This is a genomic window from Puniceibacterium antarcticum, assembly GCF_002760615.1.
Classification (GTDB): Bacteria; Pseudomonadota; Alphaproteobacteria; order Rhodobacterales; family Rhodobacteraceae; genus Puniceibacterium; species Puniceibacterium antarcticum.
This window is the reverse complement of record NZ_AWWI01000126.1, coordinates 1-57,671: the sequence shown is the minus strand read 5'-3', so window position 1 is coordinate 57,671 and position 57,671 is coordinate 1. Positions and strand designations below refer to the sequence as shown.

The 57,671-nt window shown below is 62.8% G+C and carries 49 protein-coding genes and 1 tRNA gene (1 of these 50 running past the window's edge); 23 read left to right on the top strand and 27 right to left on the bottom strand.

Annotation, left to right across the window (positions count from 1 at the left end):
• From puuE to P775_RS19540, 4 genes are all read left to right on the top strand, one after another.
• Positions 1-230 carry the 3' portion of an allantoinase PuuE gene (puuE, locus tag P775_RS19555; RefSeq protein ID WP_099912563.1) on the top strand. 1,183 nt of this gene lie to the left of the window's left edge, so 230 of the gene's 1,413 nt are visible here — the last part of the coding sequence; the start codon falls outside the window, past its left edge; its stop codon occupies positions 228-230.
• Positions 227-1,039: a bifunctional allantoicase/(S)-ureidoglycine aminohydrolase gene (locus P775_RS19550; RefSeq protein ID WP_099912562.1), complete on the top strand. Its 813-nt coding sequence runs from the start codon at positions 227-229 to the stop codon at positions 1,037-1,039. Before puuE ends, P775_RS19550 begins: the two co-directional genes overlap by 4 nt.
• 88 nt (positions 1,040-1,127) lie before the next feature.
• The gene (locus P775_RS19545) at positions 1,128-1,619 is read left to right on the top strand and encodes an ureidoglycolate lyase (protein WP_099912561.1); all 492 of its coding nucleotides are present in this window, start codon (positions 1,128-1,130) and stop codon (positions 1,617-1,619) included.
• A 74-nt stretch (positions 1,620-1,693) separates the two neighbouring features.
• Positions 1,694-3,043: a uracil-xanthine permease family protein gene (locus P775_RS19540; protein ID WP_099912560.1), complete on the top strand. Its 1,350-nt coding sequence runs from the start codon at positions 1,694-1,696 to the stop codon at positions 3,041-3,043.
• A gap of 76 nt (positions 3,044-3,119) precedes the next feature.
• Here P775_RS19540 and P775_RS19535 read toward each other — a convergent pair whose 3' ends face one another.
• The 5 genes from P775_RS19535 to P775_RS19515 all read right to left on the bottom strand — a co-directional run bounded on the left by P775_RS19535 (position 3,120) and on the right by P775_RS19515 (position 9,114).
• Positions 3,120-4,655 carry an alanine/glycine:cation symporter family protein gene (locus P775_RS19535; protein WP_099912559.1) on the bottom strand — a complete coding sequence of 512 codons (1,536 nt, stop codon included), beginning with the start codon at positions 4,653-4,655 and terminating at the stop codon, positions 3,120-3,122.
• A gap of 40 nt (positions 4,656-4,695) precedes the next feature.
• Positions 4,696-5,130, bottom strand: a complete 435-nt coding sequence (locus P775_RS19530; RefSeq protein WP_099912558.1) for a universal stress protein — start codon at positions 5,128-5,130, stop codon at positions 4,696-4,698.
• A gap of 229 nt (positions 5,131-5,359) precedes the next feature.
• The gene (locus P775_RS19525) at positions 5,360-6,082 is read right to left on the bottom strand and encodes a metallophosphoesterase family protein (RefSeq protein WP_099912557.1); all 723 of its coding nucleotides are present in this window, start codon (positions 6,080-6,082) and stop codon (positions 5,360-5,362) included.
• Between the two features lie 205 nt (positions 6,083-6,287).
• On the bottom strand, positions 6,288-7,883 hold the full coding sequence (gene serA, locus P775_RS19520) for a phosphoglycerate dehydrogenase (RefSeq protein WP_099912556.1): 1,596 nt from the start codon (positions 7,881-7,883) through the stop codon (positions 6,288-6,290).
• 76 nt (positions 7,884-7,959) lie between these two features.
• Complete coding sequence (locus P775_RS19515) at positions 7,960-9,114, bottom strand: phosphoserine transaminase (RefSeq protein WP_099912555.1); 1,155 nt, start codon at positions 9,112-9,114, stop codon at positions 7,960-7,962.
• A 158-nt stretch (positions 9,115-9,272) separates the two neighbouring features.
• On the opposite strand from P775_RS19515, the gene serB reads away from it, so the two are divergent.
• Positions 9,273-10,142, top strand: coding sequence for a phosphoserine phosphatase SerB (serB, locus tag P775_RS19510; protein ID WP_099912595.1), 870 nt, complete (start codon positions 9,273-9,275; stop codon positions 10,140-10,142).
• A gap of 80 nt (positions 10,143-10,222) precedes the next feature.
• Here serB and P775_RS19505 read toward each other — a convergent pair whose 3' ends face one another.
• Positions 10,223-11,224 carry an asparaginase gene (locus P775_RS19505; RefSeq protein ID WP_099912554.1) on the bottom strand — a complete coding sequence of 334 codons (1,002 nt, stop codon included), beginning with the start codon at positions 11,222-11,224 and terminating at the stop codon, positions 10,223-10,225.
• A gap of 167 nt (positions 11,225-11,391) precedes the next feature.
• Between P775_RS19505 and P775_RS19500 the strand changes: the two genes are divergently transcribed.
• Together P775_RS19500 and rlmN are read left to right on the top strand one after the other, a co-directional pair.
• The gene (locus P775_RS19500; RefSeq protein ID WP_180287509.1) at positions 11,392-11,922 is read left to right on the top strand and encodes an invasion associated locus B family protein; all 531 of its coding nucleotides are present in this window, start codon (positions 11,392-11,394) and stop codon (positions 11,920-11,922) included.
• A gap of 149 nt (positions 11,923-12,071) precedes the next feature.
• Positions 12,072-13,250 carry a dual-specificity RNA methyltransferase RlmN gene (rlmN, locus tag P775_RS19495; protein ID WP_099912553.1) on the top strand — a complete coding sequence of 393 codons (1,179 nt, stop codon included), beginning with the start codon at positions 12,072-12,074 and terminating at the stop codon, positions 13,248-13,250.
• Between the two features lie 6 nt (positions 13,251-13,256).
• On the opposite strand, the gene P775_RS19490 is transcribed toward rlmN, so the two are convergent.
• Entirely contained in the window at positions 13,257-13,856 is a 600-nt protein-coding gene (locus tag P775_RS19490) for a DedA family protein (RefSeq protein ID WP_099912552.1), read from the bottom strand.
• 274 nt (positions 13,857-14,130) lie between these two features.
• Between P775_RS19490 and P775_RS19485 the strand changes: the two genes are divergently transcribed.
• A complete protein-coding gene (locus P775_RS19485) occupies positions 14,131-14,592 on the top strand; it encodes a hypothetical protein (RefSeq protein WP_099912551.1) in 462 nt (153 codons plus the stop codon).
• 61 nt (positions 14,593-14,653) lie between these two features.
• Positions 14,654-15,043 carry a Cu(I)-responsive transcriptional regulator gene (gene cueR / locus P775_RS19480; RefSeq protein WP_099912550.1) on the top strand — a complete coding sequence of 130 codons (390 nt, stop codon included), beginning with the start codon at positions 14,654-14,656 and terminating at the stop codon, positions 15,041-15,043.
• Between the two features lie 4 nt (positions 15,044-15,047).
• Here cueR and P775_RS19475 read toward each other — a convergent pair whose 3' ends face one another.
• The 4 genes from P775_RS19475 to P775_RS19460 all read right to left on the bottom strand — a co-directional run bounded on the left by P775_RS19475 (position 15,048) and on the right by P775_RS19460 (position 18,984).
• Complete coding sequence (locus tag P775_RS19475; protein ID WP_099912549.1) at positions 15,048-15,803, bottom strand: NAD(P)-binding domain-containing protein; 756 nt, start codon at positions 15,801-15,803, stop codon at positions 15,048-15,050.
• A gap of 171 nt (positions 15,804-15,974) precedes the next feature.
• The gene (locus P775_RS19470) at positions 15,975-16,751 is read right to left on the bottom strand and encodes an ATP-binding cassette domain-containing protein (RefSeq protein ID WP_099912548.1); all 777 of its coding nucleotides are present in this window, start codon (positions 16,749-16,751) and stop codon (positions 15,975-15,977) included.
• The gene (locus P775_RS19465; RefSeq protein ID WP_099912547.1) at positions 16,748-17,836 is read right to left on the bottom strand and encodes an ABC transporter permease; all 1,089 of its coding nucleotides are present in this window, start codon (positions 17,834-17,836) and stop codon (positions 16,748-16,750) included. Before P775_RS19465 ends, P775_RS19470 begins: the two co-directional genes overlap by 4 nt.
• Before the next feature lie 113 nt (positions 17,837-17,949).
• A complete protein-coding gene (locus tag P775_RS19460; RefSeq protein ID WP_099912546.1) occupies positions 17,950-18,984 on the bottom strand; it encodes a sugar ABC transporter substrate-binding protein in 1,035 nt (344 codons plus the stop codon).
• 300 nt (positions 18,985-19,284) lie between these two features.
• Between P775_RS19460 and P775_RS19455 the strand changes: the two genes are divergently transcribed.
• The 3 genes from P775_RS19455 (at position 19,285) to P775_RS19445 (ending at position 23,015) form a co-directional block, all read left to right on the top strand.
• On the top strand, positions 19,285-19,722 hold the full coding sequence (locus P775_RS19455) for an RbsD/FucU family protein (protein WP_245875773.1): 438 nt from the start codon (positions 19,285-19,287) through the stop codon (positions 19,720-19,722).
• Positions 19,723-19,828: 106 nt separating this feature from the next.
• Positions 19,829-20,974, top strand: a complete 1,146-nt coding sequence (locus tag P775_RS19450) for an ROK family transcriptional regulator (protein ID WP_099912593.1) — start codon at positions 19,829-19,831, stop codon at positions 20,972-20,974.
• A 142-nt stretch (positions 20,975-21,116) separates the two neighbouring features.
• Positions 21,117-23,015, top strand: coding sequence for an AsmA family protein (locus P775_RS19445; protein ID WP_099912544.1), 1,899 nt, complete (start codon positions 21,117-21,119; stop codon positions 23,013-23,015).
• A 388-nt stretch (positions 23,016-23,403) separates the two neighbouring features.
• On the opposite strand, the gene P775_RS19440 is transcribed toward P775_RS19445, so the two are convergent.
• From P775_RS19440 to leuC, 6 genes are all read right to left on the bottom strand, one after another.
• Positions 23,404-23,480 (bottom strand) — tRNA-Pro (locus P775_RS19440).
• Positions 23,481-23,525: 45 nt separating this feature from the next.
• On the bottom strand, positions 23,526-24,491 hold the full coding sequence (locus P775_RS19435) for a DMT family transporter (RefSeq protein WP_099912592.1): 966 nt from the start codon (positions 24,489-24,491) through the stop codon (positions 23,526-23,528).
• A 164-nt stretch (positions 24,492-24,655) separates the two neighbouring features.
• Positions 24,656-25,765 carry a 3-isopropylmalate dehydrogenase gene (leuB, locus tag P775_RS19430; RefSeq protein ID WP_099912543.1) on the bottom strand — a complete coding sequence of 370 codons (1,110 nt, stop codon included), beginning with the start codon at positions 25,763-25,765 and terminating at the stop codon, positions 24,656-24,658.
• A 97-nt stretch (positions 25,766-25,862) separates the two neighbouring features.
• The gene (locus P775_RS19425; protein ID WP_180287508.1) at positions 25,863-26,882 is read right to left on the bottom strand and encodes an endonuclease/exonuclease/phosphatase family protein; all 1,020 of its coding nucleotides are present in this window, start codon (positions 26,880-26,882) and stop codon (positions 25,863-25,865) included.
• A gap of 111 nt (positions 26,883-26,993) precedes the next feature.
• Entirely contained in the window at positions 26,994-27,599 is a 606-nt protein-coding gene (gene leuD / locus P775_RS19420; RefSeq protein ID WP_099912542.1) for a 3-isopropylmalate dehydratase small subunit, read from the bottom strand.
• Positions 27,600-27,774: 175 nt separating this feature from the next.
• Entirely contained in the window at positions 27,775-29,181 is a 1,407-nt protein-coding gene (leuC, locus tag P775_RS19415; RefSeq protein ID WP_099912541.1) for a 3-isopropylmalate dehydratase large subunit, read from the bottom strand.
• 279 nt (positions 29,182-29,460) lie between these two features.
• Between leuC and P775_RS19410 the strand changes: the two genes are divergently transcribed.
• Positions 29,461-30,822 (top strand): mechanosensitive ion channel family protein, encoded by a 1,362-nt coding sequence (locus tag P775_RS19410; protein WP_099912540.1) that lies wholly within the window; start codon positions 29,461-29,463, stop codon positions 30,820-30,822.
• Between the two features lie 51 nt (positions 30,823-30,873).
• A complete protein-coding gene (locus P775_RS19405) occupies positions 30,874-31,083 on the top strand; it encodes a hypothetical protein (RefSeq protein ID WP_099912539.1) in 210 nt (69 codons plus the stop codon).
• 93 nt (positions 31,084-31,176) lie between these two features.
• Here P775_RS19405 and tdh read toward each other — a convergent pair whose 3' ends face one another.
• The 3 genes from tdh to P775_RS19390 all read right to left on the bottom strand — a co-directional run bounded on the left by tdh (position 31,177) and on the right by P775_RS19390 (position 33,803).
• Positions 31,177-32,214: an L-threonine 3-dehydrogenase gene (tdh, locus tag P775_RS19400; RefSeq protein WP_099912538.1), complete on the bottom strand. Its 1,038-nt coding sequence runs from the start codon at positions 32,212-32,214 to the stop codon at positions 31,177-31,179.
• Position 32,215: 1 nt separating this feature from the next.
• On the bottom strand, positions 32,216-33,400 hold the full coding sequence (locus P775_RS19395; RefSeq protein ID WP_099912537.1) for a glycine C-acetyltransferase: 1,185 nt from the start codon (positions 33,398-33,400) through the stop codon (positions 32,216-32,218).
• Positions 33,401-33,494: 94 nt separating this feature from the next.
• Positions 33,495-33,803: an EthD family reductase gene (locus tag P775_RS19390; protein WP_099912536.1), complete on the bottom strand. Its 309-nt coding sequence runs from the start codon at positions 33,801-33,803 to the stop codon at positions 33,495-33,497.
• 163 nt (positions 33,804-33,966) lie between these two features.
• Here P775_RS19390 and P775_RS19385 point away from each other — a divergent pair, with 163 nt between their 5' ends.
• From P775_RS19385 to P775_RS19375, 3 genes are all read left to right on the top strand, one after another.
• Positions 33,967-35,145: an acetyl-CoA C-acyltransferase family protein gene (locus tag P775_RS19385; RefSeq protein ID WP_099912535.1), complete on the top strand. Its 1,179-nt coding sequence runs from the start codon at positions 33,967-33,969 to the stop codon at positions 35,143-35,145.
• A 172-nt stretch (positions 35,146-35,317) separates the two neighbouring features.
• Positions 35,318-36,583, top strand: coding sequence for a diaminopimelate decarboxylase (gene lysA, locus P775_RS19380; protein ID WP_099912534.1), 1,266 nt, complete (start codon positions 35,318-35,320; stop codon positions 36,581-36,583).
• A gap of 36 nt (positions 36,584-36,619) precedes the next feature.
• A complete protein-coding gene (locus P775_RS19375) occupies positions 36,620-39,268 on the top strand; it encodes a DUF4175 domain-containing protein (RefSeq protein ID WP_099912533.1) in 2,649 nt (882 codons plus the stop codon).
• Positions 39,269-39,561: 293 nt separating this feature from the next.
• On the opposite strand, the gene arfB is transcribed toward P775_RS19375, so the two are convergent.
• From arfB to P775_RS19345, 6 genes are all read right to left on the bottom strand, one after another.
• Positions 39,562-39,984 (bottom strand): alternative ribosome rescue aminoacyl-tRNA hydrolase ArfB, encoded by a 423-nt coding sequence (arfB, locus tag P775_RS19370; RefSeq protein ID WP_099912590.1) that lies wholly within the window; start codon positions 39,982-39,984, stop codon positions 39,562-39,564.
• Between the two features lie 254 nt (positions 39,985-40,238).
• Complete coding sequence (locus tag P775_RS19365) at positions 40,239-40,868, bottom strand: queuosine precursor transporter (RefSeq protein WP_099912532.1); 630 nt, start codon at positions 40,866-40,868, stop codon at positions 40,239-40,241.
• 87 nt (positions 40,869-40,955) lie between these two features.
• Entirely contained in the window at positions 40,956-41,840 is an 885-nt protein-coding gene (locus P775_RS19360; protein ID WP_099912531.1) for an esterase-like activity of phytase family protein, read from the bottom strand.
• Positions 41,813-42,757 (bottom strand): penicillin-insensitive murein endopeptidase, encoded by a 945-nt coding sequence (gene mepA, locus P775_RS19355; RefSeq protein WP_099912530.1) that lies wholly within the window; start codon positions 42,755-42,757, stop codon positions 41,813-41,815. The genes P775_RS19360 and mepA overlap by 28 nt, the downstream gene beginning before the upstream one ends.
• Complete coding sequence (locus tag P775_RS19350) at positions 42,754-44,118, bottom strand: MFS transporter (protein ID WP_099912529.1); 1,365 nt, start codon at positions 44,116-44,118, stop codon at positions 42,754-42,756. Before P775_RS19350 ends, mepA begins: the two co-directional genes overlap by 4 nt.
• 145 nt (positions 44,119-44,263) lie before the next feature.
• Positions 44,264-44,803 (bottom strand): acyl-CoA thioesterase, encoded by a 540-nt coding sequence (locus P775_RS19345; RefSeq protein WP_099912528.1) that lies wholly within the window; start codon positions 44,801-44,803, stop codon positions 44,264-44,266.
• Between the two features lie 134 nt (positions 44,804-44,937).
• Between P775_RS19345 and P775_RS19340 the strand changes: the two genes are divergently transcribed.
• The 3 genes from P775_RS19340 (at position 44,938) to P775_RS19330 (ending at position 48,303) form a co-directional block, all read left to right on the top strand.
• Positions 44,938-45,231 carry a YggT family protein gene (locus P775_RS19340; protein WP_099912527.1) on the top strand — a complete coding sequence of 98 codons (294 nt, stop codon included), beginning with the start codon at positions 44,938-44,940 and terminating at the stop codon, positions 45,229-45,231.
• Positions 45,232-45,387: 156 nt separating this feature from the next.
• A complete protein-coding gene (gene recQ, locus P775_RS19335) occupies positions 45,388-47,457 on the top strand; it encodes a DNA helicase RecQ (protein ID WP_099912526.1) in 2,070 nt (689 codons plus the stop codon).
• 84 nt (positions 47,458-47,541) lie between these two features.
• Positions 47,542-48,303, top strand: coding sequence for a YaaA family protein (locus P775_RS19330; protein WP_099912525.1), 762 nt, complete (start codon positions 47,542-47,544; stop codon positions 48,301-48,303).
• Between the two features lie 127 nt (positions 48,304-48,430).
• Here P775_RS19330 and P775_RS19325 read toward each other — a convergent pair whose 3' ends face one another.
• The gene (locus P775_RS19325; protein ID WP_099912589.1) at positions 48,431-50,932 is read right to left on the bottom strand and encodes a response regulator; all 2,502 of its coding nucleotides are present in this window, start codon (positions 50,930-50,932) and stop codon (positions 48,431-48,433) included.
• 130 nt (positions 50,933-51,062) lie between these two features.
• On the opposite strand from P775_RS19325, the gene P775_RS19320 reads away from it, so the two are divergent.
• The 3 genes from P775_RS19320 to P775_RS19310 all read left to right on the top strand — a co-directional run.
• Positions 51,063-56,498, top strand: coding sequence for an alpha-2-macroglobulin family protein (locus P775_RS19320; RefSeq protein ID WP_099912524.1), 5,436 nt, complete (start codon positions 51,063-51,065; stop codon positions 56,496-56,498).
• A gap of 10 nt (positions 56,499-56,508) precedes the next feature.
• On the top strand, positions 56,509-57,069 hold the full coding sequence (locus tag P775_RS19315) for a putative glycolipid-binding domain-containing protein (protein WP_099912523.1): 561 nt from the start codon (positions 56,509-56,511) through the stop codon (positions 57,067-57,069).
• The coding region (locus P775_RS19310) for a transglycosylase domain-containing protein (protein WP_180287507.1) at positions 57,017-57,671 on the top strand (655 nt) is incomplete at its 3' end. The genes P775_RS19315 and P775_RS19310, both read left to right, overlap by 53 nt.

The following is a 57,671-nucleotide window of genomic DNA, read 5'->3' as shown; positions in this document are numbered from 1 at the left end:
CCGGGCTTGACGCGCTGACCGATGACGAACGCGCAAGGTTCACCGAGCTGAACGATGCCTATGTGGCGAAACACGGCTTTCCCTTCGTCATCGCCGTGCGCGACAACACCAAGGCGACGATCCTTGCCGCCTTTGAACGCCGCCTGACCAGCGACACAGAGACCGAATTCGCCGAGGCCTGCGCACAGGTCGAACGCATTGCCCGCCTGAGACTGGAGACCCTGCTGTGAGTTATGCCTTTCCCATGGGCGGCCTGCCCGATCAGTCCGTCGATCCCACCGGCCGCGCGGTGTTCACCACCGCCTATGCCTTTATCCCCGCGATCACGATGCGCGACATCGTGACCAGCCTGCTGCCCGGCTGGACCGGCACCCGCGCCTGGATCATCGCCCGCCCGCTGAGCGGGTTTGCCGAAACCTTTGCCCAATATGCGGTCGAAGTGGCCCCCGGCGGCGGATCAGAGACCCCGGAACCGGACAGCGGCGCCGAGGCAGCCCTTCTGGTCGCCAGCGGCGAGATGCATCTGGTGATCGACGGCATTGACCATGCGCTGAGCGACGGCGGCTATGCCTATATCGCCCCCGGCGCCGCTTGGCGCCTGACCAACCCCGGCCAGAGCGATCTGCAGTTCCACTGGATCCGCAAACGCTACGAATCCGCACCGGGCATCGAAAAACCCGAAAGCTTTGTCACCTCGGACCGGGTGGTCGAACCAGCGCGCATGCCGAACACGCCGGTCTGGGCCACCAGCCGCTTTGCCGACCCGACCGATATCCGCCACGACATGCATGTCAATATCGTGACCCTTGAACCGGGTGGGCGCATCCCCTTTGCAGAAACCCATGTGATGGAACACGGGCTTTACGTGCTGCAGGGCACCGCGCGCTACCTGCTCAATCAGGACTGGGTCGAGGTCGGCCCCGGCGATTTCATGTGGCTGCGCGCCTTCTGCCCGCAGGCCTGTATCGCGACCGGGGACGAACCCTTCCGCTACCTGCTTTACAAGGACGTCAACCGCCACCCGGCTCTGGCACTCTGATGCTTCATCTGCCCACAAATATCCCGGGGGGAGTCCGCAGGACGGGGGGCTGGCCCCCCTGCCACACCGCCGCAGGCACGCGGCGGCCATGACGCAGATCATCGCCCAGCCCCTGACCGCCGCCGCCTTTGCCCCGTACGGCGAGGTGCTTGAGGCCACCGGCGCGCCGGACAAGATCATCAACGCCGGTCTCTGCGGGCGCTTTCATGACCGTGCGCGCCTTGATTTCGGCCCTGGGGGCCGTGCGGGGATCAGCGTGTTCAGCGCCGAGCCGCGCGCCCTGCCCTACACCTGCGATCTGATCGAACGGCACCCTGAGGGCAGTCAGGCATTTGTGCCGATGCACCAGAATCCCTGGCTGGTCATCGTCGCAGAAGACGGCCCGGTGCCCGGCACTGTGCACGCTTTTCTCGCAAGCGCGGGTCAGGGGGTGAACCTGCATCGCGGCACGTGGCATGGCGTCTTGACACCTTTGCACGGCCCGGGCCTTTTTGCTGTCATAGACCGGATCGGCGATACGCCGAACCTCGAAGAATACCGTCTGAACATCCCCGTTATCATCACCGCCCCCGGCGCCTGAGCGCCCGGGTTTTCCCCTAAAGCGCCCGGCAAGAGGCGCGTTTCCACTCAACCCTCACCGACAAGGGACAACAAATGGCAGACACAAGCCTTGGGACGCCGGCGCAACTCGCTGACCCCAACTACACCCCGCCGCTGGCCAAGGCCGTGCCCTTGGGCATCCAGCATGTGATGGCGATGTTCGCCAGCAACGTGACCCCGGCGATCATCGTCGCGGGTGCTGCCGGTTTCGGCTTTGGCTCGAACAGCCCGGATTTTCCGAACCTGATCTACATGATCCAGATGTCGATGCTGTTTGCGGGTATCGCGACCCTGTTCCAGACCATCGGCATGGGCCCGATCGGTGCGCGCCTGCCCATCGTGCAGGGGACAAGCTTTGCCTTTCTGCCGATCATGATCCCGGCGGTCACCGGTCAGGGTGTTGCGGGTATGGCGGGCCTCATGACGGGGATCGTTATCGGTGGCATGTTCCACTTTTGCCTTGGCAGTGTCATCGGCAAGTTCCGCTTTGCCCTGCCGCCGCTGGTCACTGGTCTGATCGTGCTGATGATCGGCCTCGCGCTTGTGCGGGTCGGCATCCAGTATTCCGCCGGCGGTGTGCCGCTGATGGGCAAGCCGGAATTCGGCACCTTTGCCATGTGGCTCCCGGCGCTGGTGGTGATCGCCGTGACGCTGGCGATCAAGTTCTTTACCAAAGGTCTGCTGGCGGTGTCCGCCATTCTCGTCGGTCTGATCGCAGGGTATCTGGTGGCGCTGGCCATGGGTCAGGTCAATTTCGGCAATGTGGGCCGCGCGGCAAGCTTTGCCTTGCCCAACCCGTTCCGCTGGGGGATCGAGTTCAATTTCGCGATCATCATCGGCATGTGTTTCATGGCCGTCATCTCGGCGATTGAGACCGTGGGCGACGTGTCCGGCATCACCAAGGGCGGCGCGGGCCGCGAGGCGACGGATAAAGAGATTTCCGGTGCGACCTTTGCGGACGGTCTGGGGACTGCGGTTGCCGGCGTGTTCGGCGGGCTGCCCAACACCTCTTTTTCGCAGAACGTCGGGCTGATTTCGATGACAGGCGTGATGAGCCGCCATGTGGTGACCATCGGCGCGGTGTTCCTGATCCTGTGCGGATTGGTGCCTAAGATCGGCGCGGCAGTGTCCACTGTTCCGATCAACGTGCTGGGCGGCGGCGTTGTCGTGATGTTCGGCATGGTCTGTGCGGCCGGCGTGAACATGCTGTCGGATGTGCACTGGAACCGGCGCAACATGGTGATCTTTGCCGTGTCGCTGTCTGTGGGTCTGGGCCTGCAACTGGAACCGACCGCCCTGCAACACCTGCCCGGCACGCTGCAGATCCTGCTGACCAGCGGCTTGCTGCCCGCCGCGACCCTGTCCATCGCGCTGAACCTGCTGCTGCCGGAAGAGCTGGACTGATCACCGGTTTCTGCCGTCAAAACCATAAGGGCCGGGAAATTCCCGGCCCTTTTTCTGTGTCATGTCGCGATTGAGATCAGACGAACTTCTTGATTTCGCCCGACTTCAGCCGTTTCACATAGCTGGTCAGCTCGGCCTTGACGATCGGCATCAGGAAATAGAGCGCTATGATGTTCACGATGGACATCGAGAACAGCATGGCATCCGAGAAGTCGATGACGGGGCCAAGGTTGGCCGAGGCGCCGATGATGATGAAGAGGCAGAAGATCATCTTGAAGATCACTTCCTTGGTCTTGCCCTCACCGAACAGATAGGTCCAGGCCTTGAGGCCGTAGTAGCTCCACGAGATCATCGTCGAGAAGGCGAACAACACCACCGCAACCATCAGCAGCACCGGGAACCATGCGAATTCACGCGCATAGGCGGCCGAGGTCAGCGCGACGCCCGACACGGCGCCATCGGTCTGGATGCGGCCCAGTTCGGCGTTCCAGATATAGAGGCCGGTTTCCGGGTCCTGATTGAGAACGCCGGTGATGACGATCACAAGCGCGGTCATGGTGCAGATCACCACGGTATCGATGAACGGCTCAAGCAGGGCGACATAGCCCTCGGTCACAGGTTCCTTGGTACGGACAGCCGAGTGCGCGATGGCGGCAGAGCCGATGCCCGCCTCGTTCGAGAAGGCAGCACGCCGGAACCCCTGGATCAGAGCGCCGGTAAAGCCGCCCAGCACGCCGAGACCGGTAAAGGCCCCCATGAAGATCTGGCCAAATGCCCAGCCGATCTGATCCGCGTTCATCATCAGGATGAACAGCGAGATCGCCACGTAGAAGATGCCCATGAACGGCACGACCTTTTCGGTCACACGCGCGATGGATTTGAGGCCACCGACGATCACAGCAAAGGTGATCAGCGCGAGAACGGTGCCGGTGATGTAGCCGGGGAAGTCGCCAAAGACGTTGGCGATCTGCGCATGGGCCTGATTGGCCTGGAACATGTTGCCCCCGCCAAGTGCGCCGAGGATGGTGAAGAAGCAGAAGATGACCGCCATGATGCCGCCGCCCGGCAGGCCGCGTTCCTTGAATCCCTTGACCATGTAGTACATCGGGCCGCCCGAAACGGTGCCATCCGGGTATTCATTGCGGTATTTCACGCCGAGCGTGCATTCGGTGAATTTGGTCGCCATACCGAACAGGCCGGCAATGACCATCCAGAAGGTTGCGCCCGGGCCACCAATGCCCACGGCCACCGCGACGCCCGCGATATTGCCCAGACCGACAGTGCCCGACAGCGCGGTTGCCAGCGCCTGAAAATGGCTGACCTCGCCCGCATCGTTGGGATCGGAATAGTCGCCTTTGACCAGCTTGATCGAATGCACAAAGCCTTTGAACTGGATGAAGCCGAAGTAGAGGGTAAAGATCACCGCGGCGACGACCAGCCACATGGCGATCCATGAAAAGGTCGTGCCCGGGATGGGCGCAAAAATAAAGCTGACATACCAGCCGGTATAGTCAGCAAAGGCCTGGTTGATCGTGGCGTCGATTCCCTGCGCAGAGGTAGCCCCCGCCATGAGAAGATACGCCGCCATCGCGGCACGGATGTAGGTCTTCATGTGTGTATCCCTGTTTGTTTTTTATGTTTCAACTCGTGACTTAGGGCACGATTGTGGTCGGAACGGTCGCGATCTGGACAAGCGTGCCGGCGGTCGACCCAAACACACGGGCGGCCAGCGAACTTTCACCGTCCCGGCCCACGACCAGCTGCATGGCGCCGACCTCTTTGGCGATTTCGGTCAGTTTCTCGGCGATCTTGCCGTATTTGATCACGGTCTCAATCTCGACCCCGGAATCGGCGATCTTTTCCAGCATCGGCGCGATGACGGCGCTTTCGGCGCGGGCCATCTCTTCCTTGCGGCGAACGTGACGCTCTTCCAGCTCATCCGGTGTCAGAAAGGAATAGGGCGACCATTCGAGCACATGGGCGATGAGAACGCTGGCTCCCTGTGCCTTGGCGCGGGCCAGCGCAAAGTCGAGCGCACGCCGCCCTGCGGCGCTGCCGTCGTAACCGACGACGATTTTTCCGGACATTGTAACCTCCTTGTTTTGACACGCCTTCTGAGGGCGTAAAGGGAAGGGTAACCAGAAATCCAAATTTGTTGTGCAAAAAAGCAGCGCCTGAGCAATAAACTCTCCCCGGCGAGCGAAAATGCACAGCGGGTGACGTATCGCCCGCGTCTTGGGCAAATACGCGTCGGGGTCGGTCGCTTATTCTGCGGATTCGGCCACAAACGGCGGCGTCAGCGTACCTTGCAACCGATCACTGTTCAGGCAGCAGCGGCAGTCGACCATTGTCAGTAAGCACCCATGCCTCTCGTCCATTGATCAAGGCTGCGGTCAGCGGACGGCCATACCCGGCACCGCTGTCCAGGTTCAGCCGGTTGCCATGGTGTCTGGGTGCCTGCAGCGCCGTATGCCCATGTACCACCAGGCGACCAAAATCCTCATTATGTTCCAGAAATCCATCCCGTATCCAGATCAGGTCATGTTCGATCTGCTGATCCAGCGGCACACCAGGCCGGATGCCCGCATGGGCAAAGATCTGATCCGGCGTCACATGCATCAGCGTCAGATGATCCAGGAAATCAACGTGGCTCTGTGGGACAGCGGAACGTGCATCAGCGCGGATATCTTCCACGCTCCGGCGCGTGTCAGCATCAACCCCGTAAGACGCAAGCGTGGCCGCCCCTCCTATACGCGGGTCAAGCCATTCCAGATTTTCGGAGGGCTGAAGGCCCGATCCGTTCAGGAAATTGCGCATGTATCGATCATGATTGCCCATGAGCGTGATCCATGGACGTCCCGCCGCCTTTCCGTCGATCATCGTCTGCAACACCGCGCGGCTTTCAGACCCGCGATCCACCAAGTCGCCAAGGAAGACGGTCGGAGAAGTACTGCCTGCATCCGCCTCGATCCGTGCAAGTGCGGCATCAAGTTCAGAAATCTGTCCGTGTATATCACCTATGGCAAAGATCGGAGTCATGTGAGTCCTCTAAGATCTGGATGTGAAAAATTCTGTTTGTGAGAAACCTATTCCATTGCAGCCCCAAGAGAAACGGAACCTGTTCAACAATCAAGAAGACTTGGGGAAGCACGCTTCGCCGGGTGACGTCGAGCGACCAAATTCAAAGGGGCGCACCGATCCTTAGGCGCGCCCCATTCACTTGTCTGCTCAGAAATCTGCCCAGTCAGGCAACATCAAAGGCCAAAGGCTTGACCTGCTGGAACAGGCCGGTCTTTTCCAGCTTGCCGATCACACTCGCAGGCACCACATCATCGACGTAAAGCAGGGCGATCGCCTCACCCTTTGCCGCGGACCGGCCGAGGGTGAAGTTGGCAATGTTCACGCCATTCTCGCCCATGGTCATGCCCAGCATACCAATGATGCCCGGCACGTCTTCGTTTGTGGTATAAAGCATGTGCGCGCCGACCTCAGCGTCGATGTTAATGCCCTTGATCTGGATGAAACGCGGCTTGCCATCGCTGAACACCGTACCGGCAACAGAACGCTCGCGCTTCGCAGTCACAACGGTAACCTTGATATACCCGTCAAAGGCGCCCGACTTGGCCTGATTGGTGGTCGAAATCTTCACACCGCGTTCTGCCGCGATGACCGGGGCAGAAACCATGTTCACATCCGGATTGGCGCGCTTCATGATGCCAGCAATCACCGAACAGTTCAGGGCCGCAAGGTTCATTTCGGACACGGTGCCATCATACAGGATGTTGATCGCCTTGATCGGCTCATCCGTCATCTGCCCGATGAAGCTGCCCAAATGATCGGCCAGCTTGATCCAGGGGCCCATGACCTTGGCCTCTTCTGCGGTCACCGACGGCATGTTGAGCGCGTTGGTCACGGCGCCGGTCAGAAGGTAATCCGACATCTGCTCGGCGACCTGCAGGGCGACGTTTTCCTGTGCTTCACTGGTCGCGGCGCCAAGGTGCGGCGTGCAGACCACGTTGGGCAGGTTGAACAGTGCATTTTCCTTGGCCGGTTCCTGCGCGAAGACGTCAAAGGCCGCGCCAGCCACATGGCCAGAGGTCAGCAGATCCGCCAGCGCCTGTTCGTCGACCAGACCGCCACGGGCACAGTTGATGATGCGCACGCCAGTCTTGGTCTTTTCAAGGTTCTCGCGGCTCAGGATGTTCTTGGTCGTTTCGGTCAGCGGCACGTGCAGCGTGATGAAATCGGCGCGGGCGAGCAGTTCATCCAGCTCGACCTTTTCGACGCCCATCTTGTCGGCTTTTTCCTGGCTGAGGAAGGGGTCATAGGCGGCCACTTTCATCTTGAGGCCACGGGCCCGGTCGCAGACGATGCCACCGATGTTGCCGGCACCGATCACGCCCAGCGTCTTGCCGGTCAGCTCGACGCCCATGAACTTGGACTTTTCCCATTTGCCGGCATGGGTCGAGGCAGAAGCCTCGGGGATCTGGCGGGCCACGGCGAACATCATCGCGATGGCATGTTCGGCGGTGGTGATCATGTTGCCGAAAGGCGTGTTCATGACGATCACACCCTTTTTAGAGGCGGCGTCACGGTCGACGTTGTCGACACCGATCCCGGCGCGGCCGATGACCTTCAGGTTGGTCGCGGCGGCAAGGATCTTTTCCGTGACCTTGGTGGCCGAACGGATGGCAAGGCCGTCATACTGGCCGATGACTTCGGCCAGCTTGTCCTTGTCCTTGCCCAGATCGGGCTGGAAATCGACGTCGATGCCGCGATCACGGAAGATCTGTACGGCGGCTTCGGAAAGTTCGTCAGAGATGAGTACGCGGGGGGCCATGGTGATGGTCCTTCAAAAAACAGGGAAAGGCTTGGGCCACACGCGGGGCCCAAGAATTTTCGCAGAAAATTCTGGATCAGGCGGCTTGGGCCAGCTTTTCGATCTCGGCGTGGAACGCCCAGTCAAGCCAGGGCAGAAGCGCCTGAATGTCCGCCGTTTCCACCGTGCCACCGCACCAGATCCGCAGACCGGCAGGTGCATCGCGATAGGCGCCGATGTCCAGTGCCACGCCTTCGGCTTCAAGCCGCTTGGCAACGGCCTTGGCAAAGATGGCGCCATCGGTGATGCGCGCATCGGTGAACTTGAGGCAGACGGAGGTGTTCGAGCGGGTCGCATCCTGCTCGGCCAGATTCGCGATCCAGTCGTTGGCGGCGCAGAAATCCCAGATCGCCTGTGCATTGGCATCGGCGCGGGCCATGAGCCCGTTCAGACCACCGACCGAGCGTGCCCAGTCCAGAGCGACGAGGTAATCCTCGACCGCGAGCATCGACGGCGTGTTGATGGTCTCACCGACAAAGATGCCTTCGATCAGCTTGCCGCCTTTGGTCATACGGAAGATCTTGGGCAGGGGCCAGGCGGGGGTGTAGCTTTCGAGCCGTTCGACCGCGCGGGGCGACAGGACGATGATGCCGTGCGCCGCTTCGCCGCCCAGAACCTTCTGCCAGGAGAAGGTGGTCACGTCGAGCTTGTCCCAGGGCAGGTCCTGCGCAAACGCGGCCGAGGTGGCGTCGCAGATGGTCAGACCCGCGCGGTCGGCGGGGATCATGTCGCCATGCGGCATGCGCACGCCCGAGGTGGTGCCGTTCCAGGTAAAGACGACATCAGTGTCGTAATCCACAGCGGCCATATCGACGATCTGACCGTAATCGGCGGTCTTGACCTCGGCTTCGATCTTGAGCTGCTTGACCACGTCGGTGACCCAGCCCGCGCCAAAGCTTTCCCAGGCGACCATGGTCGCGGGGCGGGCGCCGAGCATCGACCACATGGCCATCTCGACCGCGCCGGTGTCCGAGGCAGGCACGATGCCGATGCGGTAATCGGCGGGAATGTTCAGGATCTCGCGTGTGCCGTCGATGGCCGCCTTGAGCTTGGCCTTGCCGACAGCGGCCCGGTGCGAGCGGCCCAGAGGCGCGTCAGCAAGCAGGTCGAGCGAGAATGTGGGGATTTTGGCGCAGGGGCCAGAAGAGAAACGCGGGTTGGCCGGCCGCGTTGCCGGGTGTTCAATAGCCATTTGTGCTATCCTTCCAGATAAGCGCCCTTCGTTGGGGAAGGGTGTCCCATCGACGCGTCTAAGGGCCAATTCGCGGTTCCACAATCCCATAAATGACGGTATTGCGCCGCATCATATGGAATTCGCGACGCGCGACGGCTACGATCGGAAACATGCCCATGTTCACAGTCACTCTCATCGCGCGCCCAGGTGCGCTGGACCCCGCCCTGATCGATTCACTGCGCAACGCTTGGGGCGGCGGGGATGCAGTCTGGCTCGCTCCAGACGAGGCGGCGGAGTTCGGCCTTGGCGAAATGCCGGTAAATTTGTGGGATGTTTGGCAGGATCTGCAGGATTTGTCCGTGGATCTGGTGGTGCAGCCCTCAAAGGGTCGTACCAAGAAGATGCTTCTGGCCGATATGGACAGTACGATGATTCAGCAGGAGTGCATTGATGAGCTCGCTGAGGTAGCCGGTGTCGGCGCACAGGTGCGCGACATCACAGCACGCGCAATGAACGGCGAACTGGATTTTGAAGGCGCGCTGACCGAGCGGGTAGGCCTGCTGAAAGGCCTGTCCGAAAGCGTGATTGAGGATGTACTTGAGACGCGAATCACGCTGATGCCCGGAGGCGCTGAGCTGCTGGCCACAATGAAGGCACGGGGCGCATATACAGCGCTGGTGTCGGGCGGATTCACGGCCTTTACCAGAGCGATTGCCAGCCGATTGGGGTTTGACGAACACCGGGCCAACACGTTGATGGCTGCAGGCGGTGTTCTGACCGGGGCTGTCGAGCAGCCTATCCTGGGCCGCGAAGCCAAAGTGCGGGCGCTGGAGGAGATTACGGCGCAACTTGGCATCACCGAGGCCGATGTGATCGCTGCGGGAGATGGCGCAAATGATTTGGGTATGTTGGGCCGCGCCGGAACAGGTGTAGCGCTGCATGCCAAGCCCTCCGTTCAGGCACAATGTGCTGTGCGCGTGAACCATGGGGATCTAACGGCGCTGCTGTTCCTGCAAGGATATGCCAGATCCGATTTTGTGACCTGACCATCGGCGCAAACACAAAACTTTCCAGAAAAGTTTTGCCAAGAGTTTTGAGTAAAACTCTTGGCGTGCCATCTCTTCGGTCAATGCATCAGATCGGCGGCGGGACGAATCTGCCCTGTGACGATGCCCCGGCGATTTACGATGTCCGGGTTTAGGAACTGCACCACAGACGGATCCTGCGCCTCCACAACGCCCATGCGCACCAACAAGGCCGCAATGGCACATTCAGAAGCGCGGGTTGCCCCGTCCTGCACCTTAAGCGCTACCCCAAGCCCACGCTTTGGAAGGATTGCAATAAAATACCCCTCCGCGCCAGTCTTTAGGGCCACCGGCTCCTTGGCGGCGCGCATCAGCAGGGTGCAGGCCCGCCCCTCGCCCGCGACCATTTCGGGAAACGCATACATCGCAGCCGCCAGCCGGGCCGCAGCCCTGCTGAGGCTGTCGGACCGGTCATGCGCCGTAGCAAAAAAGGACATGGCCCGGGCCATACCGTGCATCGTCGTAGCAAAGTTGGGGGCCGAGCAACCATCAATGCCATAGCCAGGGCTGGATTGCGCCGTCACTGTCTCAAAAGAATCAAGGCAGGCCTGCTGCACCGGGTGGTCCGGCTGCACATATTCTGGCCCACCTCCAAGATGCTGGTTGAGTGTCAGAAAGCCGGAATGTTTGCCCGAGCAGTTATTATGCCACTGGCAGGGCGTGTCGTCATTCTTGATCATCTCGCGTGCCAGATCCCTGTCGCGGGTCATTTCGGGGCCGCAGCGCAGATCGGTGTCGGTCAGGCCGAGGTCCCGGAGCCAATTCTGGACCGCCTCCACATGGATCGTCGCGCCCTGATGCGAAGCACATGCCAGCGCGAGCTGGCGTTCGCTGAGTCCACGCGAATCGGCGGCGCCGGAGGTGACCAGTGGCAGCGCCTGGATCATCTTGGCCGAACTGCGCGGCAGTACCACAGCCTGCGGATCACCCCAGCAATCTGTGATCTCACCATCGGCTCCGCAGATCACCGCGTGACCGAAGTGCAGGCTTTCTGCGAAGGGTCCACGCCAGATTTCGGCAAGGGGGGCGGGCATGGGGGTCATCTGGTCCTCACAAACAAGCGATTATCTGCCAACGGGGCTTTCACGCAGCCCGTATTTCAGGCTAACCTCTGCCCGTCGAGACAAAAACGGTTGCGTGGCAGCATAAGCCGGACCACCAAGGGCGCAACCATGGATATTGAGGCTGTAGACAGCTGGAGGCTGCGCGTATGACATCATTTTTGGGCCGCATGATCGCTGGGGCCGCGCTGGTACTGGTTGCCGGGACGGCGATTGCGCAGAACGCGAGCACGAACCGCGTGGACGCGATGACCGACTGGTCGGTGTTCGAGGGCAATGATCCGCGCGAATGCTGGGCGGTGACTACCTACAAAGAAAGCGTGAACACCAAGGACGGACGCGTTGTTGCGGTGACGCGGGGCGAGATCTTGCTGATGGTATTCTATCGTCCTGGGGCCAATGTGGCGGGACAGGTCGCCTTTACAGGCGGTTATCCGTTCGCGGACGGATCGACTGTGAACGTGAATGTGGGCGGCACTGAGTTCGAACTCTTCACCGAGGGTGATTGGGCTTGGCCTGCTACTCCGGCAGATGATGCGAAACTGATTGCCGCGATGAAGCGCGGCTCTGATACAACGCTGACAGCACGGTCTGGTCGCGGGACGCAGACCAAGGATACGTTCTCGTTGCTGGGCTTTACTGCCGCTGTAGGGGATGCAGAAAAGCGCTGTTCAAGCTGATCTGCCGCATGGGTGCACGGCCCCAATACCCCCGGCGTATTTGAAAGATGAGAAGCAGGGGATCGGTGCCAAGGGTGCCGATCTTTTTGCTTTTGGCAATCCCGGGCGAATCCTGTATGAGACGCTCTTCTGACTTAGGATGATGTGCGATGTCTGCTTCGGTGCCGATTACCCAGGACGTGATGACGATCCCCCGCAAGATGGCGGAGGGGCCTGTGAACCTTGTCGGGCTGACGCGGCCTGCCATGGCTGAGGCGCTGCGCGCCATCGGCACGCCCGAAAAGCAGATCAAGATGCGGGTCAATCAGGTCTGGCAGTGGGTCTATCACTGGGGTGTGCGCGATTTCGAATCGATGACCAACCTTGCCAAGGACTTCCGCGCCAAGCTGGCCGAGAATTTTATCATCTCCCTGCCCGAGATCGTCTCGAAGCAGGTGTCCTCGGACGGGACGCGCAAATATCTGGTGCGGATCGCCGGCGGTCATGAGGTCGAGGTGGTCTATATCCCCGAAGAGGATCGCGGCACCCTGTGCATTTCCTCGCAGGTGGGGTGCACGCTGACCTGTTCGTTCTGCCACACTGGTACGCAAAAGCTGGTGCGCAATCTGACGGCAGGTGAAATCGTCGGCCAGATCATGCTGGCGCGGGACGATCTGGGCGAATGGCCCGAGCAGGGCGCGCCCAAGAACGAGACGCGCCTGCTGTCCAACATTGTGCTGATGGGGATGGGCGAGCCGCTCTACAACTTTGACAACGTGCGCGACGGCATGAAGATCGCCATGGACCCCGAGGGGATTTCCCTGAGCCGTCGCCGCATCACCCTGTCGACCAGCGGTGTGGTGCCCGAAATTGCCAAGACCGCGCAGGAAATTGGCTGTCTGCTGGCGGTGTCCTTTCACGCCACCACGGACGAGGTGCGCGACAAGCTGGTGCCGATCAACAAGCGCTGGAACATCGAGACGCTGCTGAGCGCCCTGCGCGAATACCCCAAGGTTTCGAATTCCGAGCGGATCACCTTTGAATACGTGATGCTCAAGGGTGTGAACGATTCGGACGAGGATGCCCGTCGGCTGGTCAAGCTGATCGAGGGGATTCCGGCCAAGATCAACCTGATCCCGTTCAACGAATGGCCGGGTGCACCGTACGAACGCTCCTCGGGCAACCGCATCCACGCCTTTGCCGACATCCTTTATCATGCCGGCTATGCCAGCCCGATCCGCACCCCGCGCGGCGAGGATATCATGGCCGCCTGTGGTCAGCTGAAATCTGCGACCGAACGTGCACGCAAGTCGCGCGCGCAGATCGCTGCGGAAACCGCTCAGGGCTGAGGGGGCTCAGCCCCGCTTCAGGCCGCGCAGGACCCGCCAGAGATAGGCGGCCAGAAGCAGAAGCAGCAGCGCGTTGGTGACCGGGTTCATCCAGGTCGCCACACGGTCGAACTGGCCGCGCAAAAGGTATCCGGCCAGTGCCAGAAACGTGGTCCAGAGAAAGCTGCCCAGAGCGGTGTAGAGCAGGAATGGCGTGATCGGCATACGCGTCAGACCCGCGGGGACAGAGATCAGCGTGCGCATCCCCGGCACCATCCGCCCAAAGAACACCGCAGCCGCGCCATGGCGGCGAAACCAGTCGAGCGCGCGGTCCAGATCCTGGTTCGAGAGGGTGAGCCATTTTCCATAGGCGTCGATGAAGCGGCGCAACCGTGTCTCGTTTGCCCAGAGCCCGACCCAATACCACAGCGTCGCCCCCGCCACAGAGCCGATCGTGCCCAGCAGGACGACGGCGGCAAAGCTGAGTTCGCCGGTGGCCGCCAGGTAGCCCGCAAAGGGCATCACCAGTTCCGAAGGGATCGGCGGAAAGACGTTTTCCAGAAACATCAGCAGTGCGACGCCAAGGCTGCCCATAGAGGCAAGCCAATTGGTGATGACGTCGAACATGGGCAGGCTCCAATCGGGTGAAAGTGACTTTGATCGTCCCGGGCAACGGGCCGTTTACCAATCATTGAGCAAGCGGTGCCAGACTGCAGTCCAGAGCGTTTGGTATTGTGGATCAACGTTGCGTCGCCCTCCACGGTTCCCACAGGCTTCGGGCCGCAGATCATGTCAACCGCACCGTCAGCGTGGCGGATTTATACCTAAGTGAATTTATCAGGATTGACAGATTGGCCCCGTCGCGGCAAAACTCGGGCATCTCCTTGCTGTGGAATGCCGTATGAAACACGCCTTTTTCACCCCGTCCGACGCCCGCCCGCTGGCCCTGTCCGACCTGCGCCTTGCCGAATCGCGGCTTGTCCTGATGCTGCGGCTCTGGCGGGAAGGCGAGGCCGGTCAGGCGCAGGTCTGGAACGGGTTGTGTGCCGTGCTCGGGTCGAATCGTGCCCGCAATTGCCTCGCGGCGTTTGAGGATGTTCAGCGCCTGCTGCGCCGTCACGGCTGGCGCGCGCTCAGCGTGCTTCCCTCCGAAGTCTGTCGGCTGAGCGAGGATGAGGCCGCCTTTGCCCGCTTTGTTCTGACCGCGACGGAACAGGACCGCGATGTGGCCTATCTTGATGCCAGTTTCCTTGTCTCGCCTGCGGGGATCTTGCCGCTGATTCTGGCCGCATCGCGTCTGGGTCTGCCGCTGCTTTGCGAAGAAAGCCGCTGTCGCCTGCACGAGGCGATGCGCCCGGTGTAAACGGGCCTTGACCTTCCTGTCGTGGGAACCTTTATGTCTGAGGACCAGCCAGGAGACTGCCATGAACATCGGAGAGGTTGCGAAACGCGCCGGCCTGCCACCCAAGACGATCCGCTATTACGAAGAGATCGGCCTGATCAAACCATTGCGCGACCCCAACGGGTACCGCGCCTTTCGTGATCAGGATCTGCACAAGCTTGCCTTTCTCAGCCGCGCCCGCACCCTGGGATTCACGATCGAGGATTGCCGCACTCTGATGGCGCTTTATGCCGATGAGGGTCGGGCCAGCGCGGATGTGAAACAGGTCGCGCAGGAACATTTGGGTCATATCGACGACAAGATCGCCCAGCTTCAGACGATGCGCGATACACTGTCCGAGCTGGTGCACTGCTGCGCCGGGGACAACCGGCCCGATTGCCCCATCCTCAAAGACCTCTCTGCCGAGGTCTGAGGGATCAGCGCATGCTGGCGGCAATCCTGTCCAGCACCTCTGGCAGCGCGTCAAAGGCGCCTGCATTCCTCATCCCCTCGACCATCTGCAGGTTCAGGGTGTTTGGCGTCGCCAAAGCCTCGCGCGCATCCGCCATGCGCCCGGCGCGGTCCCGCTCTAGGTTCTGCAGAAACCCCGCGACAAGGTTGGAAACATAGACCTCGGCCTGATCGGCATCATCGGTCTGCTCAGCCAGCCAGCGGCTCGCACCCTCAAGCAGGCAAAGCGCGGCGGTGGTCATGGTCGAGGCGGCGAAATGATCCGTCAATGCAGCCTCGTCCCGTTGCGGCAGGATCGGATCCGCCGCGCCGAACAGCGCCGTCAGGGCCGCGGGATCGCCGGCCACCGGCAGCGGGCAGCCGCCGTTTTCGATAAAGCCATAGGGGATCGTGACCGACAGGTCCGTTACGGGCGCGCAGGCCTTGGCAATGTCTGCCAAAGCCCCCCCCGCCATGACCGAAATCACCTGCTGATCGGCGCGCCACGGCAGGGTCGGAATCACATCCGCCCAGACCGTGGGGCGCAGGCAGAGAAAGACGACATCGCTTTGGGTGACGACATCGGCGTTCGGCGCGACGGAAATGCCCAGACCGGCTGCAGCCAGTTCGGCGGCCGTCTCAGCACTGCGTTCGGACACGGTGACCGCGTGGCCGTCGCGGGCAAGGGCGCGGGCCATGGGGGCGGCGATATGGCCGGTTCCGATAAATCCGATACGGGGCATGGGGCACTCTCCTTGGGTCCAGATCGGCGCAGTGTGACCGATCTGTCCGTAGGATGCACCCCGGACCGGGGCCAAACGTAAACACCCGCGCATCTGGTGCGCGGGTGCCTCTCTGTCACTCGATACCGTTGTAATATTTAAAAGAGCGCGCAGTCCCCTAGCCGTCTGGCCTCAGGCCATTTCCACCTGATCCGGCACCTTGGCGCCGGTCATGTAGGCCACCGCGTCGGACATGGAATGGTCCTTGGGGTCGATCACGCACAGACGGCTGCCCAGACGGTGAACGTGAATGCGGTCTGCCACCTCGAACACATGCGGCATGTTGTGGCTGATCAGCACGATCGGAATCCCACGCGACCGCACCTCCTGAATCAGCTCAAGCACCTTGCGGCTTTCCTTGACCCCCAGCGCGGCGGTGGGTTCGTCCAGAATGATGACCTTGGACCCAAAAGCCGCCGCACGCGCGACCGAGATGCCCTGACGCTGACCACCGGACAGGGTTTCGACCGCCTGATTGATGTTCTGAATTGTCATCAGCCCCAGATCGTTCAGCTTTTCGCGGGCGATGCGCGCCATTTCCTTGTTGTCGAGCATCTTGAAATATTTGCCCATGATGCCCTGTTTGCGGATCTCGCGGCCCACAAACATGTTGTCGACGATGGACAGGGCGGGCGACAGGGCGAGGGTCTGATAGACCGTTTCGATCCCCGCATTGCGCGCATCCAGCGGTGTGCGAAAGTTGATCGGCTTGCCGTCAAGCTCGATGCTGCCCTCGTCGATCTGCACCGCGCCCGAGATCGCCTTGATCAGCGAGGATTTACCGGCGCCGTTGTCCCCGATCACCGCCAGGATTTCTCCGGGCATCAGATCGAAATCGGCTTGGTTGAGGGCGGTCACACGGCCATAGCGTTTGACCAGTCCACGGGCTTTGATGATGGGTTGTGTCATGCTGAAACCTTTCTGATCCACTGGTCGATGGCGACGGCAAGGATGATAAGCCAGCCGATGGCAAAGACCTGCCACTGCACGTCCAGCCCGGCGAGGCGCAGACCGCTTTCAAAGATCCCGACGATAAGCGCACCGAACAGCGGCCCCAGGATCGAACCACGCCCACCGAAAAGCGAGATGCCCCCGATCACCACGGCGGTGATGCTTTGCAGGTTCGCCTCGGCAAAAGCATTGGGCGAGATCGACCCGACCCGGCCAATCGACGCCCAGGCGGCGACACCGACCACGGCACCGGCGGCCATGTAGACGGTCAGCAGCGTGCGGTCGGTCTTGATCCCGGCCAGTTCGGCGGCTTCCTTGTCATCGCCAATGGCATAGACATGGCGGCCCCAGGCGGTCTTGTTCAGGAAATACCAGAGCACCGCAAAGACCACGATCATCAGAATCACGCCGAATGTGATGCGCGCCGAACCAATCGAAATGTAGCTGCCAAAGATCTTGAGCGCGGCGGCTTCGGCGTCGATGTCCTGACTGCGGATCGACTGCGACCCGGTCAGCAGGCGCAGGATCGACAAAAAGATGTACCAGGTGCCCAGCGTCACGATGAACGGAGGTAGTTTCACCCGCGTGACAAACAGCCCGTTCATCAACCCGCCGCCGATGGCCACGACAAAGCCCGCGATCAGAGAGATAAAGGTCGGCACGCCTAGGTTCACACCCAGAAGACCCATGACAACGGCGGAAAAGATCATCAGCGCCCCGACTGACAGGTCGATTCCCGCCGTCAGGATGATCAGCGACTGCGCCGCGGCCAGAATGCCGATGATCGACACCTGCTGCATCACCAGCGACAGGTTGAACATCGTCATGAACTTGCCGTCCGTCACCATCGGCAGGCTGAAGATCAGCACCGAAGCGACGAGAACCATGACAGGCACCAGCGTCGGATTGAGGTGCAACAGGTGCTGAAGCCCGTCGACCATTCCTTTGCTCTTTCGCTCGAATGCTGCGACGTTCTTGTCGCTTTTATCCAGCGCACTTTCGAAGTCCTGCCCCTTTTTCGGGGTCTGTGTTGTGTCTGTCATGATCTCTCCTCCTCCGAGTCAGCGTGGCTGAACCGGACTGTCAGGTCAAAGCTTTGTGAGAGGGGTGGGAGAGGGAAGGGGCGCGCGGCCCCTTCCCGGAAGGTAGCCGGGTTTCAGCCCCAGCACTTTTCCAGCGCTTCGTCAGAGGTGATCGAGGGGATGCCCTCGACCGGCTCGTCTGTCACCAGCTCGACGCCGGTATTGAAGAAATCCAGCCCTTCGGTATTCTGCGGCTTGGTGCCGTCGGCGGCAAAGGCGGCAATCGCCTCGATCCCCATGGAGGCCATCAACAGCGGGAACTGCATGGAGGTCGCGCCGATCACGCCTTCCTTGACGTTCTGCACACCGGGGCAGCCACCGTCGACCGACACGATCAGCGCCTGATCTTCCATGCCAAAGGATTTCAGCGCCTCATAGGCACCGGCAGCGGCAGGTTCGTTGATGGTGTAGACCACGTTGATGCCGCTATCCATCTGCATCAGGTTTTCCATCGCCGTGCGGCCACCTTCTTCGTTGCCGTTGGTGACGTCATTGCCGACGATGCGGGCGTCGTCTTCGTCACCGATATCAGTCGGGTCCTTGATGTCCACGCCAAAGCCCTGAAGAAAGCCGTTGTTGCGCAGGTAATCGACCGACACTTCGGATGGGTTGAGGTCGAGCATCGCGATCTTGGCGTTCGACGTGTCGCCCATCTTGGCGGCGGCCCATTCACCGATCAGAACACCGGCCTTGAAGTTGTCTGTCGCAAAGGTGGCATCGGCCACGGTTGCAGGCTCGAACGGCGTGTCGAGCGCGATGACCAGTGCGCCGGCTTCGCGGGCCTGCGTGATGATCGGCATCAGCGCCGCACCGTCGGACGGGGTGATAAGGATGCCCTTGGCGCCGGCCGCGATGCAGGTTTCAACTGCGGCGATCTGTGTCTCGACGTCGCCGTCGATCTTGCCGGCATAAGAGTTCAGTGTAATGCCCAGCTCTTCGGCCTTGGCCTCGGCACCCTCTTTCATCTTGACGAAAAACGGGTTGATGTCGGTCTTGGTGATCAGGCAGGCGCTGACCGAATGCGCGGCGGCGTTAGCACCACTGGCCAGGCTCACAAAACCGGCGGCGGTCATGCAAAGCAGAGCGGTTTTGGTAAATGTCGTTTTCATCAGGGTCTCCTCCCAAGTCATGAAATTCAGGCCAATAGGCCCGGCGGGGTCGGGGCAACCTCCCTAGCCTGCCCTCTATACTTAACAAACACGGAATCGCCCCCGCCTGTCAATAAATAAATCACTCTTATTTATCATTGACAGACCATCCCTGCCGCGACAATATTTTGCCAATGTCATCATGACAGGCGGCATGAAAATAGAGGGCGGAAAACGGGATGCGCATTGTCGGGCACACCTGAACGCTCCGTAGTCCTCCGAAATGTCAGCAGCATTATTTTTGAGGGGAGAAAACTCTTGTTGATCGGCATTCCAGCGATATTGGGTCCTGAGCTTCTGTTCACGCTCCGCTCCATGGGGCATGGAGACGAAATCGCGCTCGTGGACGGAAATTATCCCGCGCAAGAACATGCTCGTCGGCTGATCCGGGCGGATGGTCATGGAATAATGGCGCTGTTCGAGGCGATTCTGCAGGTCATGCCCCTGGACAGAACGCCGCCGGTCGCGATCTTTCGCGCCGCACTGAACAACGATCCGGCACAACGGGGGGCTTTCCATGACCGCATCGATGCGGCCAGCGCGCGGCTGGCACCGGGTTTCAGGATAGAGCCCCTCTCGGGTGCGGACCTTTATCCCCGGATCCGCTCGGCCCATACAATCGTCGCGACCAGCGAAACCGCGCTTTTTGCGAATGTCATATTGCGCAAAGGGTTTATCGACCCTACCGACCCGTCATAATGTGTTGCAGTCAACAGAACGGACCCCCGTGACCGAGCTTCAGATCCCTGTCCCAGATCGGCTGAAGGCCGAAGATTATGTGATGCGCGGCTCGAATCAGTCGGGCATGCGCGCGCATAACGAACGGCTGGTCTTGTCGCTTATTCGACAAAGGGGTCCGATGGCAAAGGCCGATATTGCCCGCGCGACCGGGCTGTCGGCGCAAACCGTCTCTGTCATCATGCGCGCTCTGGAGGAGGACGGGTTGCTGGCCAAAGGTGACCCGGTGCGCGGCAAGGTTGGCCAGCCACTGGTGCCGATGCACCTGAACCCGGAAGGTGCCTATTTCCTTGGAATAAAGATCGGGCGGCGGAACGAGGAACTGGTGCTGATCGATTTCCTGGGTCGGGTGCACGGCCGTGTTCAGCGCACCCATGCCTATCCCCGCCCCGAAGACACGGTCCGGTTCGCGGTCGATGCCATACACAAACTGACGGATCCACTCGAGCCCGAACAGAAGGCGCGGATTGCCGGCCTAGGCATCGCGATGCCGTTCGAGATGTGGAACTGGGCGCGGCTGATCGGGATTGAGCCGGCAAAGATGGCGTCCTGGAAGAACTACGACATCAAGGCCGAGCTCGCGGCACAGGTGCCCTATCCAGTTTACATGCAGAACGACGCCTCAAGCGCTTGCGGGGCCGAACTGGTCTTTGGCGCACAGGATGCGCCACGGGACTTTCTGTATTTCTACGTCGGCTACTTCATCGGCGGCGGGCTGGTGCTGAACGGGACGTTGTACAATGGCCGTTCGGGAAATGCCGGGGCGCTTGGATCGATGCCTGTCCCCGGCGGGCAGGAGCCATTGCAGTTGATCGACGTCGCATCCCTGTCCGGAATCGAAAAGAGGATGGAAGCGGCGGGCCTGCCGACAACTGGCCTTTGGGGCGATCCGGAGCTGTGGTCGGTGGAACAGGACATTCTGGATCCCTGGATCAAAGGGGCGGCAGATGGGATTGCCCATGCGATTGCAGCTGCGGCCTCGATCATCGATTTCGAGTTGGTGATGATCGACGGCTGGATCCCTGGCGCAGTCCGCGAGAATCTGGTCAAAGAGGTGCGCCGCGCCCTGATCCGTATCAACATGGCAGGCATCACCCCGCCCGACGTTCGCCCCGGCACGGTCGGCCCCTCGGCCCGATCCTTGGGCGCGGCCTGCCTGCCGCTGTCGGAACGTTTCCTTGTGGATGGTCAGGCCTTTCTGAAACAAAGCTGAACCGGTTTATTTATTCCAGAACAATGGCTTGTCGGCAGGCTCTGGCCTTGCTTTGCGATCAGAGCCCCCGACGTGTCGAACACCCCCTTGCGTGCTGCGCAGCAGAAGATACGAATGGAGCGATGCGACAGGAGGTCGAGAGATGCGTGTGATCTGGAAAATCCTTGGACTATTCGTGTTCATTCTAGGCGTCGCTTTTGCCTCTCTTCTCTTCCTGCCTGCCGAACGGCTGGGACGGATCGCGGCGGATCAGCTGAGCGCGCAAATTGGCCGGGATGTCAGCCTTGGGGATGTCTCTGTATCCTTCTGGCCGGTGCTTGGCATTGATGCCGGGGGGATCCGTATCGCCAATGCCGACTGGTCCGATGCGGGTGCGATGCTGACCGCAGATCGGGCAGAGATCGGGGTTGAACCCCTGTCCGTGCTGAGCGGAAATCTGCGCTTTCGCTCGATACGGGTCATAGCGCCGACCATCCTTTTGCAACGCAACGGCGACGGCGCAGTCAACTGGGATCTGGGCGCGGACACTGGCGGTGACGCATCAGCGTCCCTGCCGGACTTTTCGCTGGACGCGCTTTCCATTACGGGCGGCGGGCTGCGTTATCTGGCCGCCGGGCAAACGCCCGTCGAAATCCGCAATCTTGAACTGACGCTGGCCTGGCCGGATCGCGGCGGGCCTGCGACATTGAAGGCCGGGTTCAGCCCGGCCGCAGAACCAGTCGCCGTCACGGCACAGATCGAGTCGCCGGTGGCGTTCCTGACGGGGGCCGTGTCCGGCATGGATCTGGAACTGAGCACATTGGGCGGAACGGGGCGCTTTGAGGGGCAGGCCGGGATGGCGATGGAGGCAACGGGCCGCCTGAACCTGGCTCTGAGCAACACGGAGCAGTTCCTGTCCGCGCTGGGGCAGCCGAGTGTTGTTCTGCCAGAAGGTCTTGGCCAGAGTCTGTCGGCCACCACGCAAATCGCACTAGCGCAGGATGGCAGCTTGTCGCTGCGCGAGGGGGATCTGACGCTGGATCAGAACCGCCTGTCCGTTTCGGCAGATATTCGGCCCGGCGACGTGCCACACATTTCGGCACAAATCCGGGGGGAGACGCTGGAGTTGCCGACATTCGCCGGTGTCGATGGGGCACAAAGCGCCAGCGGATGGCCGACGGACAGGCTGGATGCCTCTGCTCTGGGCACGTTTGACGGGGATATCACGGTTGAGCTGGACCGGCTTGTCGTCGGGGGATTCCGGTTTGGCCAGAGCCTTGCACGCATGACGGTCGATCAGTCTCGAGCGGTGTTCGATATCGAGAAAATGCAAGGGTATCAGGGCATTCTGAGCGGTCAGTTCATCGCGAACAACCGTGCTGGCCTGTCGGTTGGCGGGACGCTGAAAGCGGAGGGGATGGAGCTGCGTGATCTGCTGGAGGATGCCGCCGACGTCAAGAAATTCACCGGCAAGGCGGATGCGCAGCTGCAGTTTCTGGGGTCCGGGCAATCGGTGGATGCGATCGTCCGCTCTCTTTCCGGAAACGGCAGCCTGCGTGCCGGGCCGGGGGTGATTTCCGGGATGGATCTGGATGCGGTGTTCCGCGGCGGGCTGCCGGGATCCGGCACCACGGTGTTTGACGATATGACCGCCAGCTTTGCGATCGAAAACGGCGTTTTGCGCAACGACGACCTTGTGCTGGATCTGCCGGTTCTGGCCGCGTCAGGTGCAGGCAAGGTCGATCTGGGGGCGCAGTCGCTGGATTACCTTGTGACGGGGACCTCTGCCGAGGCACGCAACGGGCGGGGCCTGTCAGTGCCGGTGCGGGTCAAGGGGCCTTGGTCGGACACAAAGATCAGTGCCGATCTGGATGCGGCCATCGAGGCGAATTTTTCCGAAGAAAAACAGCAGCTTGAACGCGAAGCGCGTGACAAGGTGAACAAGGCGCTGCAGGACAGTCTGGGTGTTTCCGTGGACGAAGGTCAGTCGGTCGAAGACGCCATTCGCGACAAGCTGCGCGGTGAGGCGGCGAAAGGCCTGATGCAACTGCTGGATCGGTGAATCGCTGATCCTTGAGCGTTTCACCGCAGCCTAAGCAAGATGGATAGGCGTGGTCAGAGCGTTTCGGGTTTTGGTCAGATGTTCGCGATCTTTTCCGTTGGTCGAACATAAAATCCTGTGCTGTTCGTCTCAGGTTAAACCAAAAACGCATGAACCAAGATTCAACACACCGCGCGGTGGCATTTTTTGACAGAAGAGCGGCCTTTGACGGCACCCGAAAATGCAGGGGTCAGACCGCGCGCGACACAACGGACATCCTTTTGTGGTTTGCGGGGCTCATCAAAAATAAGGGGGCGTTTTTGCAGCGCTGGCCGGGTGGCGCGCAGGTGTCACATACAGGCCCGCTGGCCGCAAAGGCGGGGCTATCTGCAGAGTATCGTGGGGAAATTGGTCGGAGTGAGAGGATTCGAACCTCCGACCCCCTGCTCCCGAAGCAGGTGCGCTACCAGGCTGCGCTACACTCCGACCGTGGCGGGCGGGATAGCCCGTCGCGCGCCCTTTGGCAAGGGGTCATGACGCATTCGGTCGCTTGTCTTTGCGCAGACGTAAAAGCAGGCTGATGCGCGGGATCATCCCCGTTTCGAACCGGCTGCGGTTTTGCAGCACCGGCGTGTTTTCCGAGGTGTCCGCCACCCCTTCGCGCAGGACGATGTAGACCCCGCTGGCGATGATGATTCCCGCGCCCACGAGGGTCAGCGCATCGGGGATTTCATCAAACAGCAGGACGCCAAAGACCGTCGCCCACAGGATCTGGGAATACTGCATCGGGGCGACAATCACCGCCTCGGCGGCCTTGTAGGCATAGATGATGATGACCGACGCGGTGAAGCCAAGCACCGCCATCGTGGCGTTCAGCGCCAGATGATCCAGCGGCATGGGCACATAGACAAAGGCGGTGAGCGCGCCCATCACCAGAAAGTTGGTCAGCATCGGATAGAGCACCAGCACGACGGGGCGTTCCTCGTTTCCGATCTTGCGCACGATGATCGAGGCAAGGGCCGAGCAAAAGGCCGCCACCAGCGCCGCCAGATGCCCCGCCCCAAGTTCGGTTGCCCCCGGACGCAGCACCACAAGCACGCCGCACAGGCCCACGATCACCGCCATCCAGCGGCGCAGACGCACCCGTTCGCCCAGGATAGGGATCGACAGGATGGTGATGAGCAGGGGTGCGGCGAACAGGATCGCATAGACCTGCGCCAGCGGCAGATTGGAAAAGGCATAAAAGGCGGACGCCCCCGTGGTCACCGCAGACACGGTGCGCAGGGCGGTCCACCAGGGATGGATGGGGCGCAGGTGGCCCGGTTCGGTGTCGCGGATCAGCAGGACCATCGCGAGCGGAAAGCTGAACAGCACGCTGAAGAATACGATCTGAAACGGGCTGTAAGCGGCGCCCAGCGTTTTGACGATCACATCATGGGTGGCATAAATCCCGAAGGACATAAGCGACAGGAGCGCGCCCTTTATATTCGGACTCATCATCGCCTCCCTCTTTCGTGTTTGCGCCAACAGGGACTTTGCTAACCCCGCAAGTCCGGCGGGAACAAGGGCAATAAACGCATCTCTTCTTTCAAAAGAATTGATTGCAACAAAAAAGCCCCCTTGCGGGGGCTTTGAAGTGTCAGTGTAGGGGGCGTTGTGGATCAGGTCAGGCTGGCGTCCAGCGCCGCAATCACCGCATCGCCCATTTGTGAGGTCGAGACCGGGCTGCGGCCCTCTTCGCCCAGCAGATCCGCAGTGCGGTAGCCGTCGGCCAGAACCTTTTCCACAGCTTTTTCAAGGCGGGTCGCCTCGTCACCTTTGTCAAAGGAGTAGCGCAGCGCCATGGCAAAGCTGAGGATGCAGGCGATGGGGTTCGCCTTGCCCTGACCCGCGATGTCAGGCGCAGAGCCGTGTACGGGCTCGTAGAGCGCCTTGGGACGACCGTTTGCCATAGGAGCCCCAAGCGAGGCCGAAGGCAGCATGCCAAGCGAGCCTGTGAGCATGGCGGCAAGGTCGGACAGCAGGTCGCCGAACAGGTTGTCGGTGACGATGACATCGAACTGCTTGGGCCAGCGGGTGAGCTGCATGGCGCCGGCATCGGCGTACATGTGCGACAGTTCCACATCGGGATATTCGGTATCGCCGATGCGCTGGACCACTTCGCGCCAGAGCACGCCGGATTCCATCACGTTGGCCTTTTCCATCGAGCACAGCTTGTTGCCGCGCTTGCGGGCCATCTCGAAACCCGAGCGCGCGACACGCTCGATCTCGGATTCGGTATAGCGCTGGGTGTTGATGCCGACGCGTTCGTTGCCTTCCTTGAAGATGCCGCGCGGTTCGCCAAAGTAGACGCCGCTCGTCAGTTCGCGGATGATCATGATGTCGAGGCCGGCCACGACATGCTTTTTCAGCGAAGAGAAATCTGCAAGCGCATCAAAGCATTGGGCCGGGCGCAGGTTGGCATAAAGGTCCATTTCCTTGCGCAGGCGCAGCAACCCGCGTTCGGGTTTCACGGAGAAATCGAGGGTGTCGTATTTCGGGCCGCCCACGGCGCCGAGCAGGACGGCATCGACCTCTTGCGCCTTGGCCATGGTGTCGTCGTGCAGGGGCGTTCCGTGCTTGTCATAGGCGCAGCCACCGACCAGATCCTCGCTCACGTCAAAGGCGAGATCACGCTTGGCACCGTACCAGTCGATGATCTTGCGCACTTCGGCCATGACTTCGGGGCCGATCCCGTCACCGGGCAGGATAAGAAGCGAGGGGTTGCTCATGTCAGGGTGTCCTTTGGTCACATGCGGATGCCCCACCGCGTAGCGCCGTGGCGGCGGATCGTCAAGAAATGCCGTGTTTTTCAGGACGTTTGATGGATCAGGGCGGCACGGTAATATCGACCCAGACAGGCCGGTGCGCGCCGACGGGATCCCCCTGCCCCGCCGCAAGCACGGTCAGATCCGCCGAGGGCAGCGCATAGCTGACGCGCATGGGTCCGGTTTCCGGCCACAGGGCGGTGTCGGTGTCCGGGGCGGGGTCCTGAAAGCGGGGATCGCGCAGAAAGGCCTGCATGACGGTGGTGAGGCCATCGCCGCGTCTGGGGTCGAGGTTGGCATTGCCGAGGAGGATGTAATTCTGCGTCGGCGGGGGCTGCGGCAGGGCGCCGTTCAGGTATTTCTGCCACAGCATGAGTTCATCCGCGTTGCGCCGCCCGTTGCGGTCTTCGGGGCCGTCGAAAACTGGCGGAGTCGCATGAAATACTAATATATTCAATGATTTAACTTGACTCAGCATCACGGGAACATCCCAATGCCCCGAGGTTGAGAGGCGTTGAATATCGGCACCGGGGTCGCCTGGGGCCATGCGGCTGTCGGGCAGATCACGCCAGAGCAGGCCGCTGAGATCGGTGACTGCGCCCTCGTTGATCGGCAGGCGGGAGAGGATGGCGAGCCCGCCCTGCCCGTTGAAATAGCCGAACCCCTGCGCATCGCCCGGCCCACCCAGACGCCCGTCACCGTCAAGATCAAGGCCCGTGCCGATTCCGGTATTGGGACGGAGGGCGAAGAGGTGCGGATAAGAGGGGCCATCGCGGGCCAGCCGGTCGCGCAGCGCGGTGAGCGTCTGCAGGTCGAGGTCGTAGTCGAAATCGCTGAGCAACAGGAAGTCGGCGTTCAGGCGCGTGATGCCCGCAAGGATCGCGGCGATGTCGGGGTCTTTTTCGGCGAGGATATCGCGCAGGAGCAGGCCGGGGCCCTTGCGGCTGAGGTCGGCATGCCATGTGGCAATGCGCAGGGTATCGGCGCGGGCGGTGGTGGCCGGGAAAAAGGCGAGGAAAATCAGCGCGGCGAGGCAGCGGGTGAGGACTCCGATAAATAAAATACGATGGTGCGCGCGCATTTTGCCGTCTCTGGAGCGGGGTAAAGGCCCCTGTCCCGGCAATCATCACCCGATGCTGGCTAACAACGGGTTAATCCCCGCCGCATCACGTCGATGCGACGGGGGAAAGGGTCAGACCCAGGGGCGGGACTGGGCGGCGGCGGCCTCGAAGGTGTCGATGGCGGCGGCCTTTTCCATGGTCAGGCCGATATCGTCCAAGCCATTCATAAGGCAGTGCTTTTTGAACGCATCAACGTCGAATGTCAGCACGTCACCATCGGAGGTGGTGATGGTCTGCGCCTCAAGATCAATCTCCATCCGGGCGTTGGACCCCTTTTCGGCGTCCTTCATCAGAAGGTCGATCTGCTCCTGCGGCAGGGCGATGGGCAGGATGCCGTTCTTGAAGCAGTTGTTGTAGAAGATGTCGGCAAAGCTGGGCGCGATGACGCAGGAAATGCCGAAATCCTTGATCGCCCACGGAGCGTGTTCGCGGGACGAGCCGCAGCCGAAATTGTCACCAGCCACAAGGATTTGCGTGTCGCGGTACTGGGGTTTGTTCAGCACGAAATCGGGGATTTCGTTGCGGTCGTCGTCATAACGCATCTCGTCAAACAGGTTCACGCCAAGGCCCGAACGCTTGATCGTTTTCAGGAACTGCTTGGGGATGATCATGTCGGTATCGACGTTGATGATCGGGAGCGGGGCGGCGATGCCGCTGAGTTTGTCGAACTTTTCCATGGGTGTCTCCTGACACTTTTGGCGGGGCTGGGAAGCGTATGGTTTGCGTATGGAAACCGTATGGCTGGTATCTTGCTGCCGTGCTTCGACTGGGACCCTGTGGTTAACGTCAATTCTGGGCGGTTGTGCGGTGGACTGTGCGGCGGGCGGGGGCGCAGGACCCCCGCCCGGCCCGTCACATCATGTCGCGCACATCGGTCAGGTGGCCGGTCACCGCCGCCGCCGCCGCCATGGCGGGCGACATGAGGTGGGTGCGGCCACCACGGCCCTGACGGCCCTCGAAGTTGCGGTTCGACGTCGCCGCGCAGCGTTCGCCGGGGGCGAGCTGATCGGGGTTCATCGCCAGACACATGGAACAGCCGGCCATGCGCCATTCAAAGCCTGCCTCGATAAAGATATCCGCAAGGCCTTCTTCCTCGGCCTGCGCACGGACAAGGCCCGAACCGGGGACAACCATGGCGCGCATGCCGTCCTTGATCTTTTTGCCCTTGAGGATGGCGGCCGCGGCGCGCAGATCCTCGATCCGGCCATTGGTGCAGGAGCCGATGAAGACGGTGTCGATCTTGATATCGGACAGCGCCATGCCGGCGGTCAGGCCCATGTATTCGAGCGAGCGTTTGGCGGCGTCGACCTTGCCGCCGGTAAAGCTGTCGGCGGCGGGGACGTTTGCGGTGATCGGCAGAACATCCTCGGGCGAGGTGCCCCAGGTGACGACGGGAGCGATGTCTTCGCCCGCAATTGTCACAACCTTGTCCCAATGGGCATCGTCATCGGAATAGAGGGTTTTCCACCAGGCCATCGCGGCCTCCCACTGTGCCGCTTTCGGCGCGTGGGGGCGGCCCATGACATAGGCATAGGTCTTTTCATCCGGCGCGATCAGGCCGGCGCGTGCACCGCCCTCGATCGCCATGTTGCAGACGGTCATGCGGCCTTCCATGCTCAGATCACGGATCGCTTCGCCGCAATATTCGATGACATAGCCGGTGCCGCCGGCGGTGCCGGTCTTGCCGATCACGGACAGGGTGATGTCCTTGGCCGTGACGCCAGGCGCGAGTTTGCCGGTGATTTCGACCTTCATGTTCTTGCCCTTGCGCTGGATCAGCGTCTGGGTGGCAAGGACGTGTTCCACCTCGGACGTGCCGATGCCGTGGGCAAGTGCGCCAAAGGCGCCGTGCGTGGCGGTGTGGCTGTCACCGCAGACCACGGTCATGCCGGGCAGGGTCCAGCCCTGTTCCGGGCCGACGATGTGCACGATGCCCTGACGCACGTCGGAGACGGGATAGTAATGCACCCCGAAATCCTTGGCGTTCTTGTCAAGCGCGTCGAGCTGGATGCGGCTTTCTTCATTCTCGATGATGCCCGAGGCGCGGTCGAGCGTGGTCGGCACGTTGTGATCCGGCACGGCAATGGTTTTATCCGGCGCGCGGACGGTGCGGCCGGTCATGCGCAGGCCTTCAAAGGCCTGAGGGCTGGTCACTTCGTGAACGAGATGGCGGTCGATATAGAGCAGGCAGGTGCCATCGTCGGCTTCGTGCGCGACATGGGCATCCCAGATCTTGTCATAGAGCGTTTTGGGGGACATTGGGTCCACTCCCTTTGGATAAATGCTGTGTTGAATGGTCAGGCAGGCGGGCACCCGTAGGCGCGCAGGCTTATAGTCGGGCCAGCACAGTGTGCGTGGCGCCGAAAAAGCGTTCGCGCAGGCGCGCGCGGTCATCAAGGTCGAACACCAGTGTCATGGCGGCGGAGATATCCCTTTCGCCTGAGTCTATCAAGTGCGGGGTTGGGGGGCGATTTGCTGAAAGCTTGCCTTGGCCTGCGTCTTGGTGCAACGCTGAGGCGATGAACTGCAGGACACCGCATGACCCCTGATGAGCTGAGCCAGCTGCCGCTTGATCAGGTGCAGGAAATTGCCGTCGGGCTGCTGGAGCGCAGCCTGCTGTTCCTGAGCGGGCTGATGCGGCCCTGGAACGCCTATCAGCTGATCATTGCGCTTGCGATCTTTGCCGCGGCGCATGTGCTGGCCGGGGTGCTGAAGCCGCGGATCTATGACTGGATGCGCGGGCTGGAGGGCTGGCCCAAGTGGCAGATGCGCGCGCTGGTCATCATGCACCGGCGGTTCCGCACGATCCTGTTCGTGCTGCTGATCTGGACAGTTGTTGCGGTGATGCAGGATGTGACCTGGCCGTCGCGGTCCTATCTGCTTGAAGTCATTGCGCAACTGGCCAGTGCCTGGCTGTTCATCGCCTTTGCCACCCGGCTGATCATCAACGGCTTTGTGCGTGCGCTGGTGCGCTATGGCGCCTGGGCCTGGGTCACGCTGTCGATTCTGGGGCTGACATCCGAGGCCCGCAACGTGCTGGACAATTTCGCCATGACGGTGGGCAGCACGCGCCTGTCGCTGTGGCTGCTGCTGCAGGCGATGGTGACACTGGGATTGCTGATCTTTGTCGCGCGGTTTCTGGCGACCACAAGTTCGGCCCGCATCCGGCGCAACGACGAAATTTCGCCGTCGATGCAGGTCTTGGCGATCAAGTTCCTGCAGGTCGTGCTGTATGGCACGGCGTTCTTTTTCGGGCTGAAGCTGGTCGGGGTGGATCTGACCGGGCTTGCGGTTTTGTCGGGCGCGATCGGCGTGGGGCTTGGGTTCGGCCTGCAGAAGGTGGTGTCGAACCTTGTGTCCGGAATCATCATCCTGCTGGATAAATCCATCAAGCCGGGGGATGTGATTTCCCTGGGCGAGACGTTCGGCTGGATCCAGTCACTGGGCGCGCGCTATGTGTCGGTCGTCACGCGCGACGGCAAGGAATACCTGATCCCGAACGAGGATCTGATCACCGGGCAGGTGGTGAACTGGTCGCATTCCAACGACTTTGTGCGGCTGGATATCTTTTTCGGCACCGCCTATCAGAATGATCCGCACAAGGTGCGCCGCATCGCCATCGATGCCGCTGTCGGGGTGACGCGGGTGCTGAATTTTAAGCCCCCGGTCTGTCATATTGTGGGGTTCGGCGATTCCTCGCTCGATTATATCCTGCGGTTCTGGATCAGCGATCCGACCGGCGGGCTGACCAACATTCGCGGCGATGTCTATCTGGCGCTGTGGGATGCGTTTCAGGAAAACGGCATTTCCATCCCCTTTCCGCAGCGCGAGGTGAAGATGCTGGAGGGGTCCAGCCTGAGGACCATGAAATCGGCAGAGCGGACCGATTTACCGGACTGAGGCTGTGAGCTTTCATCGGATGGAAAGGGAATCGCGGTTAATCATGTCGTCATGACACACCAGAACACACCCCTTCTCCCCCTGCCCGACAGCATGATGCCCTTTGTGGTGGCGTTGCAGCGACGCGGCAGGATCATCCTTCGCCGCGTGCTGCCGCGTCTGGGCAAGACGCTGATGATGCGGATGAAAAAGCAATTCGCGCCGCCGGTGCCTGTTGCACCAGACCCCAAGCGGCCCATTCGGGTGGACCGCCGGGTTTAGCGATCTGGTCAGAGCCGCCCAGTTATCCGCCGGCCCGAGCGCATTTTCAGATGCCTTGAGCTGGCGGATGACGGTACAGGAAAGCGACAGGCCTTAGCGCCAGTTCAGCACCACCTTGCCGCTGGTGCCTGCGCGCATGGCGGCAAAGCCTTCGGCGAAATCATCGACACCAAAGCGGTGGGTGATGACGCGGCGCACGTCCAGACCGTTTTCCAGCATGGCGATCATCTTGTACCACGTCTCAAATATCTCGCGGCCATAAACGCCCTTGAGGGTGATCGCCTTGAAGACGATACGGCTCCAGTCCACGGGGGATTTGCCCGGGGGGATGCCAAGCAGGGCGATGCGGCCCCCCATCACCAGCGCCTCGACCATCTGATCAAGCGCCTGCTGGCTGCCGGACATTTCAAGCCCGACATCAAAGCCCTCTTTCATCCTGAGCCGGGTTTTCACGTCGTTCAGATCCTCGGTCGTGACATTGACCGGGGTCACATCGGTGACCTGCGCGGCGAGGTCCAGCCGCGACTGGTTCACATCCGTTATGACCACATGGCGCGCGCCCACGTGCCGCGCGACGGCGGCGGCCATGATGCCGATGGGTCCGGCGCCGGTGATCAGAACATCCTCGCCCACCAGATCAAAGCTGAGCGCGGTGTGGACCGCATTGCCGAGGGGGTCGAGGATCGCGCCGATTTCGTCATCGATGGCATCGGGCAGCGGCACGACGTTAAAGGCCGGCAGGCGCAGATATTCCGCAAACGCGCCCTGTTCGTTCACACCGATGCCGCGTGTGGCAGGGTCGAGGTGGAATTTGCCGGCACGGCTCTGCCGGGATTTCTTGCCGATCAGATGCCCCTCGCCCGAGCAACGCTGGCCCAGTTCCAGACCGTCCACATTGCGGCCCAGTTCGACGATTTCACCGGCGAATTCATGGCCGGTGATCAGCGGCACGGGCACGGTGCGCTGCGCCCAATCATCCCAGTTCCAGATATGCACATCGGTGCCGCAGATCCCGGTCTTGTTGATGCGGATCAGCACATCATCGGGGCCGATTTCAGGCACCGGGGCGCTCTGCATCCAGAGGCCCTCGGCCGCTTCGGCCTTGACCAGTGCCTTCATATCATTGTGCATTTCAGATCACTCCAAGGGCTTTGCCGACCGTGCCAAAGGCCGTCAGCGCGGTGTCCAGATCGTCGCGGCTCAGCGCCGCGTTCATCTGCGTGCGGATCCGGGCGCGCCCCTTGGGCACCACCGGAAAGAAGAAACCAGAGACATAGACGCCTTCGTCAAACAGCCCGTTGGCCATGTCCTGCGCCAGACGCGCCTCGTGCGTCATCACGGGGATGATCGGGTGTTCGCCCGGGAGGACATCAAAGCCCAGCTTTTCCAGCCCGGCACGCCAGTAGCGGGCGTTCTCGAAAAGGTTGGCGCGCAGCGTGTCGCCGTTTTTCACCAGATCGAGCACCTCGATCCCGGCGGCGACCACGGCGGGCGGCAGGGCGTTGGAGAAGAGGTAGGGACGCGCGCGTTGGCGCAGCAGGTCGATCACCGGCTGGGGGCCAGCGATATAGCCGCCGACGGCACCACCCAGCGCCTTGCCCAGCGTGCCGGTCAGGATGTCCACATCAACGCCGAAATGTTCGGGTGTGCCGGCCCCCGTGGCGCCCATGAAGCCGGTGGCGTGGCAGTCATCGACCATGGTCAGCGCGTCATATTTTGCGGCCAGCGCGGTGATGTCCGGCAGCGGGGCGAGGAAGCCATCCATGCTGAACACGCCGTCGGTGGCGATCATGATGTGGCGGGCCCCATCGGCGCGGGCCTGCTTCAGCTGCGCCTCAAGGTCGTCCATATCGGCATTGGCGTAGCGATAGCGCTTGGCCTTGCACAGGCGCACGCCGTCGATGATCGAGGCATGATTGAGGCTGTCCGAGATGATCGCATCCTCGGGGCCGAGAAGCGGTTCAAAGACGGCGGCATTGGCGTCGAAACAGGCGGCAAAGAGGATGGAATCCTCCTTGCCCAGAAAGGCGGCGAGCTTCTGTTCCAGCTCGCGGTGCAGATCCTGCGTGCCGCAGATAAAGCGAACCGAGGCCATGCCGTAACCGAGGGTGTCCATCGCGGCCTTGGCGGCGGCGATCAGCCGGGGGTGATCGGCAAGGCCAAGGTAGTTGTTGGCGCAGAGGTTGAGCATGCCGCGCCCGCCCACGGTGATATGCGCGCCCTGGGGCGAGGTCAGCGGGCGTTCGACCTTGCGCAGGCCGTCTGCCTCGATCTCGGCAAGGGTGTCTTTGATCTGGGTCAGGAATGCCTGTGTCATCGGTGCCTCCGGGTTCTGTTACGGCGACATATACAGGACCGGATGCGGGAATGCGACACGCGGAACACCGGTGGCGGCGTTCCGCGCGACCGCGTCAGACCACGACCTCGCCAATCAACATCTGGGGGGTGGTGTCGGTGAAATTCACAATATCCTCGAGGACGGGACCGGCATTTTCCATCGCGGCGTCCATGGCAACCTGATCGGCAAAGACCATCGTGGCAATGGCATAATGCGCCGCAGGCGTATCCGGCCCGCCCGCCAGCCCCTTGGTCACCAGCGTCTGCGAGATGTAGGCGCCCATGTGGGTTGCGACCATCGGCATGTGGCTTTCGAGATAATAGTCATAGTCAAAATGGGTGCCATTCGTGGTGGGATAGAGGACCTGAAGCGAAATACTCATGACGCGCCTTTCTGAAGTGCTGCGGGGCTAGGTGGAGGGAGCCTAGCACAGCTCTGCGCGAGGGCATCCGGATTCTGGCGGCGGTGGTTCTGACGAAACGTCGCGGCTGACACGGGGATTGCGGCTGCGCATAGTTGGCCCGAGATCCAAGGAGGAGGACCCCATGTCAGACGATATCGTTATCCTGAGCGGCGCGCGCACCGCCATCGGCACCTTTGGCGGCGCGCTGGCCGCCACACCGCCCATTGCGCTGGGGGCCATTGTGGCCCGCGCGGCGCTGGAACGCGCAGGGGTCGAAGGCGGGCAGATCGGGCATGTGGTGTTTGGCCATGTGATCAACACCGAACCGCGCGACATGTATCTGAGCCGCGTGGCCGCGATGGAGGCCGGCATTCCCGACAGCGTGCCGGCGATGAACGTCAACCGGCTGTGCGGGTCGGGCGCGCAGGCGATTGTGTCGGCGGTGCAGTCGCTGATGCTGGGCGATGCGGAATTTGCGCTGGCCGGCGGGGCCGAGTGCATGTCGCGCAGCCCGTTCATCATTCCGGATCAGCGCTGGGGGGCGAAGATGGGGGATATCCGGACGCTCGACATGATGCTGGGCGCGCTGAACTGTCCGTTCGGCACCGGGCATATGGGGGTGACGGCAGAGAATGTCGCCGCCGAGCATGGCATCAGTCGGGAGGCGCAGGATGGCTTTGCCCTGATGAGCCAGCAGCGGGCGGCAGAGGCGATTGCCCAGGGGCGGTTCCGCGATCAGATCGTGCCGGTCGAGGTGCGCGTGAAGCGGGATATGGTGGCCTTCGAGGTGGATGAGCACCCGAAGGCCACAAGCGCCGAGGCGCTGGCCGGGTTGCGCGCGGTGTTCCAGAAGGACGGCAGTGTGACGGCGGGCAATGCCAGCGGGATCAATGACGGGGCGGCGGCGCTGGTGCTGGCGCGGGCGGGCGCAGCGGAGGCTGCCGGTCTGACACCGCGGGCGCGGGTGCTGGGCTATGCCCATGCCGGGGTGCGTCCCGAGGTGATGGGCATCGGCCCGGTGCCGGCGGTGCAAAAGCTGCTGGACAAGACCGGGCTGTCTGCTGGCGATTTCGATGTGATCGAGAGCAACGAGGCCTTTGCCGCGCAGGCGCTGGCGGTGAACAAGGTGCTGGGGCTGGACGGCGCGCGCGTGAACCCCAATGGCGGCGCGATTGCGCTCGGGCATCCGGTGGGCGCGACCGGGGCGATCCTGACGGTCAAGGCGCTGTATGAGCTGGAGCGGACGGGCGGGCGGCGCGCGCTGATCACCATGTGCATCGGCGGTGGTCAGGGGATCGCGCTGGCGATTGAGCGGGTGTGACGGTTGCACCCGGCCTGTGGTTGCGGTGCCTGTGGCACCGCCGGACTGAGGGGCCAGCCCCTCAGACTCCCCGGGATATTTGGGGACAGGTGATGCGGGGGCTTTGGTTTTTCGGGGTGGTCGTAAGGGGCGCGCTGCAGTAAGGGCGTTATCGTCAGTTACGGAGGCCGGCATGGACCATTTTCTATATCGCGACGGCGTGTTGTTTGCCGAGGATGTTGCCATGAGCGAGATCGCGGCGGCGGTGGGGACTCCGTTCTATGTCTATTCCACCGCGACGCTGGAGCGGCATTTCCGGCTGTTCGACGAGGCGCTGGCGGGCATGGACCATCTGGTCTGTTATGCGATGAAGGCGGCGAGCAATCAGGCGATCCTGAAGACGCTGGCAGCGCTTGGCGCCGGGATGGATGTGGTGTCGGGCGGGGAATATGCCCGTGCCAAGGCCGCCGGCGTGCCGGGCGAGCGGATCGTGTTTTCCGGTGTCGGCAAGACCCGGGCCGAGATTGCCATGGCGCTGGAGGGCGGCATCCGACAGTTCAATGTCGAGAGCGAGCCGGAGATGGTGGTGCTGTCGCAGGTGGCGGTGGAGATGGGCAAGGTTGCGCCGATCACCATCCGGGTGAACCCGGATGTGGATGCCAAGACCCATGCCAAGATCGCCACCGGAAAATCCGAGAACAAGTTCGGCATTCCCATTGCCAAGGCGCGCGCGGTCTATGCCGAGGCGGCCGCCCTGCCCGGCATCGAGGTGATCGGGATCGACGTGCATATCGGATCGCAGCTGACCGATCTGGCGCCGTTCGAGGCGGCCTATCTGAAAGTGGCCGAGTTGACCGAACAGCTGCGCGCCGATGGCCACACCATCCGTCGGCTGGATCTGGGCGGGGGTCTGGGCATTCCTTATGTGCGCTCGAACGAGGCGCCGCCAGTGCCCAATGACTATGGCGCGCTGATCCGGCGCACGGTCGGGCATTTGGGCTGCGAGATCGAGATCGAGCCGGGGCGGCTGATTGCGGGCAATGCCGGGCTGCTTGTCAGTGAGGTGATCTATGTCAAGCAGGGGGAGGGGCGCGAGTTTCTGATCCTTGACGGCGCGATGAACGATCTGATCCGTCCGGCCATGTATGACGCCTGGCATGACATCGTGCCGGTGGTCGAGCCCGAGGCGGGCTGCGAACAGGTGCCCTATGACATCGTCGGGCCGGTCTGCGAATCCGGCGATACCTTTGCCAAGGGGCGGATGATGCCCAAATTACAGGCAGGTGAGTTGGTCGCGTTTCGCTCGGCCGGCGCATATGGGGCCGTGATGGCGTCGGAATACAACACGCGGCCCCTGGTGCCCGAGGTTCTGGTGAAAGGTGATCACTTTGCGGTCATTCGGGCGCGGCCAAGCTTTGACGAAATGATTTCCCGCGATACCATCCCTGAATGGCTGTAGGGTATCGTCCCGGCAGCTGACCTGCAGGAGCGGCCCATGGCGTCACCCGACACACTGCCCCCCGAGATCTTCAAGGTGCTGCGGCGCCCGCTGCGGCTGACCCGTGCGGGCATGGTGGCGGAACGGGCGGTGCGGACGTTCTGGCCGCTGTGGTCGGTGGTCTTTGTGGCGCTGGCGGCGCTCATGCTGGGCCTGCAGGATCTGGTGCGGGTCGAGGTGGTCTGGGCGGCGGGTGCCGTTCTGGGTCTTGCGGCGCTGGCGGCCCTGATCTGGGGCACGCGGCGGTTCGAGATGCCGACGCGCGAGGGCGCGCTGGCGCGGCTTGACGCCACCATGCGCGGCAATCCGATCCAGAGTGCGCTGGACACTCAGGCGATTGGCGGCAGCGATGCGGCCTCGCTTGCGGTGTGGCGGGCGCATCAGGCGCGCATGCGGGCGCGGCTGGCCGAGGCCAAGGCCGTGCAGCCGGATCTGCGGGTGTCGCGCAACGACCCCTTTGCCCTGCGTTATGTGGCGCTGCTGGCGCTGTTTGTGGCGCTGCTGTTCGGGTCGGTTCTGCGGGTGCAGTCCGTCAGCGGCATGGGGCCGGGGGGCAGCGCGCTGGCCGCTGGTCCCACATGGGAAGGCTGGATGGAGCCGCCGGGATACACCCGCCTGCCAACGGTCTATCTGAACGACATCACCGATGCTGCGCTGAGCGTGCCCCAGGGCGCGCGCATCACGCTGCGGATGTATGGCGAGGTTGGTGCGCTGAGCGTGCGCGAAACCGTGTCGGGCACGCCCCTGCCCGAGGAGGGCAACCCCGAGACGGCGCAGGAGTTTGGCGTCGTGCAGTCCGGCACGCTGTCCATTGACGGCCCCGGCGGGCGCTTATGGGATGTGATGATGACACCCGATGCCCCCCCTGCCGTGACGCGTGAGGGCGAGATTGAGACAACCTATGACGGCGAGACGTCGATCCCGTTTGCCGCGACGGATGATCACGGCGTGGTTGCGGGCACGGCCCGGATCACGCTGGCGCTGGGCGAGGTGGAGCGCCGCTATGGGCTGCGTATCGACCCGGAACCGCGCGCCGCAATCGAGGTGCCGCTGCCAATGCCGATTTCAGGTGACCGGCACGAATTTACCGAGACGCTGATCGAGAATTTCTCGGAACACCCTTGGGCGAACCTTCCGGTCACGATTTCGCTTTCGGTCTTGGATGCGGCGGATCAGAGCGGCGAGTCGGTGCCCCAAGTGATGACCCTGCCCGGGCGGCGGTTCTTTGACCCCATGGCGGCGGCGATTGTCGAACAGCGACGCGCGCTGCTGTGGAACCGCGACAATGCCCGTGACATCGCTCAGATCCTGCGCGCCGTGTCTTATGAACCCGACGATATCTTTCGTTCGGCCGTGCATTATCTGCGGCTGAAGACGATCCTGCGGCGGATGGAGAATTTTGCTGATCGTGGCATGAACGACGATCAGCAGGCCGAGCTGGCCACGGCCATGTGGGATCTGGCGCTGCTGCTGGAAGACGGCAATCTGGACGATGCGCGCGAACGGCTGCAACGGGCGCAGGAGCGGCTGTCCGAGGCGATGAAAAACGGCGCATCCGAACAGGAAATCGCCGAGCTGATGCAGGAGCTGCGCGAGGCGACGGATGATTACATGCGCCAGCTGAGCGCCGAGCAGCAGAGAGAAGCCGAGCAGAACCCGGAGTCGCAGACGTCGCAGAACCAGCCGGGCATGCAAATGACCCAGAGCGATCTGCAGGCGATGATGGACCGCATCCAGCAGCTGATGGAAGAAGGCCGCATGGCCGAGGCGCAGCAGGCGCTGGAAGAGCTGCAGCAGATGATGGAAAACATGCGCGTGACGCAAGGACAAGGTCAGGGCCAGGGATCGCCCGGCCAGCAGGCTATGGACGGGCTGGCCGAGACGCTGCGCGAACAGCAGGGTCTGTCGGATCAGGCGTTCCGCGACCTGCAGGAGCAGTTCAACCCCGGGCAACAGGGGCAACAGCCGGGTCAGGGGCAACAGCAGGGACAACAGCAGGGACAGGGCCAGCAACAGGGTCAGGGCCAGCAACAGGGTCAGGGGCAACAGCAGGGACAGGGCTCTCAAGGGCAGCAGCAGGGCCAGGGATCGCAAGGCCAGCAGGGGCAACAGGGACAGGGCGGCCAGTCGGGACAGGGCGGCCAGTCGCTGCAGCAGGATCTGGCACAGCGCCAGCGCGCCTTGCGTGACGAGCTGAACAACCAGCGCGGCAACCTGCCCGGACAGGGCACTGCCGAAGGCGACGCTGCGCGTGAGGCGCTTGACCGGGCCGAAGGTGCCATGGAGGGCGCCGAAGAGGCCCTGCGCGGCAATGACCTTGCCGAGGCGATCGACAGGCAATCCGAAGCAATGGAGGCCCTGCGTGAAGGCATGCGCAATCTGGGTGAGGCGATGGCGCAGGAGCAACAGCAGAATCAGGGCCAGCAAGGCACCGCCGAAGGCACGGAGCCGGGCCAGCAGAGCGACCCGCTGGGGCGCAGCGCAGGCAGCAATGGCCAGCTCGGGTCCGAAGAGGGGATGCTGCAGGGCGAAGACGTCTATCGTCGCGCCCGGGAACTGCTGGACGAGATCCGCCGCCGCTCGGGCGAAGGCGAGCGACCAGACGAAGAGTTGCAGTATCTCGAACGTCTGCTTGAACGGTTCTGAGGAGGATAAGACGGGGGGCGTTTGCCGCCTGTCGCGTTCCAAAGCGTTGCCGGTTTGACAGCGTTTCGGGTTAAACTTGGATCGGATATGCGCTGTCTTTTCCTTTGGTCGACCGCGAAATCCGATGCCCGTTGTCTCAGGTCAAACCCGAAATGCGTGAGTATACACAAAATGCATCGGATTTCGCCTTTGGGCAAACGGAGAGGCCGCGCATATCCGATCCAAGTTCACCTAGCGACGCGGTGAGGGAGTTGGATCAGCAGGACGGAGGGACGGCGTTTACCTGTGCAGGCTCAGCTTTCACCCTCGACCTTGCCACGCAGGGCCTTGACCTCGCCCCGGACCTTTTTCGCCAGGAGGCGGCGTTTCTTTGACCCCAGTGTCGGCTTGGTCGGGATGCGCCGTTTGGGTTTTTCGCAGGCCTGCAGGATCAGCTCTGTCAGACGGTCGCGGGCGATTTCGCGGTTGCGCACCTGACTGCGGGTTTCGTCGACCTGCAGCACCAGCGCGCCTTCCTTGGACCAGCGCCGCCCGGCCAGTTTGCGCAGGCGCGTCTTGACCGGCGGCGGCAGGTTCGGGGAACGCTCTGCCTCGAACCGCAGTTCCACAGCCGAGGAGACCTTGTTCACGTTCTGCCCGCCGGGGCCGGAGGCGCGCATGAACTGCTCTGTCAGTTCCCAGTCTTCGATCGAAATCCTGTCGTTGATCCGTAACATCCGCCGTCCAATTTTATCGTCAAAAAGGGCCACCCGATCTTCGGGCGGCCCTTCGAGAATTGAGGAGGTGGGGCCGGTTAGGCGCACACCAATTCGGTCATAACACCCACGGGGCTGCCCTAGGGCGCGATCCTCCGAACTGTTCCGACACCTCTCTCCAATGTTTCTCTCGACACTGGATCACCTCCTTTCAATATGTTGAACATATTTAAAATGTTGCACGAGATGCTTGAATCGCAAAGTGTTTTTTGCCCTCAGGCCAGGATTTTTCCAGACAATGCTTTGGAAACGATCATCCGGAAAGGGATCAGAGCGATCAGCGCCAAGCTGAGTTTGACCCCCCAGTCCGCGACGGCAAGCGACACCCACATCGGCACCATCGGGCCGATGCCCAGCAGCGGCAGCGCCTCGCCCGCCCAAGAGACATCGTTAGAGGGTTCGATGAAGGTGAGCGCGCCCGAAAAGGCGATGGTGAAGAACAGCGCCGTGTCGACGGAGGAGCCGACGAGGGTCGAGGCCAGCGGCGCGCGCCACCAGGGGCCGTTGCGCAGGCGGTCAAAGATCGCGATGTCCAGCATCTGGGCGGTGAGGAAGGCGGCGCCCGAGCCGATGGCGATGCGCCATGTGACCAGCGGGCCGAATTCGCCCATGATCTGCGTGCCGATCAGCGAACAGATGATCCCGACCACGAAACCGGCGAAAACCACCTGACGGGCGGCGCTGGCGCCGTAGATCCGGTTCATGAGGTCGGTGACGAGAAAGGCGAAGGGATAGGTGAAGGCCCCCCACGTGAGCCAGTTGCCGAACAGGAACTGCACGAGGATGTTGGAGGCAAGGACAACGGCCGCCATGGCCAGAATGCCCGGAAGGTGATGACGTGTCATGATATGGCCCGTTTTTCCAAGGTTGCGGGGACTTGGCCCCCGGATGGGGACCCGGGGGCAATAGACCCTGACCGGTCATGGCGCAAGTTATTCCGTGACGGCGTATTCCACGAGCTGGGTGCTCTGGAAAAAGTTGAAGTTGTCATCCGAGATCATCGTGAGCCGGATCCGCCCCTCTGCATCGCGCCAGACGGACAGCCCTTCGAGGTTGTCGAACTGGCCGTTGCGCGTCTCAAGCAGGGTTTCGCCGCGGCTGATGCTGGTGTCGGTCACGTCGAACCGGCGCACGCGGCTGCCAAAGCTGAGCCCGGTAAAGCGACGTTCCAGCAGGTACAGCCTGCCGTCGGGGCCAAAATCCGCGCCCACGGCCAGAAAAGGACCGGTCCTTGGGATGGAAAAGGGCTGATCCCACGCGCCATTGCGAAAGCGGAAGATGGGAAAGTCGAGGTTTAGCTGCCCTGACCGCTCGGGCAGCGTATAAAGCCAGCCATTCCCGTCGATCGCCAGCGCCTCAAGCCCGCCATTCTGCTGCATCGTCTCAAAGGCTTTTGCACGGGGCAGCGGTTCGGGCTGCTTGCCGCGGTATTCCCAGACACGGTTCTCGCCCTCGAATGAGATATACAGGCGCCCGTCCTCACCGATGGCAAGTCCTTCGCTGTCGCCCTTCTCCCGCTGCGGAATCTCTCCATTCAGTCCCAAAAGCGGCTGGATCGGACCCAGGGCAATGCGCTTGATCTGGCCCTTTTCGCGCTCAAATGTCCCGCGCACGATATGAGCCCGGTCGCTGACAGCGGTAAAGCTTTGACCATCATCGCTGATCTCAAGCGCTGAGAACCCGCCAAAGGCGGGATCCTCAAGGTGCCAGGTGAATGTATCGATGAACTGCGCACGCTGGACCGGCTCGGCTGACACACCCAGTGTCAAAAGAGCCGTCAGCGCAACGCTTAGCGCGACGCGAGAACGCCTGAGCATTGGCCGGGAAGGTCATTCAGGGTCAGCTCGCGCTTGGGTTGCGGCTTGGGCGCATTGGGATCGCGGGGCTTGGGCGGCTGCGGGTTGAGGATGTTGTTCACCCAGGCCTGCGCATCGGCGCAGCCATCGCCCGGCGGCGGCGGCGTCTGATCCACACAGCCCGTGGCGCCTTTGGGGCAATTCAGGCGGACGTGAAAATGATAGTGATGGCCGTACCAGGGACGAACCTTGTTGAGCCAGCTGCGGTCGCCGGTTTCATCCTTGCACATCTGCACCTTGGCGCCGGGAAAGACAAAGATCCGCGCAACACGGGGATCACTCGCCGCAGCCTTGAGGAGTGCGTGATGCTGGGGCGACCAGCCGCTGTTGACAGAGGCGCCGCTGGCGCGCTGCATCGAGATCGAGGAGATATTTTCGCGCTCGGTCCGGCTGAGCGAGGTGCTTTGGGGCGGAAGCATCCAGATATCGGCATCAAGGCCGATCTGGTGGCTGGCATGGCCAGAGGGCATAGGGCCGCCCTTGGGCTGGCTGATGTCGCCGATATAAAGCCCGGACCAGCCCGGCATCTGTGCGGCCTTGCGCGACAGATCCTCAAGAAACCCGATGGTTGCCGGCTGGCCCCAGTTGCGGTTGCGCGACAGGCGCATCGCCTGCCAGGTGGGGCCGGTTTCCGGCAGCTGCACATTGCCTGCCGCGCAGCCCTTGGCATAGCTGCCGAAGGGTTCAGAGCGCTGGAGCGACGGGGAATGTTCGTTGCCAAAAAGCTCTTTCGCGCTTTTGCTTGAAATCGTGCCGGATACGGGCACGGCCGTCGCGGCGGGGCCGCGCGCCATGCTGGCGAGGTTCTGCGAAGGACGCTCTGATCCGCAGCCCGCTAGGGCCGCGATCAGGGTAAGCGTCAGAATAGGTCGGATCATGCTGCTCGATCTCCGTCGGGTTTGACCCAAGGTAGCAGAATGAGGCCCAGAACGAAAAGGCCGATCAGCGGAGAGATGCCCATTTGCTGAGATCCGGTCACATAGGTCGTGATACCGATCAAAGTTGGAGCAATAAAGCTCGTCGCCTTGCCCGACAGGGCATAGAGGCCGAACGCCTCTGTCATGCGGGCCGGATCCGCCTGACGCACCATCATCGTGCGGCTGGCAGACTGAATGACGCCCCCGGCCGCGCCGACGACGACACCGATGATGTAGAAAACCACATCCGGCAGGATCGAGCCGGGGGGGACCGCGATGCCCAGCACGCTGCTGCGCGAGATCAGCACCATGGCGATGGCGACAATGGTCAGGATCACGATGCAGACGGTGATCACCGGTTTCGGGCCGAAGCGCGAATCGGCCATGCCGCCGAGCCAGGCAAAAACCGCGCCCGAGATGATCGCAAGGATGCCGAAGACGCCGACATCGACCACGCTCCACCCCAGCACGCCGGCGGCGTAGATGCCGCCAAAGGCATACATACCGTTCAGCGCGTCGCGGTAGAACATGGACGAGGCGAGATAGGCAAAAAGCGAGCGAGATTGCGGCAGGCGGACGAGTGTTGCCCTGAGGTCGCGCAGCGCCTTGGCCAGCGCGCCCCTGGGGGCGGGTTTGGCGCGGGGGTCGCGCACATAGAGGAAGAAGGGGATCATGAAGACAACGTACCAGACCGCCGTCAGCGGGCCGACGAAACGGGTGCCTTCGCGGGTGGCGGAGTCCAGCCCGAAGGCAGGTGCAAGGCCGACGAAAGTTTTGCCGGTGACCGCACTTTCTGCAAAGAAAACCATCATGATCAGCAGGCTGATCAGGCCGCCGACATAGCCAAACGCCCAGCCGTTGCCGGAAATGCGCCCGATTGCCGCGCGCGGGCCAAGGTCGGGCAGCATGGCATTGGTGAAAATCGTGGCGAACTCCATGCCGATCATGCCGATGGCAAAGAAGACCAGCGTGGCGATCAGGTTGAAATCACCGGGTGCTGCAAACCAGAGCATGCCCGAGCCGATGACGTAGAGCACCGAAAACAGCCAGATCCAGCGCAGACGGTTGCCGCCGGTATCAGCCAGCGCGCCAAGGACGGGCGCAAGGACCGCGATGACCACCCCTGCCGCACCGATGCCAAGGCCCCAGGCCGCTTGCGCGGTGGTGCCGTCACCGATCAGCTCTTTCACATAGGGGGCAAAGATGAAGGTGATGAGCAGCGTGTTATAGGGCTGGCTGGCCCAGTCGAAAAAGAACCAGCCCCAGATGCGCTTGCGCAGGGCGCGCGGATCCAGCGCGGGGATATCGGTGTCTTGTGCCATGGGGCCCCCTGATGTTGCGCTGATATGACGGGCTGGGGGCAAGGCTGGCAAGGGGGCGCGGCGCCGCGCGCTGTGAAATCACGCTGACAATTCCATTCCGCACGTGGTGACGGATCAGGCGCCCTGCATCTCAGGCATCCGTATCTCAGGCACCCGGCATCGGCGGCCAGGGGCGATGCGCCTCTGCCTTTGTCCATTGCACCACCCAGTCGGGCATGGGCGGCGAGGCACAGGTCAGGCCCATCTCCTCTGTCACCCTTTTGGTGGGCACGATGCCGTTGCTGTCGGTGACGGCGACGCGATACACCGCATGGCTGGAACATTCGCCGTCTTTCTTCCACATGCTTTGTTCGAGATAGAGGAACCGCGCATCCCAGCACAGCAGGCGCGAGCGCATCTCGACCTGTTCGAACACCCGCACCCGGCGGCGATAGCGCACCGTGGTGCCCGCGATGGTCATGCCCCAGCGCATCCGCCGCAGCGCCGAGACCATGCCGCTGCGCCGCGCCATGGGAATCCGCCCGAGATCATAAAGCGTCAGCGTGCGTCCGTTGTTCAGCTCTTTCCACAGGTCGATGTCCCATGGCCAGCACATGTGATGCGAGACATGCGCCGCGCCCAGCGCGAGGGGCGGATCGTTGCGGTGCACGAGGATTTCCTTGAACATACGGATGAAGGGATACATGATTTTCTCCTTTTCGCGCCCCTTTCGGCCAAGATGTGACCGCTGCGTCAACCAAGACCTTGCGGCACTCTTGCCCTTTGGCCACAGCGCCCTTAGGTCTTGGGCGCTTATCGCGTAAAAAGGAACCCCGCCCGATGCAATCGCTGTTTCAGATCCTGATGCTCATTCTGGACATCGTCTGGTTCTTCATCATCGCGCATGTGATCATGAGCTGGCTGATCAACTTTCAGGTCCTGAACCTGCGCCAGCCGCTGGTGGCCCAGATCTGGCAGGGGCTGAACCGCCTGCTCGAGCCGATCTATTCGCGCATCCGCAGTGTTCTGCCCGCGATGGGCGGCATCGACCTTGCCCCGCTGGTGACGCTGGTCGCGATCTACGCGCTGCGCATCATTCTGGCCAACAACGCCGGGTTTTTCTACAGCTACTGAGGTGGGCCGGGGGCGCTGCCCCCCGTCGTCCGTTCGGACGACTCCCCCGGGATATTTGGGGGCAGATGAAACAGGGGCCTCGTGCCCTTGTTTACTGATTCTCAGTGTGTGAGAACTGAGATAAGAGCGGTTATAAACAAAGTGCAGGTTCAGCCCATGCCCGACGGCCTCAGCGGAAATCTTTCCGGCGCGCGTACGATTCTGCGCGATGTGTTCGGGTTCGATGCCTTTCGTCCCGGTCAGGGCGAGATTGTCGAGGCGGTGGCGCGGGGCGAGAACGTGCTGGCGATCATGCCGACGGGAGGCGGGAAATCCCTGTGTTTCCAGCTGCCTGCACTGTTGCGGCCCGGGGTCACACTGGTCATCTCGCCGCTGATTGCGCTGATGCGCGATCAGGTGCGCGGCTTGCGCGAGGCGGGTGTGGCCGCCGGCGCGCTGACCTCCGGCAATACCGAGGAAGAGACCGAGGCTGTCTGGGAACAGCTGTCCAACGGCACGCTCAAGCTGCTGTATCTGGCGCCCGAGCGGCTCGCCAACACCGGCACTCAGCGGATGCTGAGCCGGGCCGGCGTGTCCTTTATCGCCGTGGACGAGGCCCATTGCGTGAGCCAGTGGGGCCATGATTTCCGCCCCGATTACCTGCGCATCGGTGAATTGCGGCGTGCGCTGGACGTCCCGCTGGCGGCGTTTACCGCCACGGCGGACGGCGAAACCCAGGTCGAGATCGTGCAGCGCCTGTTTGAGGGTGAGCAGCCATCGACCTTTCTGCGCGGTTTTGACCGGCCCAACATCCACCTTGCCTTTGCCGCCAAGGATGGGCCGCGCGCGCAGATCCTGAACTTTGCCGCCGCGCGCAAGGGGCAGTCGGGCATCGTCTATTGCGGCACCCGGGCCAAGACCGAAGGGTTGTCGGCGGCGCTGAACCAGGCGGGTCACAGCGCCTGCTTTTATCACGGCGGGATGGAGGCCGGGGACCGGCGCCATGTGGAGACGCGCTTTCAGCAGGAAGACGGTCTGATTGTTGTGGCCACGGTCGCCTTTGGCATGGGCGTGGACAAGCCCGATATTCGCTGGGTGGCCCATGCGGATCTGCCCAAGAGCATCGAATCCTATTATCAGGAAATCGGCCGCGCCGGCCGCGACGGTGCCCCGGCCGAAACCCTGACCCTGTTTGGCCCCGACGACATCCGCCTGCGCCGCACCCAGATTGACGAGGGCCTTGCCCCGGCAGACCGGCAGGCGGCGGATCACGGGCGGCTGAACGCCCTGCTGGGGCTGGCCGAGGCGCAGAAATGCCGGCGCGAGACCTTGCTGGGCTATTTCGGGGAAAGCGATGTCACCTGCGGCAATTGCGACCTGTGCGAAAGCCCGCCCGAGGTGTTTGACGGGACCGAGGCCGTGCGCAAGGCGCTGTCGGCGGCCCTGCGCACTGGCGAAAACTTTGGCGCGGGGCATCTGATCGACGTGCTGACCGGCACTGCCACGGACAAGGTCAAGGCGCGCAGCCATGACAGCCTGCCGACCTTTGGTGTGGGGCGGGATCTGTCCAAGGCGGCCTGGCAGGGCGTGTTCCGACAGATGATGGGCTTTGACCTCTTGCGCCCCGATGCCGGGCGACACGGCGCGCTGGTGATGACCGAGGCCGCGCGCCCCCTGCTGCGCGGCGAGACGACAATCACACTGCGCCGCGACAGCCTGAACCGCGCGGCGGCGGACCGTCGCCCAGCGGTCAAGGCGATGGTGAGCGATGAGGATGCGCCGCTGCTCTCCGCGCTCAAGGCCAAGCGGCGCGCGCTGGCCGAGGCCGCGAGCCTGCCGGCCTATATGATCTTTCCAGACCGCACCCTGATCGAGATGATCGAACAGCGCCCCGCCAATCTGGACGCCATGGCGCGGATCAACGGGGTGGGGGCCAAGAAGCTGGAAAAATACGGCGCGGAATTCCTGTCGGTCCTGACCGGCGCGGGTGAAGAGATGCACCCGACCCGGCGCAAGCTGGCCGGGCGCGATGCCGGCGCGGTTTATGATCAGTTGCTGGCCGTGCAGGCCGATCTGGCGCGCGGCCCCGAAGGACAGGACAAGCCGCTGAGCTGTTCCTCGGGCCTGCTGGCCAAGGTGGCACAGATCCGCCCCGGCGATCCACAGGCGATGGAACGCCTGCTGGGCGAGAAGCGCGCCGAACGCTTTGGCCCGGCCTTTCTGGACGTGCTGCACGGCGCGGAGTGACGCGAGGCCCCGAAAGCCCCTAACGTCCCTGAGCCAAAGGCGCTAAAGGCTGGGGCGCAAACTGAACGAACTGAGGCCCCGACCATGCTGATCCTGCTGTCCCCTGCAAAAAATCTGAACGAAGCGCGCGCGGCGCGCCATGCCACGACAACGCCCCGGTTTCTGGACGAAGCGGAGGCGCTGGTGTCCGTGGCGCGCGGCTGGTCCGCCGACGACATTTCCCAACTGATGAAGGTGTCCCCTGCCATCGCCCAGTTGAACAAGGACCGCTTTGCGTCCTGGTCGCGGACATCCGGGGCGGCGCAGGCGGCGGGGCACATGTTTGACGGCGACGTCTACAAGCATCTTGAAATCGCCACGCTGGATGACTTTGCGCATACCGAAGCGCTGCGGCGTCTGCGGATCCTTTCGGGGCTTTACGGGCTTTTGCGGCCCAGCGACGATGTCTGCGCCTACCGGCTGGAGATGGGGCGCAAATTGCCGGGGCATGACGCCGGCACGATCTACCGGTTTTGGGGGCCCAAAATCGCACAGGCCGTTGCGCAGGATGCAGAGGCCGCCGGAACCCAGACGGTTTTGAACCTTGCCTCCGAAGAATATGCCAAGGCCGTTGATCGCAAGGCGCTGGACGGGCTGAGAGTGGTGGAGCCGCGTTTCGAGGAAGAGCGCAACGGTACGCGCAAGGTCATTGCCTTTGCGGCCAAACGGGCCAGAGGCGCCATGGCGCGTTGGGTGCTGGAAAACGGCATCACCCGTCCAGAGGATCTGAGCGGGTTCGAGGTTGGCGGCTATGCATTTGATCCAGAATCCTCTGTCACGGAGCGTCCGGTCTTTGTGCGGGTCTGACTCTTTGTGCGAGCTGCGATCTTTGTGTGGGCCTGAAGGCGTTTCGGTTCGTCAACACAAGAAGCGATAGGGGCCACCGTGCGATGACACCGCGCGCATGTCCCGCGCGGGAACAGAAAAGAGCCGCCTATTTGTCCGCAGGCGCGCCGACATGCGCCTCGAACTTGGCGATCAGTTCGGCCTTGCGCAGCGGCTTGGTGAGATAGTCGTCAAGACCTGCCTCCAGTATCCCCTCTCGGTCGCCAGCCATGGCATGGGCGGTGACGGCGACAATCGGGACATGCGGCCCCTCGCCCTCGCAGGCGCGGATCTCTCGGGTGGCCTGCTTGCCATCCATGCCGGGCATGGAGATATCCATGAAGATGATGTCCGGGCGGCGGGCCCTGAACGCCTCGACCGCTTCGAATCCGTTTTTGGCAAAGACCAGATCCAGATCCAGCGCCGCGACCATCTTGCGAAAGACCAGCTGGTTGGTCCGGTTGTCCTCGGCCACCAGAACGCGCAGCGTGCGAAGCGCCGCCGCCTTGGGAGGGGGCGGGGGCGGCGCGATGGCGGGCGGCGCGTTCAGCCCCTCTATCGCGGCGAACAGATCGCTGCGCGAGACGGGTTTGTGCAGGTATCCCGCCACGTCGTCCCGCGGCGGGGCATCCAACAATGCGCCGGGATTGCGGCTGATCAGCAGCACTGGCAGCACGCGGCCCTTTTGCCGCAGCTGCGCGGCCAGTTCCGTGCCCTCCATATCCGGCAGATCCTGTTCGGCGATCAGCAGATCGGGCGGATCGCCCATCTGATCGAGCGCGGCACGCCCTGTCAGGCAAGAGCTGACCTCAAGCCCCAGGATGCTGAGTTGCTTGCCCAGAATGCTGCGCGTGACACTGTGATCCGCCACCACAAGAACACGTTTCAGCCCGGCGGGCACTTGAGCCATCCTGATGACAGAGCTCTCATCCGTTGGCAGCGCCACGCGGAAACCAAAGCACGATCCCTTGCCCAGCTCGGATTCGACCCAGACATCGCCGCCCATCAGCTCGATCAGTTTGCGGGTGATCGAGAGGCCCAATCCGGTGCCTTCGAACAGGCGGTTGGTTTCGTCATCCACCTGATTGAATTCGCCAAAGACGTGTTCGACCTTGTCTGCCGGAATGCCGATGCCGGTATCCTCGACCGTCAGATGGATGGCGGTGTTGCCGTCTTCGCCGGGCAGGCCGACCACGCGGACGAGGACATGCCCTTTGACCGTGAATTTGACCGCATTGCCGATCAGATTGGTCAGGGCCTGACGCAGGCGCCCGACATCGCCAACAAAACGCGTCGGCAGGAACATGTCGTAATCGACCAGCAGTTCAACCGCCTTGTTGCGCGCCGAGGGCTGCAGCAGCATGACCACCTCGTGCACCGCGCGTTCCAGATCGAAAGGTTCGGTGTGCAGGATCAGCTTGTCCGCCTCGATCTTGGAAAAATCGAGCACGTCGTTGATGATGCTGAGAAGGGACTCGCCCGAATTGCGGATGGTTTCGACATAAAGCCGCTGTTCGGCTGTCAGGTCTGCATCCATCATGATATCTGCCATGCCGACCACGCCGTTCATCGGCGTGCGGATCTCATGACTCATGTTGGCAAGGAAGGCCGATTTGGCGCGGTTGGCGGATTCTGCACGGGCCTTTGCCTCTTCCAGATCGCGCTGAACCTGCTTCATCTGGCTGATGTCGATGCGCAGGCCGACGCGCCCACCATCAGAGGTCTCTTTCTCATAGACGCGAATCCAGCGCCCATCCTTGAGCTGCTGTTCGTGTTCAATGGAAGAGCTGCGGTGCTTTTCCATGCGATCCTCAAGCCAGTCTTCCTCGCGGCCCGCCGCCTCTTGGTACTGACCGTTTTTCAAACCAAAGCGCAGGATTTCTTCGAAGGGGGTGCCCGGGATCATCACCTCGGCGCTTGCTGCGTACATGTCCCGATATGGCCCGTTGGACATAAGCAGGCGGTCCTCGGAATCATAAATCACGAAACCGTCTGGCAACTCTTCGACCGCGGACCACATCCGCATCAGTTCGGTGATGTCGATCGCAAGACTGACTATCCCGCCATCCGGTGTGCGGCGGTCCTGGATCTTGAAAAAATCGCCGGACCAGAGCCGCAGAGTGATCGGCTCAATGACGACATCCTCCCAGCGCGAGAGCATGCGGTCACGCCAGACAGCCGCGGGTACCCCCTGCAGATCGACGATCCCCTCTTCGATCATCATCTGCACGATATGCGCGTAGCTGGTGCCCGGAGCGATGGTATCCAGCCCCTCGAATACCGACAGATAGGGCGGGTTCGCGATTTCCAGCAGACCGTCGGAATTGAACAGGGCAAAGCCGTCGCGGATCGAGCGCAGCGCCTTCCAGAGCTGGCCTTCCACCATTTCGATCTTTTCGAACGCCTCGCCCAGCTTTGTGCGGACCAGCACGTTTTCATGACGCACTGTCGCCACTTCGGCCCGGGTTTCGGTGATTTCATGGCTGAGCATGTGAGCGTGATGAGCAAGCTTGCGATTGGCTGCAAAGAGTTCAGCCTGCTTGAGTTCAAGCAGACGTTCGGCCGCAAGCCGGGCGCGCCGTTCCTCGGCCAGTTTCTGGGCCAGACTCATGCCAGTCTCCGTCACATCGGGGGACTTTTGCGCATTCATAATGAAGAAGTGTTTAAACTGTGCGGGCAGGAATCCTTGCGCGGTCCTCGGCGGACATGCGACGGTACGGCGACTGCCCGGGGAGACCACCATGCATCGTATTTTCAAAGCCTTCGTGTTCCTGATGCTGGGCCTTGCGCCCGCCTTTGCCCAAGAACCGGTCCCCGAGCGGCGGCTGGTGGTGAGCCGGGACGTGGATTTCTACGGTGCCGATCTGCAATCGCTGTTCGACACCACGCTGGAGGCCTGCCAGCGGGTTTGCCTGAACGATTCCAGTTGTCAGGCCTTCACTTTCAACACCCGCTCGCGCGCCTGTTTTCCGAAATCAAGCGTCAGCGACCGCAAAGCCTATGACGGGGCCATTTCGGCGCAGGTTGTGGCGACCTCTGCGGCGGTTCTGTCACAGGCCGCAGCGCGGGCGCGGGATCTGGGCTTTCTGAACGCCGCTGACCTGAGCCAGGCCCGTACCGAGGCTGAGGCGCTCGCCATCCGCCACGAAGGCGGCGGCTGGAGCGTCGATCAGCTGCTGCAGGCCGCACGGGACCAGCTGGCGCAGGGCAACACGCGCGAGGCGATGAACTGGACCGGGGCGGCGCTGGCGCAAAGCGATGCGTCGGATCTGTGGCTGGAATACGGGCGGCTGGCTGGGGTTCTTGCGGGCTCTGCGGACTACAGCGAACAACAGGACCTGAAGGCGCGGGCAGAGCTGGCGGCAATCAACGCCTATCTGCGAGCTGACCGCGACCCCGCCCGGGTCAGCGCTCTGATCGCCCTGGCGCAAGCGCTTGAGCCGCTTGACCGGGGCCGCGAGATGATCCCGGCGCTGCGTCTGGCTGAACGGCTGCAACCCCGGGCGGAGGTGATCGCCCTGCTGGAGGATGCGATCGGCAAATACGGCTTTCGCATCACGGACACGACGGTCGAGGCCGACAGCGCCGCGCCCCGGATCTGCGCCGAATTTTCTGAACCTCTGGCCAAGGCTGGAACGGATTACGCCCCCTTTGTGCGCCTGCCTGATCAGCGGCTGGTGGTGCAGCCCTCGGACCGGCAGATCTGCATCGACGGGGTGGAACATGGGCAGCGCTACACGCTGACCTTCCGCGCCGGCCTGCCCTCGGCCGAGGGCGAGGAGTTGACACGCGACGTACCGGTCACGCTTTATGTGCGCGACCGCAGCCCTGCAGTCCATTTCCCGGGACGGGCCTATGTGCTGCCCCGGTCCGCAGATGCCGGGCTGCCGATTGAAACCGTGAACCTGGACACTGTCGCGCTGACCCTGTCGCGCATCAGCGACCGCAACATGATCCGTGCCCTGCAGGAAAATTACTTTGGCCGCCCGCTTGGCCAGTACGATCTGGAGCAGGTCCAGAGCGATCTGGGCGAAACCATCTGGTCCGGCACGGGTGAGGTTGAGAACCGCCTGAACGCCGATGTCACGACCCGCCTGCCCATGGGTGATGTGGTAGGCGATCTTGCCCCCGGCATCTATGCGCTGGCAGCGTCGGTGCCGGGGGCCGATTCCTATAGTGATCTGGGCGCGACGCAGTGGTTCGTGCTGTCCGACATCGGCCTGACGACGCTGTCGGGCACCGACGGGCTGCATGTCTTTGCCCGCGCGCTGTCGGATGCCACGGCGCTGGAGGGGCTGACGGTCACGCTGATCACACGGTCGAACCGGGAGCTTGCGGTTGCAACAACCGATGCCGACGGCATGGCAAGCTTTGCGCCCGGCCTCACTCGCGGCACGGATGGTGCGGCGCCGGCCATGGTTGTGGTGCGCAACGGCGACAGCGATCTGGCCTTTCTGTCGCTGAGTGACCCTGCGTTTGACCTGTCCGATCGCGGCGTGGCGGGGCGGGACCCTGCCGGGCCGATTGATACCTTTCTGACGACGGATCGCGGCGCGTACCGCGCGGGTGAGGTGATCCATGCCACCGCCCTGCTGCGCGATTCCGCCGCAAAGGCCGTGGACGGCGTGCCGCTGACCGCGCTTCTGACCCGGCCAGACGGGGTCGAGCATTCCCGCACCCTGTCCGCCGATGGCGTGGCGGGCGGACATGTGTTTGACCTGCCGCTGGCGCCTTCTGTGCCGCGCGGGCCCTGGCAACTGGCGGTCTACGGTGATGTGGATGCCCCGTCGCTGGCGAGCCAGACCCTGCTGGTCGAAGATTTTGTGCCGGAACGCATCGACTTTAACCTTACCCTGCCAGATGGGGCAATCCTTGCTGCGTCCCCGCCGCTGCTGGACGTCGCTGCCCGCTATCTGTTTGGCGCGCCCGGTGCGGATCTGCCAATCGAGGGGGAATTGCGGCTGTCGGCGCAGAATACACTCGACGCCTTTCCCGGCTATCGCTTTGGCCTGCAGGATGCAGAGACGGACATCCAGACCGTCAGCCTGCCCGGCGATCTGCGCACGGATGCGCAAGGTGCGGCACAGATCGCCCTGCCCTTGCCCGCTGCGGACAGCCTGACAGCCGGTCGCCCCTACACCGCCGACATCACCCTGCGTCTGGCCGAGGGATCTGGCCGCCCGGTGGAACGCAGCATCACCCGCCCGCTGGCGCCGCTGCAGCCGATGATCGGGATCAGGCCGCTGTTTGACGATGCCGTGCCCAATGGGTCCGAGGCGGAGTTTCTGGTTCAGGCCATCGGCCCGGATCTGACCCCGGTCGATATGCAGGTGCAATGGACCCTGAACCGGGTCGAGACGCAGTATCAGTGGTATCAGCTGTATGGCAACTGGAACTGGGAACCGGTGACAGCGCGCAAGCAGGTGGCAAGCGGCACAGTCACACTTGGGGCCGCGCCTCTGGAACTGGCGCAGGCCGTGGACTGGGGGCAATACGAGCTGGTGGTGGAACGGCTGGATGGCGCCTATGTCGCCTCTTCCGTCCTGTTCGATGCGGGCTGGTATGCGCCCGCCGATGCCGCCGCCACACCGGACGCGCTGGAACTGTCCCTGGACAAGCCCGGTTATCACCCGGGCGACACCGCGATGCTGCGCATCGTGCCGCGCTATGCGGGCAAGGCGCTGGTAACAGTAATGTCCAATCACGTGATTTCCATGCAGGCGGTCGAGGTGCGCGAGGGTGAGAACGTCATTCCCGTTGCCGTGACCGAGGCGTGGGGCGCCGGGGCCTATGTCACCGCGCAGGTGATCCGCCCGATGGATGTATCCGCCGGGCAGAACCCCGCGCGCAGTCTGGGCCTTGCCCATGCCAACATCGATCCCGGTGCGCGCAAGCTGGCCGTGTCGATTGACACCGCGCCCGACTCTGCCCCGCGCGGGCCGCTGACGGCGGCGGTTGTGGTGGACGGGCTGGCAGAGGGGCAAGAGGGCTACGTCACGCTGGCGGCGGTGGATCTGGGTATCCTGAACCTGACCGGGTTCAAATCCCCCGATCCGTCGGCCTATTACTTTGGCCAGCGCAGGCTGGGGGTCGAGATGCGTGACCTTTACGGGCGGCTGATCGACGGGATGAACGGCGCGATGGGGCAGATCCGGTCGGGCGGTGATGCGTCGGCGCAGATGCGGCTGCAAAGCCCGCCGCCGACCGAAAAGCTGGTCGCGTTCTTTTCCGGACCCGTCCGGGTTGTGGATGGCCGCGCCGAGGTGAGTTTTGATTTGCCAGAGTTCAACGGCACCGTGCGGCTGATGGCTGTGGCCTGGTCGCCGACCGCTGTTGGTCAAGCGTCGGCGGATGTGATGGTGCGGGATCCGGTGGTGGTGAGCGCGTCGCTGCCGCGTTTCATGGCGCCCGGCGACACCTCGCGCCTGCTGCTGGAGATTGTGCATGCCACAGGGCCTGCGGGCCGGATGGGGCTGGATGTGAAGGCTGAGGGGCTGAGCCTTGATGCCTCGGCCATTTCATCGGGGGTCGAGGTGGCCGAGCAGGGCACAACGCGGCTGAGCATTCCGCTGACGGCGGAAGAGGTGGGGAATCATGAAATCCGAGTGGCGCTGGTCACGCCAGAGGGCAGGCAACTGGTCAAGACGCTGACCCTGGGTGTGCGGGCGAATGATCCGGTCGTGGCGGCAACGCGGCGGTTCTCTCTGGCGTCCGGGCAGACCTTTACGCTCGATTCAGCCGTGTTTGACGGGCTGCAAGAGGATACGGCGACGGCGCTGCTGTCCGCCGGGCCGCTTGCGCGGTTTGATGCGCCCGGGCTGCTGGCCGCCCTGGACCGCTACCCCTATGGCTGCACCGAACAGGTGACATCGCAGGCGCTGCCCTTGCTGTACCTGTCGAGTGTGGGCGAGGCGATGGGGCTGGGATCAAAGGCACAGATGGACAAGCGGGTGGATCAGGCGATCACGCAGGTTCTGACCCGGCAGGCGGCGAACGGGGCCTTTGGCCTCTGGTCGGCAGAGTCGGGGGATTTCTGGCTGGACGCTTATGTCACGCACTTCCTCAGCCGGGCGCAGGCGGCGGGGCATGACGTGCCCAAGATTGCCTTTGACGCCGCCATGGATAACCTGCGCAACCGCATTTCCTATGCCGCCGATTTCGATTCGGGCGGCGAGGATATCGCTTATGCGCTGATGGTGCTGGCGCGCGAAGGTCAGGCGGCCATGGGCGATCTGCGCTATTACACCGACACCAAGGCGGATGATTTTGCCACGCCGCTGGCGCAGGCGCAGATGGGCGCGGCGCTGGCCAGCTATGGGGATCAGACCCGCGCCGATCTGATGTTCGCCAAGGCGGCGCAGAAGCTGTCCAGCCAGGTGGGAACAGATGCACAGACCTATCGCAGCGACTATGGCACCAACCTGCGCGATGCGGCGGGGCTGCTGTCGCTGGCGGTTGAGGCCGCAAGCACGGCCGTGGACCGCGCGGCGCTGAGCACGCGGATAGCCGCGGCCGACCACCCGCTGTCCACGCAGGAACAAAGCTGGTCGCTGCTGGCAGTCCATGCGCTGGTGCAGGACCCTACCGTTTCGGGGCTGACGGTGGATGGCGCGCCGGTGGCCGGACCGTTTATCCGCAAGCTGTCCGGCGATGCGCTGCAACCGCAGGCGATCCGCAACACATCAGGCACTGCGACCGACATCACCCTGACGACGCTGGGTGTGCCCACGACCCCCGAACCCGCAGGCGGCTACGGCTATGCCATCGAACGGGCCTATTACACGATGGACGGCGCGCCGCTGACCGGCCCCATCGCGACGGGGGATCGGCTGGTGACCGTGCTGACCATCCGCCCCGCCGAAGACACCGGCGCGCGGCTGATGGTGGATGATCCGCTGCCTGCGGGGTTCGAGATCGACAATCCGAACCTGCTGCGCGCCGGAGACATCCGCGCGCTCGACTGGCTGAAACCGGCGGACACCCGCACGGTGGAGTTCCGCACGGACCGCTTTCTGGCCGCTGTCGACTGGAGTTCCCCTGACGCTTTCCAGCTCGCCTATGTGGTGCGGGCAGTGTCACCGGGGGTGTTCCACCACCCCGCAGCAGGGGTCGAGGACATGTATCGACCGCAATACCGCGCCCGGAGTGAAACCGGCACCATGACCATCAGCGACTGAGGAGAGCGCCATGGCAGGGAGCATTGTGTGCAAGATGCACTGGCGCGCGCTGGACCGCGAGGGTCAGGACACCTGCACCCTGACCCAGCTGACCGGCGGCTGGATGCTGATCGGCCATGCCCGGTTTCAGGACGCCAAGGGCTGGTCCACGCTGGATTACGTGGTGCGCTGCGGGCCGGACTGGACCACCACCAGCGCCGATATCTCTGGCCATTGCGGCGAGGATCGCGTGGCCCTGCGTCTGGTGCGCAGCGGCACCGCCTGGGAGATGAACGGCATTCTGCAGCCGCAGGTGGCCGGGGCGCGGGACATTGACCTTGGCTTTACCCCCGCCACCAACCTCATGCCGGTGCGCCGCCTGCCGCAGATCGGCCGGCTGCCCTGCCGCGCCGCCTGGCTGCGCGACCCGCTGGGACCGGTCGAACCGCTGGATCAGGTCTATACCCGCCAGCGCGGACAAGTGGTGAAGTACCGCGCGGAACAGACAGACTACACCACCCAGCTGCGGGTGAACGAACATGGCTTTGTCACGCTCTACCCCAGCCTTTGGGAGGCCCGCCTTGCGCCCTGACCGCCTGCTGCTCGCGCTGGCGGTCATCCTGTGGTCCGGTGCTGCGCTGCGGGACGGGGTCGATCACTGGATCGACGCGACGGTTCTGCCGCCACTGGTGATTGCCACTTCGCCCGAGGTGCGCGACCGCGACGGCGCCTTGCTGCGTGCCTATACGGTCGAGAACGGGCGCTGGCGGATGGCGCTATCGCTGGACGCGGTCGATCCACGATTTGTCGACATGCTTCTGGCCTATGAGGACAGGCGCTTTTATCAACACAGCGGCGTCGATCCCCGGGCGATCCTGCGCGCCGGTCTGCAGGCGCTGCGCAATGGCGAAATCATCTCGGGCGGATCCACCCTCACCATGCAGGTCGCGCGCCTGCTTGAGGCCAGCGGGACGGGGGCGTGGAGCGGCAAGCTGCGTCAGGCACGGGTTGCGCTGGCACTGGAGCGACAGCTGAACAAAGATCAGATCCTGTCGCTGTATTTGCTGATCGCGCCTTATGGCGGCAATATCGAAGGGCTGCGTGCCGCGACCCTTGCCTATTTCGGCAAGGAACCCCGCCGCCTGACACCGGCCGAGGCGGCGCTGCTGGTTGCCCTGCCGCAATCACCCGAAA

Bases quoted from the DNA above. Each gene is read 5' to 3' on its own strand.
- P775_RS19545 (WP_099912561.1), top strand. From the start codon at position 1,128: ATGACGCAGATCATCGCCCAGCCCCTGACCGCCGCCGCCTTTGCCCCG.
- P775_RS19540 (WP_099912560.1), top strand. From the start codon at position 1,694: ATGGCAGACACAAGCCTTGGGACGCCGGCGCAACTCGCTGACCCCAAC.
- P775_RS19535 (WP_099912559.1), bottom strand. From the start codon at position 4,655: ATGAAGACCTACATCCGTGCCGCGATGGCGGCGTATCTTCTCATGGCG.
- P775_RS19530 (WP_099912558.1), bottom strand. From the start codon at position 5,130: ATGTCCGGAAAAATCGTCGTCGGTTACGACGGCAGCGCCGCAGGGCGG.
- P775_RS19525 (WP_099912557.1), bottom strand. From the start codon at position 6,082: ATGACTCCGATCTTTGCCATAGGTGATATACACGGACAGATTTCTGAA.
- serA (WP_099912556.1), bottom strand. From the start codon at position 7,883: ATGGCCCCCCGCGTACTCATCTCTGACGAACTTTCCGAAGCCGCCGTA.
- P775_RS19515 (WP_099912555.1), bottom strand. From the start codon at position 9,114: ATGGCTATTGAACACCCGGCAACGCGGCCGGCCAACCCGCGTTTCTCT.
- serB (WP_099912595.1), top strand. From the start codon at position 9,273: ATGTTCACAGTCACTCTCATCGCGCGCCCAGGTGCGCTGGACCCCGCC.
- P775_RS19505 (WP_099912554.1), bottom strand. From the start codon at position 11,224: ATGACCCCCATGCCCGCCCCCCTTGCCGAAATCTGGCGTGGACCCTTC.
- P775_RS19500 (WP_180287509.1), top strand. From the start codon at position 11,392: ATGACATCATTTTTGGGCCGCATGATCGCTGGGGCCGCGCTGGTACTG.
- rlmN (WP_099912553.1), top strand. From the start codon at position 12,072: ATGTCTGCTTCGGTGCCGATTACCCAGGACGTGATGACGATCCCCCGC.
- P775_RS19490 (WP_099912552.1), bottom strand. From the start codon at position 13,856: ATGTTCGACGTCATCACCAATTGGCTTGCCTCTATGGGCAGCCTTGGC.
- P775_RS19485 (WP_099912551.1), top strand. From the start codon at position 14,131: ATGAAACACGCCTTTTTCACCCCGTCCGACGCCCGCCCGCTGGCCCTG.
- cueR (WP_099912550.1), top strand. From the start codon at position 14,654: ATGAACATCGGAGAGGTTGCGAAACGCGCCGGCCTGCCACCCAAGACG.
- P775_RS19475 (WP_099912549.1), bottom strand. From the start codon at position 15,803: ATGCCCCGTATCGGATTTATCGGAACCGGCCATATCGCCGCCCCCATG.
- P775_RS19470 (WP_099912548.1), bottom strand. From the start codon at position 16,751: ATGACACAACCCATCATCAAAGCCCGTGGACTGGTCAAACGCTATGGC.
- P775_RS19465 (WP_099912547.1), bottom strand. From the start codon at position 17,836: ATGACAGACACAACACAGACCCCGAAAAAGGGGCAGGACTTCGAAAGT.
- P775_RS19460 (WP_099912546.1), bottom strand. From the start codon at position 18,984: ATGAAAACGACATTTACCAAAACCGCTCTGCTTTGCATGACCGCCGCC.
- P775_RS19450 (WP_099912593.1), top strand. From the start codon at position 19,829: ATGCGCGCGCATAACGAACGGCTGGTCTTGTCGCTTATTCGACAAAGG.
- P775_RS19445 (WP_099912544.1), top strand. From the start codon at position 21,117: ATGCGTGTGATCTGGAAAATCCTTGGACTATTCGTGTTCATTCTAGGC.
- P775_RS19435 (WP_099912592.1), bottom strand. From the start codon at position 24,491: ATGAGTCCGAATATAAAGGGCGCGCTCCTGTCGCTTATGTCCTTCGGG.
- leuB (WP_099912543.1), bottom strand. From the start codon at position 25,765: ATGAGCAACCCCTCGCTTCTTATCCTGCCCGGTGACGGGATCGGCCCC.
- P775_RS19425 (WP_180287508.1), bottom strand. From the start codon at position 26,882: ATGCGCGCGCACCATCGTATTTTATTTATCGGAGTCCTCACCCGCTGC.
- leuD (WP_099912542.1), bottom strand. From the start codon at position 27,599: ATGGAAAAGTTCGACAAACTCAGCGGCATCGCCGCCCCGCTCCCGATC.
- leuC (WP_099912541.1), bottom strand. From the start codon at position 29,181: ATGTCCCCCAAAACGCTCTATGACAAGATCTGGGATGCCCATGTCGCG.
- P775_RS19410 (WP_099912540.1), top strand. From the start codon at position 29,461: ATGACCCCTGATGAGCTGAGCCAGCTGCCGCTTGATCAGGTGCAGGAA.
- P775_RS19405 (WP_099912539.1), top strand. From the start codon at position 30,874: ATGACACACCAGAACACACCCCTTCTCCCCCTGCCCGACAGCATGATG.
- tdh (WP_099912538.1), bottom strand. From the start codon at position 32,214: ATGCACAATGATATGAAGGCACTGGTCAAGGCCGAAGCGGCCGAGGGC.
- P775_RS19395 (WP_099912537.1), bottom strand. From the start codon at position 33,400: ATGACACAGGCATTCCTGACCCAGATCAAAGACACCCTTGCCGAGATC.
- P775_RS19390 (WP_099912536.1), bottom strand. From the start codon at position 33,803: ATGAGTATTTCGCTTCAGGTCCTCTATCCCACCACGAATGGCACCCAT.
- P775_RS19385 (WP_099912535.1), top strand. From the start codon at position 33,967: ATGTCAGACGATATCGTTATCCTGAGCGGCGCGCGCACCGCCATCGGC.
- lysA (WP_099912534.1), top strand. From the start codon at position 35,318: ATGGACCATTTTCTATATCGCGACGGCGTGTTGTTTGCCGAGGATGTT.
- P775_RS19375 (WP_099912533.1), top strand. From the start codon at position 36,620: ATGGCGTCACCCGACACACTGCCCCCCGAGATCTTCAAGGTGCTGCGG.
- arfB (WP_099912590.1), bottom strand. From the start codon at position 39,984: ATGTTACGGATCAACGACAGGATTTCGATCGAAGACTGGGAACTGACA.
- P775_RS19365 (WP_099912532.1), bottom strand. From the start codon at position 40,868: ATGACACGTCATCACCTTCCGGGCATTCTGGCCATGGCGGCCGTTGTC.
- P775_RS19360 (WP_099912531.1), bottom strand. From the start codon at position 41,840: ATGCTCAGGCGTTCTCGCGTCGCGCTAAGCGTTGCGCTGACGGCTCTT.
- mepA (WP_099912530.1), bottom strand. From the start codon at position 42,757: ATGATCCGACCTATTCTGACGCTTACCCTGATCGCGGCCCTAGCGGGC.
- P775_RS19350 (WP_099912529.1), bottom strand. From the start codon at position 44,118: ATGGCACAAGACACCGATATCCCCGCGCTGGATCCGCGCGCCCTGCGC.
- P775_RS19345 (WP_099912528.1), bottom strand. From the start codon at position 44,803: ATGTATCCCTTCATCCGTATGTTCAAGGAAATCCTCGTGCACCGCAAC.
- P775_RS19340 (WP_099912527.1), top strand. From the start codon at position 44,938: ATGCAATCGCTGTTTCAGATCCTGATGCTCATTCTGGACATCGTCTGG.
- recQ (WP_099912526.1), top strand. From the start codon at position 45,388: ATGCCCGACGGCCTCAGCGGAAATCTTTCCGGCGCGCGTACGATTCTG.
- P775_RS19330 (WP_099912525.1), top strand. From the start codon at position 47,542: ATGCTGATCCTGCTGTCCCCTGCAAAAAATCTGAACGAAGCGCGCGCG.
- P775_RS19325 (WP_099912589.1), bottom strand. From the start codon at position 50,932: ATGAGTCTGGCCCAGAAACTGGCCGAGGAACGGCGCGCCCGGCTTGCG.
- P775_RS19320 (WP_099912524.1), top strand. From the start codon at position 51,063: ATGCATCGTATTTTCAAAGCCTTCGTGTTCCTGATGCTGGGCCTTGCG.
- P775_RS19315 (WP_099912523.1), top strand. From the start codon at position 56,509: ATGGCAGGGAGCATTGTGTGCAAGATGCACTGGCGCGCGCTGGACCGC.